Raw genomic sequence first — 57,671 nt, forward strand, 5'->3', positions numbered from 1 at the left:
GGATTTCCTTTGAACATCATATGCAACACTTGAGGACCGGCTTTTAATCCTGCAGCTTCCCGTTTTTTGTTAATGTAAATCCACGCATAAATTTCCTTCATTGTTTTCTTTATGTGGTTGAGTCCTACAAGGGAATCCATCTCACTTTCAATTTCATTTAAGATGGCATGTTGGCCGGGCAATGATTTGGAAACAGCATGACCATGTCCATCTTTATGTTTATCCCTTTTATGCATGTTGAGCATTATACTGATCTGGCCATTATTCTTCATCTTGATTGGTTCATCCACAGCCCATCACCTCGCATTCAGAAACAGTATACGCCCAATATGACATTTTGTTCCTCATATTGTTTGTATCCCATTATATTCGAAAAAAGCCAGCCTCATTACATAAGGAGGACGACTGGGCTATTAATAAAAAAACGCTGCTTCCTGCAGTTTGGGGTTCTTTTTCTTTACGCCCATAAACTACTAACAAGCTCGGTTTCAACACTAAACGGAACAATTTATTTTCAACTGCCGTTTTCCTGAAAGATAGTTCGTGCCTCTGCGCAGCAAGTTGACGGGCCAGGAACCAGCTATTTAAAGCTAATCCGCCTGCCACTCCAAGTAACAGGTGAGTACACATTCATTATATTAATGTTATGTTGAAAACATATTAGCATACCTTCTCGACTAACGAGTACCATACATTACATACATTTAGTAAAATGAACTTCCTCCCTTTTGGGAAATACTTTTAGAAAGCTAAATCTTCTGACACCTCTCCATCTATGCGTTTCAGTTTTTTACCCTTCATGAAAACGCTTCATTTTTTTCTAAAATAACACCTAGTGTTGCATTAATTAAATTCCACTTTTGAAAATACGCTAAATATTCAATTTTGTCATTTTTTGCATAGAAACCCATCCAAATCCACTAAAAAGGACACAAACTCATGGACAAAATTACACGAAAAACTTCATTTGGACAATGGTTTTCACCAATTAATTTTTCATTATTTGAAGAACAGGTGAAAACCATGAAATTAGATTTCTATACGAAAAAATTAACGACAGAGCCATTCCTAAAATTACTGCTTTTTGCGCAGCTACATGAAATAGAAAGTTTTCATACGCTAAGTGATTGTCTTTTCGACGATCATCTTCTAAAAAGAGATTGACCTTGATTCGATCAGTATTTCGCAGCTGTCACGCCGATTAAATGGCATGAATCCAGATCTATTTCAAGAGCTTCTCCTTGACTTAGTCTCACAAATGCATGCCATATACAAAACTTGTTATGCCGTTAAAAATCATAGATTCAAGCACATTGCCACTGAGTTTAACCAACCATAGGTGGGCAAAGTTCCGCAAGACAAAAGCCGGTGTGAAACTGCATCTACGCCTTGTATTTATGGAAAAAGGAACTTCCTATCCCGAAAAAGCCGTCCAAACAACGGCAAAAGAACACGACCGTGGTCAGCTTGAAATCATGGTGGATGACAAGGAGTGCATGTATGTGTTTGACCGTGGCTATCTGGACTACGAGCGCTTTGACCGCATGACTGATGACGGCTACTTTTTTCTATCTAGACTACGTAAAAACGCTGCCATGCGATAAATTTACAATTTTAAATTGCCCGAGGATACGACTGTTTTATCGGATCAAATGGTGCTGATTGGTACGACTCAAAACCGTGCTGAAAATTACTTTCGTTTTCTAAAAGTGATGGATTCAAAAGGGAATGTACTACATTTCATTACAAATCGGTTTGATTTGAGCGCCGACGAAAGATCAAGCAGCTGGAACAATATCCGGAACCCTTGGGCGATTACAGGAAGTGGCTAAAAGGAAAAAAGGATCGACACAGCGATCTCAATCCACGCACTCACATGGAGTGCGACTAAAAGTCTTTGTTTATCCTGAATTGGAATTTTATATTTCAATCCACGCACTCACATGGAGTGCGACAAAATGCGTTAGCTGTTGAGCCAGCAGACGCTATCATTTCAATCCACGCACTCACATGGAGTGCGACAATAGCAAGTGAGGATGAATGGGAAACGGTAGATATTTCAATCCACGCACTCACATGGAGTGCGACTCAAAGCACTTTGCGATTCGGTGACGATTCAGACATTTCAATCCACGCACTCACATGGAGTGCGACACTTTTGGCAAAGGTTTCATGTTACCTTGAGCATCATTTCAATCCACGCACTCACATGGAGTGCGACAACAATAAAATATCATCACAAGAGTGTTGGGAAAATTTCAATCCACGCACTCACATGGAGTGCGACGTTGTTCTTCTTGATTGTTGGAATATCAACAAATATTTCAATCCTCGCACTCACATGGAGTGCGACAGCCAAAAGGCTCGTAGGCGTCATGGTGCACCTCATTTCAATCCACGCACTCACATGGAGTGCGACCAATTAGAAAGCGAATACGCTAAAAAAATAGCAATTTCAATCCACGCACTCACATGGAGTGCGACCGAGCAAGTCTGCCCATAGAAGAATAGACAATTTAATTTCAATCCACGCACTCACATGGAGTGCGACGAAAATAAATGGCTTGATGGTGGATGGGACTCAATTTCAATCCACGCACTCACATGGAGTGCGACGGGACCGCCGAGTGAAAAACAGGTCAAGGCATTGATTTCAATCCACGCACTCACATGGAGTGCGACCGACTTGCTTTTGTGTGATTGCACCCTTTTTTGATTTCAATCCACGCACTCACATGGAGTGCGACTAGTTAGCTTTTTGGGTTATAAATAATAGCTATCGATTTCAATCCACGCACTCACATGGAGTGCGACGAGGGCTCAAGAAAGCAAATTTCCACATGCTTCGGATTTCAATCCACGCACTCACATGGAGTGCGACAAAATAAAGAAAAGGTAAAGGACGAAGAAGGTAAATTTCAATCCACGCACTCACATGGAGTGCGACAAAAATTGAGCGTCATGCATGCTAAGCGACATAGATTTCAATCCACGCACTCACATGGAGTGCGACTTAAATGGTAATACAAAGGGAATGACTGCTTTTTTAATTTCAATCCACGCACTCACATGGAGTGCGACATTTCCACCCTTGGATTCTCGCTATAAAACTTTATTTCAATCCACGCACTCACATGGAGTGCGACTGACATGTGGTACAATCTCATTATTAATAGGAGATTTCAATCCACGCACTCACATGGAGTGCGACAGCGAAAATTTCCTAATAAAAGGAAAATTGCTCCCAAAATCTAGTAGGATAACCTGTTTTTGGGAGGTGTTTTGCTATCTTCTTTTCAATTTTACCATATATTTTCGTATCATACTGTTTTTTTTTGGTGCGGGTCCCCTAGAGATTTTATGTTCGCTTGGGGTTCGCACCAAAGTTTACGTTATATTATACGAACGGATGCTGCTCTTTTTAATTAAAAAAATTTCCAATTCTTCCATTAGTCCCAGAATCAAAAATTCAATCCTTTTTTAATTCTGTTCACAATCCAGCTCTCATGTAAGTTGACCGGTGTTTCTCTACATTTCCCGCATTAACAATTTTAATCGTCGCATTCAGTTGAAGAAGAACGTTTTATTAAAGTTGTTTCACTTGTTTTATTGCAAAATAGTATGATCTGCTTATCATTCCAATCGACGATGAATTGTCCCCAGTCCACTTGCCGGCATGGTTTCAAACTACTCGGTTACTTTGCTTTGGAATAAACGAAAGAATGAAGAATTGTAGAAAGAGAGGTTCAAATTGATTCTGGATCGGTGCAATACGATTATTCATTAAGATGAAAATTAGTAGTCATGCAATAGATGAGCTGATATTGTTAAAGACATATCCACTTCCTACGCTGATAGATCAATGTGTTAGTGAGGTGCCGTTATTTCTGCTGTTTGTTATTCCTTCCATTCTTTAAGGAGAGTGAAAGTTACGACATCTTTTAAAGATTAAGGTAAGAACGCCATCCATTCATCTGAATGAATAGTAAAATGTTCCATTACTGTTTTAGTTGCTCGTTTCTTGAAAAAGGAGTTCCCCAATTCATTTGTGAGAATAGTGGCAATTAGGAGTTCAACTTTGGATCACATACCAGATCAAAGAGCACTTGCTCTTTTAGAGACGATACTGCCTAGCACTTCATAGAATGTTTCCTCATAATATGGGGATTGCCCAATAATGCTCTCGGCAATCCCCACTCGTTAAATTCTCACTTTATTCTTCTTCAAAATTAATTTGCACGTTGCGTTGGGGCGAAAAAGTTGAGATGGCATGTTTAAAGACAAGCTGCTGTTTGCCTTCAGTTTCAAATAGTACGGTAAAGTTATCAAAGCCTCTTACTTGCCCACGCAGTTGAAATCCGTTTAATAAGAACACTGTTACAGGGATTCCTTCTTTACGCAGTTGATTTAAAAATTGATCTTGAATGTTGATCGGTTGCTTCATCGGAAGACCTCCTCTTTTTCTCTATACTTATGTATTCGATTTTAATTGCAGCTTTCCTGCAATAAATTGAACAATCTCATTAATCGTATTCAAGTGTTCCCTTTCATTCGTCATATCAAACCATGTAACATCCATTTTATTACGAAACCAGGTGAGCTGGCGTTTCGCGTATCTCCTTGTGTTTTTTTTCAGCAGTCGAACTGCTTCCTCCAGAGACAGCTTCCCATCAAAGTACTCAAAAAGTTCTTTATAGCCGATGGCCTGAACAGACTGGACATTACGTAGGCCTTGATCATAAAAATATTTGGCTTCTTGAAGAAAGCCCATTTTCATCATGATGTCTACACGATTGTTAATGCGCTCATACAATTTGCTGCGATCCATTGTAAGTCCGATTAAAGCTGTGTCATAAAGCGGCTCAGCCAATGTTGCTTTCGGTTTTTCGCTCATTTTTGTTCCGGTTAAGCGGTAGATTTCCAAAGCGCGAATAACCCTTTTTACATTGTGAGGATGAATACTGCTCGCTGTTTCCGGATCCACCGCGGCCAACTCCTGATATAGTTCATCTGTTTTTCCTTCTGAAGCTCTTTTTTCCAAGGCTCTGCGGTATTCGGTGTCAGGCGCTTCATCGGTAAATTTGTAGTCGTATAAAACCGAAGCGATATAAAGCCCTGTCCCGCCGACAATAATGGGAACGGCGCCGCGGGCGGTAATATCATTGATTTTTTTTCTGACCACTGTTTGAAACTCGGCGACTGAAAACGGCTCATCCGGTTCCTTGATGTCCAATAAGTGATGTGGAATTCCCATCATTTCATCGGGTTGAATTTTGGCAGTACCAATATCCATCCCTTTATACACTTGCATGGAATCACCGCTAATAACTTCTCCGTTAAAACATTTTGCCACTGTAATGCTCGTATCTGTTTTTCCTACGGCTGTCGGACCGACAATGACGATGAGCTTTTTTTTCTCCTTCAATGGAATTCACTGCTTTCACTAATTGCTTATGTGTTATCTTACCAAAAAAAGTATTCAAAAGAAAATGTTTAAAGCTCGTCAAGGTTTAAAAGCCATGGCAGCCCGAACCGCCGTCTGCCAACCGGCATATAATCTGTCGGCCCGCTCTTCCGCCATTTCCGGATGGAATTTTTCATCTAAAGCCCATCTTTTACCAATTTCTTCTTGATCTTTCCAAAAGCCAACTGCAAGTCCCGCCAGATAAGCTGTTCCAAGTGCTGTCGTTTCATTGATCTTTGGCCTTTCAACAGCCACACGCAGCAGATCACTTTGAAATTGCATTAAGAAGTTGTTTCTCACTGCCCCTCCGTCTACTCGCAGCTTTTTAAGCGAAATACCCGAATCCGCTTCCATCGACAATAGAACATCCTTCGTTTGATAGGCGAGCGACTCCAGGGTCGCGCGGATAAAATGCTCTTTTGTCGTGCCTCTCGTCAAGCCAAACACCGCCCCCCTCACATCACTATCCCAATACGGTGTCCCCAAACCCACAAAAGCGGGAACAACATAGACACCATCGGTCGATTCGACTTTCGATGCGTAAGTTTCACTGGAAGGAGTGTCTTTGATGATCTGCAAACCGTCCCTTAACCATTGGATCGCAGACCCGGCTACGAATATGCTTCCTTCCAAAGCGTACTCCAGCTTCCCTCCCACCCTCCACGCGATGGTCGTAAGAAGTCCGTGCTTGGAAGTAACAGGTTTTTCACCTGTATTCATTAACATAAAGCATCCGGTTCCATATGTATTTTTAGCCATCCCTTTTTCAAAGCAAGCTTGGCCAAACAATGCGGCCTGCTGATCTCCAGCAGCACTAGCGATCGGTATTTCCTGATCAAAAAAATGTTCCGGAACCGTTTTTGCGTATACTTCCGAAGAGGGCCTCACTTCAGGCAACATGGATCGCGAAATGCCAAGAATATCCAACAACTCTTGGTCCCATTCAAGCGTATGGATATTATACATCAATGTGCGTGAAGCATTGGAAAAGTCTGTTACATGAACCGCTCCACCGGACAGCTTCCAAATAAGCCATGTATCGATTGTGCCGAATAAAAGCTTTCCGGCTTTTGCCTTTTCCCGCGCTCCTTCGACATTGTCAAGAATCCATTTCACCTTAGTCCCTGAAAAATAGGGGTCGATCAATAGCCCCGTTTTTTTTCGAAATGTTTCTTCCAAGTTCTGTTCCTTCAAGGCATTGCATATCCCTTCGGTTTGCCGGGATTGCCATACGATTGCGTGATAGATCGGCTGCCCTGTATCTTTATCCCATACAACGGCTGTTTCCCGCTGATTTGAAATGCCAATTCCGGCTACTTGAGACGGCTTTACACCAACTTCGGTCAAGCATGCGGCAATGACGGCCAATACAGAACCCCATATTTCAATTGCATCATGCTCCACCCATCCGGGGCTGGGAAAATATTGAGTGAATTCTCTTTGGGATATGTTAACTGTTTCTCCGTTATGGTTAAATAAGATCGCCCTGGTACTGGTCGTCCCCTGGTCGATCGCCAAAATATATTGTTCCATCAAACCCCTCCCATATTTCCAATATTGAATATATTATAACAATAGAAACGATAGAACAGTGAAAAAATAAACAAGCATCGTAAAGATGCTTGATTAGCCGTAGTAAGCTATACCGATGGATACAAATAGAACAACAAGACCTAAAACTATATATATCCACGTCAACCGCTTAATGTTTACTTTTAAAGACGTTTTTTCATAATCGAGAGAACGGGCAAGCTCGTCCTCAGGCGTATCTCCTTGTTCTTCATATTGCTTCATTTGCCGAGAAACATCCCTGCCGACGAGAAACGTCCCAACAAGCGCGGCAATGCTGACGATCACACCGGCAATGATCATATAAAGAGTCACTAAAATCACCTCGACAGATCCTATATACTCATTATAACGTTCATTCCTTAAAAAAGCATTATATTAAGTGAATGATTTGTTACATAATTCTTTTAAACATCTTTTCTAAATCTGTTACTGTAAAGTGAATAATGACCGGTCTGCCATGCGGGCAAGTAAACGGATCTTCCGCCCTTCGGAGCTCGTCTAGCAACGCTTGGATTTCATCATTTCGCAAATGCCTGTTCGCCTTAATGGCCGCCTTGCAGCTCATCATGATGGCTGCTTCTTCCCGCAGTTTTTTCACGTCTACTTTTTTCATCGTCAACAGCTGTTGGATCATCTCTTCCACGATCATTTTTTCCCGGCCTTTCGGAAACCATGCAGGGTGAGAGCGGATAATAAAGCTGTTCATGCCGAACTCCTCTAGGAGGACACCGACTTTCATTAACTCTTCCTTGTATTCTATTATTTTTATATACTCGTCTCCCGAAAATTCCATGGTGATCGGAACGAGAAGCTGCTGCCATTCATTTTCCACTTTGCCAAGCTTTTCGCGGAAGTATTCATATTTGATTCTTTCCTGGGCGGCATGTTGATCAATCAAATAAAGACCGTTTTCATTTTGGGCCAAAATATACGTTCCGTGCATTTGCCCGATCGGGTAAAGAGCCGGCATCCTGGCATGCTCCATACTATCTTCTTTTTCAAGTGACGGCGCCTCCAACAAGGTTTCGTCCTCGACACCTGGCTGCTCTGTTTCATGGGGGACCGAGAGTGGCTCCTCCTCAGGCTGTTCAATCGGTTCATACAGCTTTTTCATTTCTTCAGGAGGCAACAATGTTTCCCTAGTGAAAAATGTGTTTTTTCGGCTGCTCTGCGAATGGTACGTATTTGGTTCAGTTGATGGCTCCAACTTCAGAGTTGTTTGGACACTGCTTTGCTCTCTTGAGCGGGAAGGGGCGGTCCCGTGTGGAATGAGCTGTTCCTTTTTGAAAGCTTGCTTGACTGTTTCAGTAATCAGTTCATTCAGTTCCATTTCTTTACTGAGCCGAACCTCCAATTTTGCCGGGTGAACGTTCACATCAACGAGCAGCGGGTCCATCGTAATCGTAATAAGCGCAATGGGGAAACGTCCGATCGGAAGGAGTGTTTTGTAACCTTCCAGAATCGCTTTGACAAGAGAATAATTTTTGATGAATCTGCCATTGATGAGCGTAGAAATATAATTTCTGGAAGCGCGGGTCATTTCGGGTCTGGATATATACCCTTCAATGGAAAAATCAAGCGACCGGCCACTAATGGGCAGCATGTCTCTCGCGATATTTTTCCCGTAAATCGCCGCCAATACTTGTCTAATATCTCCGTTTCCGTTCGTCTGAAGGAGAATTCGGCCATTATGCTGGAGGCGGATGGATACATCCGGATGGGATAATGCCAACCGGTTTACGACATCGGTAATGTGTCCGATTTCGGTATGAAGGCTCTTTACGTATTTCAGGCGGGCCGGTGTATTATAAAATAAGTCTGACACGGTAATATCCGTACCCTTTCTCGATGGGGCTTTCTCATGCGCAATGATTTTTCCGCCGTCCAATACAACTTTTGAGCCATCTTCACCTTCCCTGGCCGTTATGATCTGCACCCGGGAAACCGAGGCGATACTTGGAAGCGCCTCGCCTCGGAAACCGAGTGTTCTAATGCGGAACAAATCATGCTCATCTTTTATCTTGCTTGTTGCATGTCTTTTAAACGCCGCGATGACATCCTCCTCACCGATTCCCTTTCCATTGTCAATGACCCGAATTTCACTGAGTCCCGCTTCTTTAATGGATATTTCAATGACCGTACTGCCCGCATCCAGGGAGTTTTCCACCAATTCTTTGACAACGGAAGAAGGTCTTTCCACCACTTCACCGGCTGCAATTTTGTTGGATAACGCTTCGTTTAATTCAATAATTTCACGCATCATGATAAACTCCCCTTTTTGTCATTTCTTTACTTTCTTTTGGAGTGAGAATAAAGTATTTAATGCTTGCAGGGGGTTCATCTCCAATAGATTAAGATTTTCAATTTCTTTTAAAATCTTTTTCTCACGGCTGTTCACGCCAGTTTCAGGTTTCTCAAACAAGGCCAGCTGTTCATTGAGTTGATTCGGGGCTTGATCACGAGGTTTAGCTTGTCCTATCTCCCCGCTTTCCAGTTCCGCCAAGATTTCTTGTGCCCTTTCAATCAAATCCTTGGGCAACTCAGCCAGTTCGGCAACATGAATACCGTAACTTTTGTCGGCAGGACCATCTTTCACTTTATGTAAAAAAACGAGCTTTCCTTCTTGCTCCGCCGCACTGACATGAATGTTTTTTAAATGAAGCAACTTTTCCTCCAAGGCCGTCAATTCATGATAGTGGGTAGAAAATAATGTTTTCGCGCCGATTTTTTCATGAATATACTCAATAATCGCTTGAGCAAGAGCCATGCCGTCATATGTGGATGTCCCCCGGCCGATTTCGTCAAACAAAATCAAACTGTTTTTGGTGGCGTTTGAAATGGCATTTTTCGCTTCCAGCATTTCCACCATGAAGGTACTCTGACCGGAAATCAAATCATCTGCCGCCCCAATCCTTGTAAATATTTGATCAAATATCGGTAATTCCGCCTGTTCTGCGGGAACAAAGCAACCGATTTGGGCCATGATGGCCGTTAATGCGATTTGCCGCATGTAGGTGCTTTTACCGGACATATTGGGCCCGGTGATTAAAAGCATCTCATACTGTTCATCCATTATACAGCCGTTTGGGACATATCCTTGGGAACCGATGACTTTTTCCACAACCGGATGTCTGCCATTTTCAATCATTAACTTGCGGGTTTCACTGATCTTTGGCCTTGTATAATGGCGGGTTTCGCTTACGGTGGCAAAGCTTTGATATACATCAATTTCACTAATTATTTTCGCTGATTGCTGGAGCCTTGGAATATACGTTTTGACAATCTGCCTGATCTCAAGAAAGATGTCATACTCCAGTTCGATGGACCTTTCATCTGCCTGAAGGATCAACGCTTCCTTTTCCTTCAATTCGGGGGTGATGAACCGTTCTGCATTTGTAAGCGTCTGTTTGCGTTCATAACGCCCTTCCTCGAGAAATTTTACATTGGCTCGCGTTACTTCGATGTAATACCCGAATACACGGTTATAGCCCACTTTCAATGATTTGATCCCCGTCTTTTCCCTTTCTTCCTTTTCCAAGGCGGCAATCCAATCTTTCCCATTCCGGCTGGCATCCCGAAGTTTGTCAAGTTCTTCATGGTAGCCATCTTTGATCATTCCGCCTTCTTTTACGGAAATGGGTGGATGATCAACAATCGACCTTTCCAGTAAGTCAGTCAACTCTTCACAAGGATCAAGACGTTCCGAAAGCCGTACGGTTTCCTTGTCCCCAATGCCGTTTAACAGTTCTCGAATTGCCGGAATTTGCATCAGCGATTTTTTAAGTTGTACCAAATCACGGGCGTTGGCGTTTCCAAAGGCGACCCTTCCGGCAAGTCGTTCCAGATCATAGACACTCTTTAACAGTTCATTCAGATCAAGCCGTTCAAAATAATGTTTCATGAATATATCGACGAGATGGAGCCGTTTTTCAATAGCTGTTCTTTGGATGAGCGGCCTGTCCAGCCATTGTCTTAACAGCCTCCCGCCCATCGCGGTCGCCGTTTCGTCCAACAGCCAAAGCAGAGTGCCTTTCACCCCTTTTCCCCTGATAGATTCGGTTAATTCCAAATTGCGTTTTGAATAATAATCTATCTTCAAAAATTGACTATTTTCATAGATTGAAAAAGGCTGCAAGTGATCTAAGCTGCGTTTTTGGGTTCTTTTTAAGTAATGCAGCAGCCGCAATGCGGGGGCATGCATCTTTTTATCCGTTATATGAACGAGAATGGGATGAAACTCTTCCTCAAAAGAGCATTGATGTTCGTATGATATGACGGCTTTGCTTCGTTCTTCGATTCTCTTCAAAAGCTGTTCGTCATCCTCTTGGCATGCCACAACCTCTTTGGCACCAATAGTGGACAACTCGTCCAACAACAACTCACAATCGCCTTCGAGCAAGCTCACTTTGCTCTCCCCGGTCGACAGATCGGTATAGGCAATACCATATGTATGTTCATCTATGCAACTAATGGCCGCTATAAAGTTATTTTCTTTGGCGGCCAATTTGCTGCCGTCCATTACCGTTCCAGGAGTAATGAGCTGGACGACTTCCCTTTTGACAACGCCTTTCGCATGTTTGGGGTCTTCAGTTTGTTCGCAAATGGCGACTTTATAACCCTTTTGTATCAGTTGTTCAATATAACCTGCGGCGGAATGATGCGGAACCCCGCACATGGGGATTCTTTCTTCTGATCCGCCGTCCCTGCTTGTTAACGTGATTTCCAGTTCTTGAGAAGCCTTGAGCGCATCTTCAAAAAACAACTCATAAAAATCTCCCAGACGAAAAAATAAAAAGGCATCCTTATATTCAGCCTTCACCCGTAAATATTGTTGTATCATCGGTGTATACTGACGCATTTATACCAGTTTCCTTTCTATTCCAAAAAGCTTATCCATGATTATATCATAACATCTGTACGTCTTTTTTTTCCAAAATAAACATAACAATATAGCATCCAGCAAATTTACCAAACTCAATTCTAACAGAGCCCTTTAAAGACGCCAAGAAAAAACCGGGAGCGGGTCCCGGATGTTTTAATCTTCTTCTTTCGCTAAGAGAAAATCAGTGTCTATCTCTTCAAAATCTTCATCATCCAATTCCTCAACCCAATCATCTTCTTCATCATCACATGCGCATTTATCCGGGTAGATTGCGACACACACTTTTGTTTCGCCAATTACTTCGACAAGCAATTCTCTCTCCGCATTGACCAATATTTTGTTTCCTTTCTTTGAAATCGTTGCTTCGACACAGTTAGGCTGTTGGAGTACTTTGACTGAAACGATTTTATCATCCAAACAATCTGGATCACGGTATTTCAGCTTGATTACGTCTTTATAATCAACTTTTTCCGTGACAACTGATGTTTTTGTATTGTCGTGATGGGAATACCAAATATTAAGATCAAAAGATCCGAAAATTTCTGCTTGATTTCCGACCTTTCGCGCTTCATATTTATGATTGATAGCCCAACAGCCCAGTATGCTCGAAGGATGGTACGGCGGTGAGATCGTATGGTTGGACTGTGTATATTTACGTCCTTTCGCTACGACCGCTTTCGTTATAATTTCTCTATGATCTGCCATTCGAGCGAAACCTCCTCATTCATGATCACTTCATCGTATGCATCGGCCTAGACTCATGTGCTTATTTTTGACCGTGCATCCCCGCCTAAAATAGGCAGGTTTCCTGGTGAATACATCATATGTCTTTGTTTACATATGGGTGTTGTTGGAGGCTCACTTTCTTGCAACAGCATATTTTATAAAATGTTTGATCCTTACTGCTTGCTAGTTGCCCTGACCTCGTGTGGGGAACTTACTAGCCCGGTGAATGCTAAATCAAGCCCGAATATGCGGCCATTCGAGACAAGAAGTTTTACTGTAAAAGAAAAACCGCCATCCGAAGAATGGCGGGTCGCTTATTGGCAACTGGAAGTGCTGTTTTTAATTTTTGATCCTGTTTCTCCCGTCAGCAGATCACCGCCGGTGGAGACCAGAATTTCGTCTGTTACCTTATTGGAGATGGCAGTTGCAACAAGCTGCAATAAATCATTGACATCTGTTTGCGACTGTTTAAATTCCTGAACGATGGGAATCTCATCCAGTTCTTTTTCCAAGTTCTCAATTTTTTCTTCTACAAGCTTCAATGCACGTTCTTTTCCGTAATGTTGGAAGTTCACTGCCTGTTTCTGTAAGCTTTTAATGCTGGCAATCATCTCTCTTACCTTTTGGTTTTCATTGATTTGTGCCTCTGCCCGCTTGAAAAAATCAACTTCCTCCGTATCGGCAATCATCTTTGCCAATTCATGAGCTTGATTTACGATATCGTCTTTTGTGTATTTAGCCATTACAATTCACCTCAACCGCTTCTCTTTCTTCAACCATCACTCCGTCAAGCGTCCATGTTTTTGCTTCGTTGATTTTTACATGGACCAGTTGGCCGATCGCTGATTTAGGACCTTTAAAGTTTACCAGTTTATTTTTTCTTGTATAACCCGATAATATATCGGGGTTTGTTTTGCTTTCTCCTTCTACAAGCACTTCGACAATCTGGCCTTCATACTTTTTCATCGCTTTGGCGGAAAACTCATTAACGAGCTGATTTAGGCGCTGGAGTCGTTCTTTTTTTACTTCCATCGAAACATTATCTTTCATCCGGGCAGCCGGCGTGCCTTCACGCGGCGAATAAATGAACGTATAAGCAGTCTCAAAGCCCACTTCCCGATACAGCGACAATGTTTCCTCGAACTGTTCATCTGTTTCATTGGGGAAGCCAACGATAATATCCGTGGATAACGCCACATCTGGTATAGCCGCTTTAATCTTTCTCACAAGCTCCAGGAATTGTTCACGTGTATAAACGCGGCCCATGATTTTTAAAATGTCACTGGAACCAGATTGCACAGGAAGATGAATATGTTCAACCAAGTTTCCTTTTTTGGCCAAGACCTCGATTAACCGATCATCAAAATCACGCGGATGACTTGTTGTAAAGCGAATTCTTGGAATATCTACTTTCCTGAGGTCATCCATTAAATCTCCAAGTCCATATTCCATATCATCGAAATCTTTGCCATACGCATTGACATTTTGTCCAAGCAACGTAATTTCTTTATATCCTTGGGCCGCCAACTGGCGGACTTCCTGAATAATATCTTCGGGGCGCCGGCTTCTTTCTTTTCCGCGAGTGTACGGAACGATGCAATACGTGCAAAATTTATCACAGCCATACATAATGTTAACCCAAGCTTTAATATTGCCCATGCGCACTTTAGGAAGGTTTTCGATGATGTCCCCTTCTTTGGACCAGACTTCAATAACCATTTCCTTAGACATATACGCTTCGTTTAAAATTTGTGGAAGCCGGTGAATATTATGAGTTCCAAAGATCATGTCCACAAAATGGTGTTTTTGCAGAATTCGGTTTACTACCGATTCCTCCTGGGACATACAGCCGCATACCCCGATGAGAAGATCCGGTTTTTCCAATTTCAACGGTTTTAAGTGACCCAGCTCACCAAACACTTTGTTTTCGGCATTTTCCCGAATAGCACAAGTGTTTAAAAGAATGACATCGGCATCTTCGATTGTTTCCGTATGGCGGTAGCCTAGCTCCATAAAGATACCAGCCATTACTTCCGTATCATGTTCGTTCATTTGGCATCCATACGTACGGATGTAAAACTTTCTCCCCTGTCCGATTTCGCGAAGCTCATCTGGAATTTCAAAGTCTTTATGGTACTCAATTTCTTCCCTGCCTCTTTTTCTCGCATCTTTCAGGGAAGGTGGCATATAGACAGTTTGGAAATATTGGCTGTAATCCTTCTCTTGTTTTTGGAAGGACGTTTGCTGCTTTGCTTGCTGGCTTTCCAAACGTTGTTTTTCGTTCATAAAAATCCCCTTTCTAATCACTAAAGACAAGGTGCCATGTGAATGGCATATTCTATATCAAAATGTATCAAGCACGAATGTAAGTGTTAACCCTTATTTATCCATACATTCTAATAGTATAATCTCTTTTGGGGATGAATACAACAGAAGGCTATGATTGTTGGCCATTTTTCGAAAAAACAAGGACGTTTAAAAACAATCGAGCGAAGCGGCTGCCAAGTTATCCGGATACAAGTTCACCACGCCGAATAAGCTTTTCTTATTTCCAACCCAATAAAAAAAGGCTCATAGAAGAGCCCTTATTTTGAATCTCTGTTCCCATTCTCCATTAAATTTTTGCCACCACTGTAAAGGCCGCTTGCGGAGAGTCCGAACATCAGGCCAATAATGATGCCTTCTTTTATATTATCTGCCAGAAGAAAAACACCGAATACGAGCCCTATAAGGATGGCTGCCAATGGTGAAAATTTTGCTGGAAGCCCATATATTTTTAACAACTGCACGATTCCGACGATTAATGGAACAATGGCAACATTATACAGTTCAAACATGTTACACACTTCCTTTTTGCCTTCTTGTTCCTTGTCATGGTTTGCGAAATACTTGTACTATATGTATACGTAAATGAAGCGGTTTTTGCACTGTACAAAAGATTATTTTCTTCCCAGGCATCTGCCCGAATTCCAATATTTAGTTATTTGGTCAATAAAAAAAGCTGCTCCCCTAAAAGTGAAGCCAGCTCAAATTGCCTTGTATGGGACGTTTTATTTATATTATCTCGGTTCCACAATCAACTTTATGGCCGTCCGTTCTTCCCCATCAATCAATATGTCTGTAAACGCTGGAATACAAATTAAATCTACTCCCGCCGGGGCGACAAATCCTCTTGCAATCGCAACTGCTTTTACTGCCTGATTTAATGCCCCCGCTCCAATTGCCTGAATCTCCGCGCCGCCTCTTTCGCGCAGAACGCCCGCTAATGCGCCCGCCACGGAATTTGGGTTGGATTTTGCTGAAACTTTTAAGATCTCCATCTACTGTTCCTCCTTGTCATTTCCCCATATCGATCGCATGAGTGAATGCAATCGCGGTAGACCTTTCCATTTTTACTATATTCGGTCGCAGGCGGAACTATTCCGGTTTGTCCGAAACATGTGGAAGCGTATTACTTGACTGTCAGCCAGCAAAAAAAGGCGTGTCGTCGTTGATTAATATTCTTTCAATGGAAGTCGCTTTACCAGAATTTTTATTGATTTGAATGATACAGGCACTCAACTGCTTTCGTCCGCTATTTGGCACTTCAAACCTGGCCGGCAACCCAGTAATAAAACGATAAATGACTGCATCTTTTTCCATACCCAGAATGCCATCGTAGGGACCCGTCATGCCTACATCCGACAAATAGGCCGTACCCCCTGGTAAAATCCGGTTATCGGCGGTCTGAACATGTGTATGTGTGCCAATTACAGCCGTCACCTTGCCATCAAGAAACCAACCCATTGCCTGTTTCTCGCTCGTTGCTTCCGCGTGGAAATCGACAAATATTATATCCGTGCGATTTTTTGCCTCAAACACTAACTCCTCGGCTTTTTGGAACGGGCATTCGAGAGGGGTCATAAATGTCCGGCCTTGCAAATTAATCACCGCTGCTTCTACATCATTTATTCTGACATAAGCGATTCCTGTTCCTGGGGCCTGAGGAAAATTAGCCGGTCTGACCATGTACTTGGCCCGATCAATAAATTCAAATATATTTTTATTATCCCATGCATGATTGCCGAGAGTAACGACATTGGCCCCCGCTTCAAGCAGCTGTTTATATATCTCTTCCGTAATTCCTCTTCCCCCGGCACTGTTTTCTCCATTCACGATCGTAAGATGAGGCCGGAAATGGCTTTTCAGTTTCGGCAAGTATTCCTTTACCATTTTTCTTCCTGGAGCACCAACTACATCTCCAACAAATAAAATATTCATGTAAACTCCTCTATCCTTTAAATTAAACGTTTTGCCCTGTCTATGTCCGCATCGGTTACATGTTTCCCGACTTAAGTTTTCCCGCGAACTTACGAGCCCATACTCTGGTGTGCTCTTTCCACAGAAAAAGCGGTGTGATGTCACACCGCTTTATTTTGCATATTCAACTGCTCTCGTTTCTCGAATAACAGTAACTTTTATGTGGCCCGGATAGTCAAGGTCTTCCTCAATTCTTTTCCGAATATCACGTGCAAGTCGATGGGCCTCCAAATCGTTGATCTGTTCCGGCTTGACAATGATTCGAACTTCTCTTCCAGCCTGAATGGCAAAAGATTTTTCTACACCATCATACGATTCCGAAATTTCTTCCAGCTTTTCAAGTCGTTTAATATAGCTTTCCAATGTCTCACTGCGGGCTCCCGGCCTTGCGGCAGATAACGCATCTGCAGCAGCAACCAATACAGATATGATGGATGTCGGCTCGGTGTCCCCATGGTGGGAGGCAATACTGTTAATAACAACAGGATGCTCCTTATATTTGGTACCCAGTTCAATTCCGATTTCTACGTGGCTGCCTTCCACTTCATGGTCGATGGCTTTCCCGATATCGTGCAACAGTCCGGCACGACGAGCCAGCGCTTCATCCTCACCAAGTTCTGCAGCGAGCAGCCCGGATAAATGAGCAACTTCCATTGAATGTTTCAGAACATTTTGTCCGTAGCTCGTCCGGTATTTTAAGCGACCGAGAATTTTGATCAAATCAGGATGCAGGCCATGAACTCCAACTTCAAAAGTGGTTTGTTCCCCGACTTCCCGAATATGTTCATCAACCTCGCGCCTTGCTTTTTCAACCATTTCTTCGATTCGGGCTGGGTGGATGCGTCCGTCTTGTACAAGCTTTTCGAGTGCGATTCTAGCAGTTTCCCGCCTGATTGGGTCAAAGCCTGACAGTATTACCGCTTCCGGTGTGTCATCGATAATCAGGTCTATGCCCGTCAATGTTTCAAGAGTTCGGATGTTCCTGCCTTCCCGGCCGATAATCCGCCCCTTCATTTCATCGTTTGGCAAGTTGACCACTGACACAGTCGTTTCGGCAACATGGTCGGCTGCACAACGCTGGATTGCAAGCGAAAGAATGTTTTTCGCCTTTTTGTCCGCTTCTTCCTTGGCTCGCGTTTCACTTTCTTTTATCATTAAAGCAGTGTCATGAGCCAACTCTTTGTTAAGACTTTCTAAAAGAAGTGACTTCGCTTCCTCGCGTGTTAGTCTCGAAATGCGTTCTAATTCCGCTTTTTGCTGGCGGATCATTTCATCCACTTTGCTTTCCATCTCTTCAATATGTTGTTGTCTTTCATTAAGAGAGTCCTCTTTCTTTTCAAGCTGGTCTTCACGCTTGGCAAGAGTATCATCTTTTCTGTCGAGGTTCTCCTCCTTTTGCAATAAGCGATTTTCCTGTTTTTGCAATTCAGCTCGTCTTTCACGAAGTTCTCGTTCAGTTTCAATACGAAGTTTGTGATTTTCATCCTTCGCTTCCAACAAGGCTTCCTTTTTCAAAGATTCTGCTTCACGCTTTGCATCTTCTAATATTTGTGTTGCAGAACCTTGGGCGCCTGTTATCTTTGCTTGAGCAAATGTTTTAAAGATGAAATAGGCAACAACTACACCGACGATAAGGGTAAGCAAAATGGAGATGATGAATATGGTTGAATCCATGATTTCACCCCCTCTTGCTATAAACTTGTATCATGCAATCTAACTGTCGGCTGGTACATTGTTACAAAGCTTTCAATATACAGAGCCAAGCTCAAATTTCACGTGAAAAAAATTTGTAAAATATACAAGTTAATTTTAAAGGTGTGGACAACTATTGTCAAGGGATGGCTCCTTGTTCACCAGTAAAAGATGAAACCGCCTTCTTTTTTACATTGAAAAACTTTCGCTTTTAACAAGAAGGGGGATGAACCCGGATAAAGATTGATGTAAAGATATATTACAGAATTTCAAACTTTCACCGTTGTTTTGTAATGTCCGCCAATCATTGTTGTGAGGGTTCGCCTTCCTTTTTGGAACCCTCATGCGCAGAGTTTCGTACCTCTCACTAACGAGTCGCTACAAGACAATGACAGTATACGTTCGTTTGATCAGCAGCCGTTACACGGTTTTTGACGTGAACAGGCTTTCTTTTATGCCAGCTCTGATTTTCCTTCCTCAAGTTCCCGGTCGATTTTTTCTCTGCTCGGTATGTGAACAGCCGAATGACGACAGTTCTGAGCGGTTTGCACCTGAGGGGCATAAGAACGCCTGCGGGCCGCTATGAGCATTGTGCAGATCAACGAGATCTCACCAGCTAAAAACGGGAGCCTTTCTTTTTAACAGCTCCCATTTGGATAAAGCTTGGATGGAGTCTCATCTTGCCGAACTCACCTTGCATCGTCCTTTCTAACCGATTGGTTCGAATGGAGTCGTCCCCAAATCGGGAGTTGGGTCCATGCAACATCTCGGCACACACTGTTAAGCTCTTTATCACTTTAACGTTCACATCTTCGAACTTGTATCCTCTATTCTGCAAGATCACTAGGCGAAAAACAAAAACAGCAAAGCCGGCGCTCTGCTGTTGAAAGGATCAATCTAACAGTGTTAATTCTTCCTGTTCTTCTTCATTATCTGCTTTTACTTCATCCAAGCCGTGATGGTTGCGGATTTTCACCATAATTTCATCCCGCAAATCTTCATTCTCGCGCAGAAACTGCTTGGCGTTTTCACGTCCTTGCCCAAGCCGCTCATCGTTATATGAATACCACGCCCCGCTTTTTTGAATAATATCCAGCTCGGATCCCATGTCGATAATTTCTCCTTCACGGGAAATGCCTTCTCCATACATAATATCTACTTCGGCTACACGGAAAGGAGGCGCCACTTTGTTTTTGACAATTTTAATCTTCGTCTTCGTTCCAACTACATCCTGTCCTTGCTTAAGTTGCTCGGCACGACGGACTTCAAGCCGGACCGAAGAATAAAACTTCAAAGCCCGTCCACCAGGTGTCGTTTCCGGATTACCGAACATGACGCCAACTTTCTCCCTAATTTGGTTAATAAATATGGCGATCGTCTTAGACTTATTGATTGCTCCGGAAAGCTTTCTGAGGGCCTGGGACATGAGCCGCGCCTGCAAACCAACGTGGGAATCCCCCATTTCTCCTTCAATTTCCGCTTTTGGCACGAGAGCGGCAACCGAGTCAATGACGATCATTTCAATGGCTCCGCTTCGTACAAGAGCTTCCGCTATCTCAAGCGCCTGCTCACCTGTATCCGGCTGGGATAAAAGTAGCTCATCTATGTTAACGCCCAGCTTTTGGGCATAAACCGGATCAAGCGCATGCTCGGCATCAATAAAAGCCGCCTGCCCCCCGCGAGCTTGGGCTTCCGCAATCGCGTGAAGCGCAACAGTCGTTTTACCCGAACTTTCAGGCCCGTAAATTTCAATGACCCTTCCTCTCGGGTATCCGCCAACACCGAGTGCAATATCTAAAGCCAACGAACCGCTGGGAATCGTCGAGATTTTACGATCAGTCTGCTCCCCCAGCTTCATGATAGAACCTTTTCCAAATTGCTTTTCTATTTGCTTTAAAGCCATATCAAGTGCAGCTTGTCTATCACTCACAAATTTTCCTCCTCGTATTTATCATGATCAATGGTGTGTTATATCAGTTCGAACTGATCTTATTATACCTTTTTTTCAAACCATTGCCAAGGAAAAAGCGAACATTCATTCTGGTATTTTTCTAGGCTGTTTTCTTGCAAAATTACAATTTGACGATACGAATATTGATTTTTAACGGAATGAAACAGTATAAATCTTAATTTTTGATGATATTAAAAAATGTTCCGCGGGCTTTAAAATGAAAGAGGGAGCATCCAAAGGGATGAAAGTTCTATATATGAGACAGCACTGCTTCGAGTACGATTCATCTGGTCTCGCGACGAGTTTTCCTTTATCTTTAATAGCACCACCGGCACGATAGGCTGATGATCGGATTCACGAGCATAGCCACTATTGCTCCAAAACAGCCAAAAGGGGGCGAGGGTGTTTTTGGGACACAATCAAGGCAAAGCGGCCACGCGAACTCGAAAAGGCACACGTTGAATTCTGGGGCTTGTACAATGGCGATAACTTCTTGAAATCCATCTCCACCAGCTACTTCAGAGGAATCCTGCAAAATCAACTCAGGTTTTGAAGTAGTGTATATGGCAACTTACATGCGGGATAAAGTGAAACTTCATTCAGTAGGGCTCCTACTGAATGTTAGTTGAACCAATCGGGCATTTAGGTGCCGTTTTCTTTGTATTCACCCAAGATTTTGAAGTGGGAGTCTTACGGCACCTTACATGCGGGATAAATGGCCCAGTGTATCATACGCAAGCTTTTAGCGTCGTCAAAATATATAGACTCCTGCGGGAATAGCTCGAGCTGAAGATCCCGCAGGAAAGCGATCTTTGCTTTCCGAGGAAGCTGAAGAGACCTGCGGAAAGCGAAATATGTTGACGTAGCGATGATAGGGATTTTTTCAACACAAATAAACCGAACAATCATAAATGAATTGTTCGGTTATTTCGTATTTGCTTATGTCCCAGCCCCAACGCTCTCACTATTAACTATTGTTGCCTGTTACTCGCTCTTACTAGTCAATTCTACGACTTTTTTGTAATTCTTTTAATAAGTGATAGCAACCCATTTTTACTGAACGTTTGCGATTTCCGTTGCGGGTTCCGGCCATTTTGGCAAGCAATGCCTTCGCTGGCTGGTCTTTAAAAGCAATGCCGATCCAGACTGTTCCCGCCGGATGGCCTTCAAGTGAATCAGGGCCTGCAACTCCGGTAAAACTGATTCCGATATCCGCACCAAGAGCTTCGCGGACGTTTGAAGCAAGCTCTGCCGCACATTGTTCGCTGACGGCGCCATGCTTTTCAATTGTTTCCGGCTTAACATTGCAAAGCTTGATTTTTGCTTTATTGGAATAACAGACAATCCCGCCAAGCAGCATGGTGCTTACACCAACAACTGATGTCATTTCCGACTGGAACAAGCCGCCGGTCAAACTTTCTGCTGCGGCAATGGTCAACTGGCGCTCTTCAAGCAATTTCAGCAATTCAGCCATGAGGGAAGTATCATCATATCCGTAAAAATATTCCCCCACTCTCTCTAATATTCGTTTTTCAATATCATCCAGCATCGAAACCGCCATGACTTCTTGTTCATGCCTGGCCGTAATTCTAATCGTCACTTCACCATCACCGGCAAGCGGGGCCACGGTCGGATTGGATTGCGATTCTATGAGATCCGAAAGCTCATGGGCTATTTGTGATTCACCAATATTAAAAAAACGAAGAACCCGCGATTCAATGCGCTCCTGTTGTTCAAGCTGGTCCAAGATGGCTTCTCGACCGTAAATCCTGAACATCGGTTTCATTTCATGCGGAGGACCCGGCAACAACATGTAGTACTTCGAGTCATTTTGCAGGAATATCCCGGGGGCCATTCCGTGTTCATTCGGAAGAACTTTTCCCCTCTCAATAACATCTGCTTGTTTTTTATTATTCGGAGTCATCTTTCTTCCAGTCCGCTTAAAGTATTCCTGGATCTTTTTCCAAGCGTATTCATCGGTTGTCAGTTGTTTGCCAAGGTGCTTGGCGACAATTTCTTTCGTCAAATCGTCTTGAGTCGGACCTAGCCCACCCGTAAAAATCAGAAGATCGGCTCTTGTTTCGGCCTGTCTGATTGCCTGAACAAGCCGGTCGGGGTTATCGCCAACGACTGTATGAAAATATACATTCACACCAATTTCCGCCAATTGTTGCGACAAATATTGGGCGTTTGTATTGGCAATTTGTCCAAGTAATAGCTCCGTTCCAACGGCAATGATTTCCGCTTTCATTCATTGATCACTTCCTGTCATTTCGAATGTTTAAAGATGCTCCGATTTATATGAAAGTACTCATAACCTGACCAAACAGTAAAGATAAGGGAAATGTAAAGCATAATATCCGCAAACGGGAAGTTGATTGCCGAAAATGGTATGTTATGAAGAAGCAAGGCACTGATGGCAACAATTTGCGTCCATGTTTTAATTTTCCCAAGCATGTTGGCCGCGACCACTTCCCCAGATCCCGCCAGAATCAATCGCAGCCCCGTAACGGCAAACTCGCGGCTTATAATCGTTATTACGACCCAGGATGGAGCCAGGTGCATTTCAACGAGTACAATTAACGCGGCGGAAACGAGCAGTTTGTCGGCAAGGGGATCGAGAAATTTTCCCAAGTTCGTAACGAGTTTTAACTTTCGTGCAAAATATCCGTCAATCCAATCCGTAATGGAAGCGATAATAAATACAACAGCACCGACAATATGAGCCGCTTTTATTTCGGTCCCAAATATATGCCAGCTTCCCCATTCAAACGGTACAAGCATTAATATAAGGAAGACGGGGATTAATAAAATTCTTGCTACGGTTATTTTGTTAGGTAAATTCACTATAATGTCCTCCCATCAAGAAAAGCTTCAGGCGCCTGAATCTAACCAGGCGATTTGTGTCCATTTATTTATACGATCCAGTCTGACAAAAAATAGCCGCTTTTAAGCGGCTGCTTCGCTACAAGATCACTCTCCCTTTTCAAATTGGATTTGAATATCTTGTTTTACATGTTGCTCTGGTGAATTCTCATACTCCAGCTTCTCCCCATTTACATAAATTTCCGTATCCAACGCTCGTCCAGCGACGATATATGCTTGAGTTTGTTCTGTCAAATCGAAGCTTTGGCTTTCTCCGTTTTTTAGCATTCCTTGAAACAGGGTTTGGTTGCTGCCATCTCTGATACTTACCCATGTCTCGCCGGTTGTAGTCGCACTGACCTTCAATTCGAATTTTTCGGCTTTGGACAGCTTATATGTTGTTACGCTGCCAGATACACCTTCGGCAGTTATACTTTGGGTTTCGGAGCTGTTAGTATCTTTGTCCTTTTTGTCTTTTTTATCTTTTTTATCTTCTTTGTCTTCTTTGTTTTGACCGTCCTCTTTGTTGTCTTTGCCTGAACCTTTTTCCTTGTCTTCCTTGTTAGCAGGCTGTTCGGGAGGAGTGATATCATCAGATTCTTCTATATCAACTGCTTGATCTTCTTTATTTCCTTCTGGCTGGTCAGCTGTATTAATGGACTTTGTAAAGAAATTCCAGATCAAGAAAAGTGTAGCGACCACAACAACTGTTGCTATGATCTTAGGCAAATACTTTAATAATTTGTTTGCACTTGCCGGCATGGAACTCCGGGACTGCACCCGGGAAAGCTGCTCTGTTAAATCTTCTTCATATGCAGCGGGTATTTCGGAACGATATTCTTCAAACAGTTCTTCAGGAGATAAACCAACTGCTTCAGCGTATTGCTTAATAAATGCCCGGGCATAAAATTTTCCCGGCATTATATCATAATTACCTTCTTCAATCCCAATCAAATACTTTTTTTGGATTTTTGTCATTGATTGAAGTTGTTCCAAACTGATTCCCTTTTCTTCACGAGCCATTCTCAGACGGCTCCCTAATTCAGTCAAAGCAAACACCACCAATCCTAAAAATCAAATCCGCCGAAACCGCCCATTCCTTGATTAGGAAAAAAGTTGTGCTTATTAACGGTTTCATATGTAATCTCTTCTTCCGGGTTGTTGCGCAGTTCAATAATGTAGTCAAAATCTTCAATGGAATACTCGGAATGTTCAACAAAAATATCCGGGTGCTCGATTACTTTGACTGCAGGCAGGCTCATAATTTCCCTGACTAGCTGCAAATGCCGCTCGTCCGCCCTTCTTCTGGAAACGATCCCGTCTATAATGAAAATGTTATTTTCATTATATTCATCTTTGATTAACTCTTTGCGGATCGTCTGCTTTAACAAGGTGGATGAAACAAACAGCCACTTTTTATTTGCACAGACACTTGCTGCAACAACCGATTCTGTTTTGCCGACTCGCGGCATTCCCCGGATCCCAATAAGTTTATGGCCTTTCTCTTTAAACAATTCGGCCATAAAATCGACAAGAATTCCAAGCTCATCTCTAACAAAGCGGAATGTTTTCTTATCATCGTGATCCCTTTGTATATAACGTCCATGACGGACTGCCAGCTTATCTCTTAATTTAGGTTCCCTCATTTTTCTTACTTTAATCGTTTCTACGGTTTCCAATATAGATTGAAGGCGGATAATTTGATCTTCGTTTTGCGCCCGAATCAGCAATCCACGCCGCCCGCTGTCTATCCCGTTAATACTGACAATATTAATGGAGAGCATGCCTAAAAGGGATGAAATATCCCCTAACAAACCAGGCCGGTCAATTTTGATCTCATATTCTAAATACCATTCTTTTCGGTCCATCTTTTTACAGCTCCTCAAAACGAAAAATGCCCCAACCATTCATTTCTAGCTTATATCATATCTGATTTTTATTAAAGTTAAAAGAAAAAAATGACGAAAAAAAAAGAGAGGAGTACGTCCTCTCTATGCTTCATCAGTGAGTGCTGTTATTTTCAACCAGCTTAACCATTACACGCGCGATGGCTTGTTGCTCCTCTTCAGACGCAACTGACCACAAATCTGATAACACTCTTTCCTGTTCATTTTTAGGATCAACTTGCTTTGCTAAATAGTCCCCAACCTGATGCGCCATTTGGTTAATAATCTCATCTGACATTCCTTGCCGTTGTGCTTGGTCTAGGCGGTCTCCGAGAAAGTTTTTCCATTGTTCCCAGTTTTCAAGTACTGACATGATCAAATGCCTCCTTCACTAAATTCGTACAATGTTATTATTTGTCACTTTACATGAATTATTCATGAATTTGGCATCGGCCGCAAAATGTCAAGTATACCAGCCGCCGTTCACAGCAATGACTTGTCCGGTTATGTAGGATGCCCTGCTTGATAATAAAAATGCTGCCGCTTCGGCGACTTCTTCCGGCCTTCCAAGCCTTCTCATCGGAATCTCTTCTTTCAGCTGTTCGAGTTCATCACTTGTAAAATGCTTTAACATATCGGTTCTGACGGCCCCGGGAGCAATACAATTTACGTTTAAACCATTGCTGGCCACTTCCTTGCTCAAAGCCTTTACGAAAGAAATCTGCGCCCCTTTGACAGTTGAATACAACACCTCACAAGCGGCGCCTGTCTGGCCCCAAATAGAACTGATTAATACAATTTGTGAAGCGTTGTTTCGCATCAGCTTTGGCAGCAAATGTCTGATTAGTGCAATTGGACTTTTTACGTGAAGTTGAATGGTTTGTTCCACCGTTTCATCATCAAGTTCTGTAAAAAGCCCAAAGGGAGCGTTTCCACTCGAATAAACAATAGCTTGAATATCGAAAATATTGTCAATCAGCTTTTGACAACCTCCGGCCTTTTCTAAATTTGCTTGAACAGGTATCATTTCAACTTCATGATATTCAGCAATTTCTTTCATAAGGGCTTTGATTTTTTCTTCATTCCTATGATAATGTAAATACAGATTCCAACCTTCTTTCGCCAATATTTTTGCGGTAGATGCTCCAATGCCTCCGCTTGCCCCCGTAATTAAAGCAAATTTTTTCATTAACATCTTTCCTTTCCGCTTAGGCGCTAATTCAGATGATTTTCCTCAAAAAATATACCTCTCCTTTCCAACAAAAGAGCCTGGCGCTAGCCAGGCCTTAACTGCCTTTTGGTATTACTTGGCAAACCGATATGCGGTCTTCGGAAAAAAATTGTTGCGCTGCGGTCACAGCATCGTTATGTGTAATGTTTTCTATAACAGGAAGCACTTCAAATAAATTGGAGTTGTTAAATGCATATCGGGTAAACTGGTTGGCGATAAATTCCGGTGAGTTCAAAGATCTTAAAAAGCCGCCAATCCGCTTCTTTTTGGCTCTTTCAAGCATCTCCTCCGTCAAGTAGGCCGATACATCCCCAAGCAAGATTTCATTAAGCCGCTTCGTCAAACGATCGGGGTCCCTTGTATCCCCCCCTATAATCGCAAACCCGAAGCTGTCTTCCTGTGTAAAATCATATTGAAACGTTTCGTCAATGAGCCCTTCATTATAAAGTGACTCGTAATGGCTTGAACTTTTGCTGAACAATGTATCAAGCAGCAAATTCATCACCACTTCTGTTTTAAGCAATTGTTTCCCCTCTGTCTCGGGTTGCATGGCTTTTACGCCTACTAAGCATTTGGCTGTCTGAACATCCATTTGCAAAACTTGTTTCTTTTTGGCGACAGTGGGTGGTTCATCCTCAAAGTGGCGTACAATATCAGCCGCTTTTTCAAATTGCTTTTTGCTTTGATCCGCGCGAATAAATTCCATCATTTCCTGTGGATCAACCGGACCGGTAATAAATAGCAGCATGTTGCTTGGGTGATAAAAAGTCTTATAGCATAGATATAAAAGATCGGCTGTAATCTCGGAAATGGATTCGATCGTACCGGCAATATCGATTTTTACAGGGTGGTTGTGGTACATGTTTTCAATGACCCCAAAATAAACCCTCCAATCGGGATTGTCATCGTACATCGTTATTTCCTGGCCGATGATGCCTTTTTCTTTTTCAACTGTTTTTTCGGTAAAGTAAGGCTCCTGGACCATATGAATAAGTGTTTCCAGGTTTTGCTTCACATTTGAGGTGCTGGAAAATAAATAGGCTGTCCGTGTAAATGACGTAAATGCATTGGCAGAAGCTCCCTGCTTACTAAACAATTGGAATACATCGCCATCTTCTTTCTCAAACATCTTATGTTCCAAAAAGTGGGCGATTCCATCGGGTACGGTTTGCAGTTGTTGACCGTTGAGCGGAATAAAGGTGTTGTCGATTGATCCGTACTTTGTCGTAAATGTGGCAAATGTTTTATTGAAACCTGGCTTTGGCAAAATATACACATCCAAGCCGTTTTCCAACGTTTCGTAATAAATGGTTTCCTTTAACTGCTCGAAAACAAGTGTCTTCATCATTTCTCCCCCTTTCCGCCTGTCAAAAAGTATATCGTATCCAATTGTACTTTTTTAGCGACGGCAACGACATCATCTTTCGTCGTGTTGGCCACTTCATGAATCCAGTCTTCCGGTTTAATGTTTGCCCGGGCAATGACGTTATGGTAAAGGACTTCAACCAGTCCTCTAGATGTATCGATCGCTTCAAGGAATTGGTTTTTGATCACTGCCTTTGTCTGTTCCATTTCTTGTTCTGTAAAATTTCCGGATTTCATGGAAGTCATTTGTTCGTGGATGATCGTTGTTGCCTGTTCGTAATTTTTATCATCAATTCCGGCCATCACCATGAGCAGCCCTTTATGACTTTCAATCCGGCTGGCCGCATAATAGGCCAAGTGTGCTTTTTCACGTACATTGATGAATAATTTTGAGTGGGGGAATCCTCCGAAAATGCCGTTAAACATTTGCAAATGGAAATAGTCCCTATGACCGTAGCGGATATTTGTACGATACCCGATATTTAATTTCCCCTGCTTTACATCCAGTCTTTCCACAATCGTTTTCAAATCCCTGTCCGGTTGCCCGCCTTCCGCATCAATGGTCTTTGGCGCGCGGTCTGTAAAGCTTATCTGTTCACAATATGTTTCAGCTTCCTCGCGGTCAATATCCCCGATAATATAAAGATCCAGCTCATCTTCCGCCAGGGCTTTTTCATAGTATTGATATAGAGATTCAGGTGTTATCTCATCTATCCGTTCCGCTTCTCCATGAACAAAAAGCGCGTATCGCTCTCCCTTGCACATTTCTTCGGTCAAACGGACGCTGGCATAACGCATTTTATCATCGTAAACAGATGTGATCCGCTGTTTTAAATTCCGCTTTTCTTTCTCGACTGTTTCCGAATCAAAAGCATTGTTAGTAGCATTTGGATGTAATAAGACTTCTTTGAGCAAAACCACGGCTTTTTGCAGCAGCGGCTCACTTCCTTGTAAATAAGCCTCATTCGCAATTTCAATGGTAAAAGTGATAATATGATATTCCCCTTTTTTGGCTAAATCCACTTGAAGCGTTGCTCCGTATAAATCATCCAAATAGGAGCGCAAGCTTGCCGTCGTTGGATGGTTTTTCGTCCCGCTTTGCAATACTTGCGGCAACAGCGCCCGCAAAGTGACTGTGTCCTGCTCTAAAGGAGCCTTCATTTTCCAGATAAACGTATTCGTTTTAAATTTATCTGTTTTTATCAAATGTAAAGTATATCCATTTATTTTTACTGTTTCTTCCTGGAGCAGCGCCATTCGCCACGCCTCCTTTTTACAATGAAAATAGGGCTTAAAATTGAAAAAACTTCCTCATGCATATCGTATGCCTTATTCCTTGGGGATATACAGCCTTGAACGTTTATGATGTCTGTTCCTCTGTCTGTTTCGGTATTAGTACTGCTCGAGGTTTACTCCCCTCATATGGACCTACTATTCCCCGAGCCTCCATTTCATCAATCAGTCTGGCAGCCCTCGTATAACCGATTCTGAATCGGCGTTGGAGCATGGAAACAGAGGCTGTCTGCATCTCCGCAATCAGTTGAACGGCATCTTCATAAAGCTCGTCCTCCACTTCAGCAGCTGTTTCCGGAATATCTTCCGGGATCATCTCTTCCTGATACTGTGCTTTTTGCTGGGATATCACAAATTCGACGACATTTTCAACCTCTTTGTCAGATAAAAATGCTCCCTGCACACGAACAGGCTTGGATGCGCCGACCGGCAGAAATAACATATCCCCCCTGCCAAGCAATTTTTCCGCCCCACCTGTATCAAGAATTGTTCTCGAATCGGTTTGCGAGGATACGGCAAACGCAATACGCGAAGGGATATTTGCCTTGATGACGCCGGTAATAACGTCCACAGATGGTCGTTGTGTGGCGATAATCAAATGAATTCCTGCGGCCCGGGCCATTTGGGCGAGCCGAGTGATCGAATCCTCCACATCATTAGAAGCCACCATCATTAAATCGGCGAGTTCGTCGACGATGACGACAATGTAAGGTAAAAGCGGCTGTTTGTCCTCCATTTTCACATTCATACGGTTGACGAACTCATTATAGCCTTCAATATTTCTAGTCCCGGTATGGGAAAACAGTTCATAACGTCTTTCCATTTCGCTGACTACTTTTTTCAGCGCCTGTGATGCTTTGCGGGCATCCGTAACAACAGGGGCAAGCAAATGGGGAATACCATTATAAACATTTAATTCCACCATCTTGGGGTCAATCATCATCATTTTCACTTCATGCGGCTTTGCCCTCATTAAAATGCTTGTAATGATCCCGTTAATACATACGCTTTTCCCGCTTCCCGTTGCCCCGGCTACGAGAAGATGCGGCATTTTATTCAGCTCTGCTACCACCGCCTCGCCCGTTATGTCCCTGCCTAAGCCAATTTGCAGCTTCGCTTCGGGCTTTTGGTGTTGTTTCGACTCCAGTACTTCCCTTAGCGATACGACGGCAACTTCCGAATTCGGCACTTCTATGCCAATTGCCGACTTTCCCGGAATGGGGGCTTCAATTCTTATATCTTTTGCCGCCAACGCCAGGGCTAAGTCGTCACTGAGGCTTACAATCCGGCTTACCTTTACACCTGCGTCCGGATGAACCTCATATTTTGTTACCGCCGGCCCCAAATGAACTTGCGTGACACGTGCTTTTACACCGAAGCTCTGAAATGTTTTTTCAAGTTTTGCCGCATTTGAATGGATTAATTTGTACTCGCTTCTTTGGTCGGCTGCTTTCGGCCTTACAAGCAAAGAGTTGGGGGGAAGCTTATAATCTTTATTTTCCACTTCTGTAAAAGTAAGAGGTTGTGATATGTCTTCGTCCGCCGTGTTTTCCTGTTTTGGCTTCACCGGCTTTTCGCTCTCCGTCACCATTGGCTGATCATGCGCAGCCGGATCTCGTTCCGTAAAACTCGATATAATGGGTTCCACTTCTTCCTCGACAACTTTTTTCACAATATCCTCGTTTTGTACCACTGTTTCATTTGCTTTTTCATCTTCTTTTCTCGCTCTTTTTTCTGCCTTTTCCGCCCTCCACTCTTTCAGGTCGTTTTTAAATGCCGCCCATTGTTTCTTAAAGAATGCCAGGCCCTTGAGACCTGCCGCTTCAATAAATCCTCCAATCGATTTGCCTGTCAAGAGTAATACGCCTGTAAAGATGAGAAAAAAGCTGATGATTTTCGTTCCGGTTGTGTCAAATAGTAAATGAGACCCCGAAAACAAAACGGCGCCGATCATCCCGCCGCCAAGGTCATTTGTCGATGTTTCATTTTGGATGATTTGCATGAAAAGGGAATATGTATTTTTAATCACACTGGCGTTGTCCAGCAGCCCTTTTTCCGACATAAATCCGAATAGCCTGATATGAGAAAACAAAAGTACGCTCGACAATATGAAATAGATGCCAATGAGCCTTCCCTTAAAAAAGGGCGGCCATTCCCTTTTAACAACAAAAAAAGCGGCCATATACAGTACCCAAAGCATCCCGGCCATATACCATTCGCCAAGGAAAAAGTAAAAGAAGTTGTGTATTCCTCGCCCGACCGCTCCCAATTTCACGATGGAAATTAAGCATAACGCGAATAACGCGATACCTGCGAGTTCAAATTGTAAGATCCTTTTCAATTTATTCGCTTTTCGACTTCTTTTTTTTCGTTTTGCCATCTTATTCACCTTGCGATCATTAAAAAATAAAGTGAAACTTCATTTCTTGGATGCCTTTCCCAAGAAATGTTAGTTGAACCAATCGGGCATTTAGGTGCCGTTTTCTCACACTTAGACTTTTTGTATTCACTCAAGATTTTGAAGTGGGAGTCTTACGGCACCTTACATGCGGGGTAAAGAGAAACTTCATTTCTTGGATGCCTTTCCCAAGAAATGTTAGTTGAACCAATCGGGCATTTAGGTGCCGTTTTCTCACACTTGGACCTTTTGTATTCACTCAAGATTTTGAAGTGGAAGTCTTATGGCACCTTACATGCGGGATAAAGTGAAACTTCATTTCTTGGTGTGCCTTTCCCAAGAAATGTTAGTTGAACCAATCGGGCATTTAGGTGCCGTTTTCTCACACTTAGACCTTTTGTATTCACTCAAGATTTTGAAGTGGGAGTCTTACGGCACCTTACATGCGGGATAAAGTGAAACTTCATTTCTTGGATGCCTTTCCCAAGAAATGTTAGTTGAACCAATCGGGCATTTAGGTGCCGTTTTCTCACACTTGGACCTTTTGTATTCACTCAAGATTTTGAAGTGGGAGCCTTACGGCACCTTACATGCGGGGTAAAGAGAAAGCAGCCTGAAAACCGGGGCTGCATTTTCTTTCCATTATATCATAGATTTGGCTGGCTGAAGTAATGATACATGAAAGCGGGAACAGCGGTCAAAGCCTATAACAGCTTTGTTTCGTTGATCGTTAAGTAAGAACCGGGCTGTATTTCCGGACGCAAAAAGTCTTCCAAGTTACTGCTCATGACCCGAACCACTTTACATTGCTCCCCTTCCGGCTGCACGATGAGCGGGATGCCGTTCCACTGACACTGTCTTTGGTTCGAGAAATCTTCATCATGGGCAGGGAAAATGAGTTCATGCGGAACGATTGAATGGATGATCATTGGATGATGCCTCCTTCTTCTTCATTTTTGCCGGGATCATTTAGTTCAATGAGTTCATTCAACTTTTTCATCGCCTTTCCTATGCCGCCCACTTCATCTATTAACCCATATTTCACAGCTTCTTTTCCGATAATATTGGTTCCAATATCTCTCGTTAAATTTCCTTTCGCAAACATGAGGTCTTTAAATTTTTCCTCGGAAATATTGGAATGGCTAGTGACAAATTTTACAACCCGCTCTTGCATTTTATCCATGTACTCAAAGGATTGGGGAACACCGATGACAAGCCCGGTCAACCTGATGGGGTGGATGGTCATTGTGGCAGTCTCTGCGATAAAGGAATAAGAGCAGGAAACGGCTATGGGCACGCCAATGGAGTGGCCTCCTCCTAGGACAATCGAAACAGATGGCTTCGTCAAGGTAGACAACATTTCCGATATGGCCAAGCCCGCTTCCACATCACCGCCAACGGTATTTAATACGACGAGTAGTCCTTTAATATTGGGGTTTTGTTCAATCGCCGCCAATTGCGGGATAATATGTTCATATTTTGTTGTTTTATTTTGAGGAGGCAGTTGCATATGCCCCTCAATTTGGCCGATGATCGTCAAGCAATGTATGTTCGTATCCTGAGGCATTTGCGGAACATTCGTTTGCCCTAACTGTTGTATTTTCTCTATGATGCCGGAAGGCTTGTTTTCAGGTGTTTCATTCGGCGTTTCATTTGGTGTTTCAAAACGATATTCTGGATGATTGTCATTATTCATGGAGTCCTCCTGAGGTAAAGAATTCCACGTTATTATTTGCCTGTTTCCACTTTTCCATTCAAAGATAAAGCGTTCAAGAAAAACAAATTCTTGAACGCTTTTATCGCAACTGATTTATATTTCCATGATGATCGGCAAAATCATCGGCCTTCTTTTTGTGCGATCAAATAAATATTGATTGAGTTTGTCCCGGATATCTTGCTTGATTCCCGCCCAATCAAAAGAACCTTCCGCTACCGCTTGTTCCACGATTTTTCGTACGATTTTTGTGGATTCTTCGATTAATTTTTCCGATTCTCTGACATAAACAAACCCGCGTGATATAATTTCCGGTCCTGACGCGATGCGTTTATGCTTCTTGTCCAATGTGACAACAACCGTAAAAATGCCGTCCTGGGATAGTAATTTCCGGTCGCGAAGTACGATGTTTCCAACATCACCTACTCCTATGCCGTCAATTAACACATTCCCGGCAGGAACTCTGCCGCCTTGCCTCATTTTTCCGTCTTTGTATTCAATGACTTCCCCGTTTGCCGGTATAAATATGTGGTCTCTGGCCAGCCCTGTTTCTTCCGCCAGTTTCGCGTGAGAAAACAGCATGCGGTATTCTCCTTGGATCGGAATAAAATATTTGGGCTTCATTAAGTTAAGCATCAATTTTAAATCTTCCTGGCTGCCGTGGCCCGATACGTGTATTTTACGGTATGGTGTATTGACAACCGCGCCCGCCCGGTACAGAAGGTCGATCGTCTTGAACATAAATGTTTCCAACCCAACCGATGGAGTTGCTGTAATCAATACCGTATCACCTTTTTTAATATTTACCTGTCTATGGTTTTGTCTTGCCATTTTTTGTAGTGCTTCCAGCGGCTCGCCCATTGTTCCAGTGGATATAATGACAATTTCACTGTCATCATATTTGCCAATATCGGTGATTGGAATAATTAAATCCGTACCGGCAAGAGATAAATAGTTTAATTTGAGCGCTATTTCAAAGCTGCGTTCAATGCTCTTTCCTACAATAGCCACTTTCCGTCCATTTTCAAAAGCGGCATCAAGCGCTTGCTGGATTCGGATAAAATTCGACGCGAAACAAGCCACAATAATTCTTCCTGTTGCCGAATGAAAAATGGAGGACAGTTCCCTTTCCGTCACTGCCTCTGACGTAGTATAACCTGGGTGTTCCGCTTCCGTGCTGTCTGATAAAAGACACAATACCCCGGACTCGCCAATACTGGCCATTTTTCCGATTTCCGCCCTGTACAACCCGGTAGCTGCCTGGTCGAATTTAAAGTCGCCCGTATGGACAATTTTTCCTTCCGATGTTTGAATACAAATGCCTACAGAATCCGGAATGCTGTGTGTAGTATGGAAAAACGTAACTACTGCCCGGTCAAATTTCAGCCTGGAACCGGACTTGATCGTCTGGAAACGGACTGGTTTGACGCTATTTTCCTTCAGTTTTTCCTTTGCAAGGGCAATCGTTAATTTCGTTCCATATACAGGGGCATTTATTTTTTGCAGTACGTAGGGAAGCGCCCCGATGGCGTCTTCATGGCCGTGCGTTAAAAATATTCCTTTGATCCGTTCCCTTTGTTCTTCAAGCCATGTCGTATCTGGAATGACGATATCAATGCCAAGCATTTCGTTTTCTGGAAACTTGAGGCCGGCATCGATCACGAAGATCTCCTCATCCACCTCAACGACATACATATTTTTCCCAATCTCGCCCACCCCCCCAAGCGGGACAATTTTAATACTTTCGTTTTTTATTTTAGTCAAAATATTTTTCCTCCCATGGTGTTTTATTCCCGATCAAATGAAATCAGTTATGTTTTATTATACTTGATTGTTATTTCCATCTTCAACCCAACTGTCACCCAAAAAAAATAGCTACATGTTGCCAGCGCCGTCCAACAAGCAAATATGAGCTGTCTATGATACAATCCAATTAACCAACCTATGAAAAATATTAAAGGGGCAGCAATATGTATAAGGACTCTCTTTTTCACGAACTGGAAATGTACCGTTCTTTTATCCAATTTTCGGACATCCTTTTTTCCCGCCATGCTTTGGACGGCTCTTTTACATACGTATCACCAACTTCCGTTTCTTTGCTTGGGTACGAACAGGACGAATTGTTTAATACTCCTCTTTTCGAACTCATACACCCTGCGGATAAACATCAAGTTGAAGACTCCTTTTCAAGCAATATACACCAAAAAATATATTATCGTTTTCGCAAGAAGGAAGGGGATTATATATGGCTGGAAACGGCGATCATTCCCTTTCTTGATGGTGAAAAACCAAAGCAAATCTCTTGTATTTCAAGGGATGTCACATTTCAAATTGCCACTAAGGAACAATTGGAGGAGAATAAAGAAATTTATCGCCTTCTCGTGGAAAATTTTCAAGATACGGTCGGCATTATTACGAAACGCGGACATTTTATTTATATTAATGAAGCGGGGAAAAAATTGTTTGGCGTAACCGGAAAAGAAGAGCTGATCGGAAAATCCGTTTTCGACTTTCTCCCTATGGAGTCACATGCTGTTTTTCAAAAACAATTGCTGAAAACGGGTTTGAACGAGACGTTTGAGATGAAAATATCCCGCCACGATGAACAACTAAAGCATGTCCAAGTGAAATTGATCCCTACAAAATATAAGGAACGTAGTACATATCAAATTTTAATACGCGATATGACGGAACAAAAAAAGGCCGAAGAATTGATGCACCGGACTGAAAAGTTATCGGTTGTCGGCCAGCTTGCGGCCGGAATAGCTCATGAAATTAGAAATCCACTTACCGTCATTAAAGGATTTACACAGTTATTAAGCCAGGAAGAGGATAATGATTACCTGAATGTGGTTTTGGATGAACTGGAAAGAATTGAAGATATTGTGAGCGATTTGCTCATATTGGCCAAACCGCAGCCCTCCCGCTTGGAAAACCTTGATATTAGCCAACTACTTTCCAGCACCATCGACTTGTTTAAATCGGAAGCCATTTTGCATAATGTGGAAATCATACCGAATTTTGAGCTTTCAAATCCGTGGATTAAGGGTGAACCGAATAAACTGAAACAAGTATATATTAATATTATTAAAAACGCGATAGAGGCGATGCCAAAGGCTGGAGGAAAAATTTATATTACGGCGCAAAATTTAAGTTACCGCAAAATATTAACAAGGGTGCAAGATACAGGAGTAGGCATTCCGAAGGAAAGAATCCCCAATCTGGGAGAACCTTTTTACAGTACAAAGGAAAAAGGAACGGGCCTTGGATTGATGATTTGTAATCGCATCATTAAAAATCATGGCGGAACAATCAAAATTGACAGTGAACTAAACAAAGGAACTACAATCAGCATCATCATGCCTGCAGCAGACATCACCGAAAATGACGAGCTTGGCCAAGGGCCCCCTCTCCCAAAACCGGATACGGATAATGACCATAAGTGAAAATGAGGCTGGGACACAACAAAATCAGCTGAGAAAAACGAACAATACAGTGAAACTTCATTCAGTAGGCGTTTTCTTCCATCTCCTACTGATTGTTAGTTGAACCAATCGGGCATGTAGGTGCCGTTTCTCCCACTTGGACCTTTTGTATTCACGCAAGATTTTGAAGTGGGAGTCTTACGGCACCTTACATGCGGGATCAATTGTCCCAGTGTATCATACGCAAGCTTTTTGCGTAGTCAAAATATGTAGAGGAATAGCTCGAGCTGAAGATCCACAGGAAAGCGATCTTTGCTTTCCGAGGAAGCTGAAGAGACCTGCGGAAAGCGAAATATGTTGACGTAGCGATGATAGGAATTTTTTTAACACAAATAAACCGAACAATTATAAATGAATTGTTCGGTTTTTGCTATTTCGTATTTGCTTATGCCCCAGCTTAACAATTGGTTACTTTTACAGTTTTCAACAGTGCCTGCAAATTCAACCTTTCATCCTCCGTTAGAGGAACCAACGGAAGACGGACAGACCCCACATCAAATCCGGTTAACTGTAAAGCAGTCTTAACCGGTGTTGGACTGGGAGCATGGAACAGGCCCCGCATTAGTGGTAGTAATCGCTGATGAAGAAGTGCGGCATTTGCATGGTCTCCATTTAAAAAATAGCGTACCATTTCTTGTAATTCATTCCCAATGATATGGCTTGCCACCGATACGACTCCAGCACCGCCAATGGATAATACAGGCAGCGTAAAGGCGTCGTCCCCACTATACAATACGAAGTTGTCATCTGTTTCGGCAATTATTTTTGCCATCGCATCCAAATCTCCGCTTGCTTCTTTCACAGCCACAATGTTGTCTATCTTCGACAACTCAATGATTGTTTCTGGATGGATATTGACAGCTGATCTGCCCGGAATATTATATAGCATGACAGGCAGAGAAGTAGCCTCGGCAATTGAGGCAAAATGCTGATATAATCCAGTTTGGTTCGGTTTATTATAATAAGGGGCTACCAGCATAATTGCATCTACGCCTAATTGTTCTGCACGCTTCGTTAGTTCAATTGACTGATACGTATTATTACCGCCCGTACCCGCAATGACAGGTATACGGCCATCGGCCGCACGGACAGTATGATCAAAAAGGGCGAGTTTTTCTTCCGTTGTCAGTGTGGGGGATTCCCCTGTTGTTCCTGATACAACCAAAGAATCGGTCCCGTTGTTGATCAGATGGTTGACAAGTTTCATTGTTTTTTTGAAATCTATATTGCCTTTGTTATCGAATGGTGTTACCATCGCCGTTGAAACTCTGCCAAATTGAGCCATTGTATTTACACCTCAACCTTACACATATTCTATTTTTTCTTTTTGCAATTCAAACACATCATGTAAAGCATTCACGGCATCCGCTAAATCTTTTCCTTCGACAAGGACCCAAATTGTCGTATGGCTGTCTGCAGTTTGCAGAATACGGATTTCCTTTTCAGCCAGCGCAGTAACAATTTTTGCCGTAACTCCCGGAACACCGGTGATTCCCGCTCCTACAACAGAAACTTTGGCACAATGACGTTCAACTTCAGGTTCGTATCCATGTTGTTTCAAGACCTCAACGGCACGGTCAATCGTATTTTCCGGTACGGTGTAGACAACATCGTTCGGTGAAATATTAATAAAATCAACACTGATATGTTTATTGGCCATTGCTTTAAATACTTCGGATTGAAAATAATATTGCCCCTCTTTGGCCGTTACTTTAATCTGGGAAACATTTTCCACATGGGCAATACCTGTTACGAGCTGTTCGCGGACATCAGGCATGTTGTTTTTCCGGTCTAACGTTGTAACAAGTGTGCCTGGGGACTCCGAATAAGTCGAACGGATTCGCAAAGGTATTTTAGCCTGCATGGCAATTTCAACAGCCCGGGGGTGAATGACTTTCGCCCCTTGATAAGCCATGTTGCATACTTCGTTGTAAGTAACCACTGTAAGCGGACGGGCTTTTTTGACAATCCGCGGATCCGCCGTCATCATTCCCTCTACATCTGTAAAGATATCAATGTATTCGGCATTAAGCGCCGCCCCAAGAGCTGCTGCAGATGTGTCGCTCCCTCCGCGGCCAATCGTGGTGATATCTCCGTTTTCAGCCGCGCCCTGGAAGCCGGCAACGACGACCACATCATTGGTCTTTAATGCTTCGATCAGGCGCTCGCACTTCATTTTTAATATTTTTGCGTTTGTATAGTCGCGGTTTGTCACAAATCCCGCCTGCGCTCCGGAAAAAGCGGAAGCTTGAATACCTTTTTGCTTCAAAGCATGTGTAAAAACGACACTGGAAATCGTTTCTCCACATGCCAAAAGCATATCTTGCTCTCTGTTTGACAGCGTTGTTTGATTACCGCCAATCAGGCCAAGCAATGTATCCGTCGCATATGGGTCTCCCTTACGACCCATTGCGGATACAACAACGACTACTTTATACCCGTTATGAATCGCATTTATAATGTGATTTTTTGCATGTTCACGTGTTTCGCTGTTTTTGACAGATGTGCCGCCAAATTTTTGAACAATTACTTTCATGATAACACCCCGATTACGAACTATGCTGTGGAGCGTTGACTAAACCCAATTTAACCAGGCTTTCTGCGATCTGAACCGTGTTTAGTGCAGCTCCTTTAAGTAGATTATCAGAAACGATCCACATATGGAACCCATTTTTTTCATCCAAATCTTGACGGATTCTCCCAACAAAGACATCTTCTTTGCCCGCGGCCATTGCCGGCATTGGGTATAGTTGTTCTTTCGGTTCATCCTGCAATGTTACACCGGGTGCACCATTCAGGACTTCCTTCATATTTTCAACTGTTACGTCATTTTGTCCAATTTCAATATAAACCGACTCGGAATGGCCAGTTTCAACAGGAAGACGGACACATGTAGCCGCTACTTTCAAATCAGGCATGCCCATAATTTTTTTCGTCTCATTGATCATTTTCATTTCTTCAAACGTATAGCCGTTGTCTGTGAATTTGTCAATTTGCGGAATCGCGTTAAAAGCGATTTGATAATGTTTTTTATCGCCGCCAACCGGTAAGATTTGCGGCTCGTAATGTTCTTCATCCAGAATCGCTTTCGATTGATCATTCAACTCTTCGATCGCGGCTGCTCCTGCCCCGGATACCGCCTGATAAGTGGAGACAACCACTTTATTTAAGCCGAAGGCTTTTCTGATCGGCTCAAGGGCAACAACCATTTGAATAGTGGAACAATTTGGGTTTGCGATAATTCCCCGGTGGTTTTTCAATGCTTCTGCGTTTACTTCGGGAACAACGAGCGGCACCTCCGGATCCATACGGAATGCACTTGTATTATCGATCACGATTGCTCCTCGTTTAACGGCTTCTTTTGCGAACTTTTGTGAAACGCTGCCACCTGCGCTAAACAAAGCTATGTCTACCCCTTCAAATGATTCAGGAACCGCTTCTGCCACAGTGATTGTTTCTCCGTTAAATGAAACTTGCTTGCCTGCAGAACGTGCTGACGAAAGCAATGTTAATTTACGAATAGGAAAGTTCCTCTTTTCAAGTGTTTGAATAATTTGCTGGCCAACCGCACCTGTCGCTCCCATAACAGCAACATGATAGCCTGTAGAATTTGACATATAAAACTCTCCTCCCAATCCCGACAACTTTTCTTAAAAACTAGGTATTACAGGATTTATTCAATAATAATCATTCTACCACATTTTTAAAAGCTTTTAATACTGTTTTGTGGAAAAGTTGCAACAGGGCAAGAACGAGCAGGGAAAAGAGAGTTGGCGATTTCTCCTTTTCCCTTTACATTTAATCGCCATCCCGAAATCGCTCTATAATGACCGGCTGGATTTGATAGCCTTCAATGGCTGCTTCAACCGTTTCAGGGAGCATATCCATGCGTGCCACCATGGATGTCGGCTTTTTTTCCGGATTATCTTGCCCATACGGAATAAAATATATATGTTTGGCGGCCATCAACCTCATTAAGTTGACGCCATTTAACCCTAAAGCATCATTGGTTGAAATTCCCAATACAACGGGTCTCCGGTTTCGCAGTGTAGCTTTCGCGGCCATGAGGACGGGGGAATCGGTTAAAGCATTGGCGAATTTGCTCATTGAATTCCCAGTCATTGGAGCAATAACCATACAATCAAGAGGCGTTTGGGGTCCCAGCGGTTCCGCCTCTACGATAGAGCCGATTATCTTTCGGCCCGCCAGACTTTCAATTTTGGCGACCCAGTCTTCGCCTTCCCCAAATTTCGTATCGGTGTTTTTAACCGTGTATGTTACAACCGGAATAACTTCCGCCCCCAATTGAACGAGCTTTTCAATTTGCGGCAATACGGCATCATACGTGCAATGAGATCCGGTCAATCCAAAACCAATGCGTTTTCCCTTCAAACTCATGGTTACGTCCCCTTTCGTTCTTGTAAATCATCCGCAAGCAATTTTGATAGAACATTTGCCAAAATATTGCCGGCCGTTTTTGGCGCAACAATTCCAGGAAGACTAGGAGCGAGTAACGCTTTAATTCCCCGTTTTTCCGCATACCTAAAGTCTGTCCCTCCAGGCTTTGAAGCCAAATCAATAATAAGCGTATGTGAAGGCATTTGCGCAATCACAGCGGCATTGATGACAAGATGGGGGATTGTATTGATACAAATATCAATATCATTCACTTCATTTCTTAATTGACTTAAATGAAATGAATCAAGCCCCATTTCTGTCGCCCTTGCAAGATCGGCTGTTTTCCTGGATCCTACCTTGACCTTTGCTCCGAGTAAAGAAAAAGCTCTGGCAACACTCATCCCGACCCTTCCCAGCCCCAATACCGCAACCGAAGAGCCATGGATGGTAATCTCGGTGTTTTGTATCGCCATCAAAATCGTTCCTTCCACGGTAGGAATCGAGTTATATATGGCCACATCATCTCGTTCAAATAAATTGACCAGTCTTCTGTCGGCATTTTTTGTAATCTTGTTTAAATAACGATTGCTGATTCCTGAATAAACGGTACAGTGGGAAGGAGTATGGCGTAAAACTTGCTCAGTGAGGACAACTTTTTCGTTTGAAAAGATCGTTTCGATCTCCCCCTCCGGGTTTGTTCCCGGGACGGGCAATACGATGGCGTCCATTTCCGCAAAATGAATGTCATGAAGCTTCTCTTTTACTGCGCCGGTAAAAGGCTGATCCAAATGTTCAAATCCTACCAGATACACTTTGGCGTCCAGTTCGGTAAGCTTTTTGATAATTTCCAGTTGCCTCGCATCTCCCCCTATGATGACAATTTGCATATCAGTCAACATTAAGTTTCCATCATCTTCTCTATCCATGGTAAATCCCTCCGCTTCCATATTGTATGTTTAACCAGGGGATGAGTGCCTGGCATTCTATGGACGTTTATATCAATTTGTACACTGCTTCTTTAAAATGAAAGAATGCCGGTAACCTCTTTCCGATAAGAAAGAGATCCGGCATTTTGACATCTGCTTTACGATTCCTGGACTTCTAAAATAATCATATCTGACCCAATTGTTCGAATATTCCTCCAAGGAACTCTGATTTCGCCCCCAGATTTTCTCATCCATTTTCCCGTTGGAATGATTAAACTGTTTATTTCACCGGTGCCGCTGTTGATTTCCAGATCAGCCTGGCCCAGTATCCCTAATCGTTCCGCTTTTTTAAAGTCCACAATTTCTTTTCCACCCAGTTCGCTTAACCGCACCTTCCCACCTCCATATTGCTCTTTCTTTAATACAATATATAGCCCGTTCAACTGATTTAGAATGACAAAAGCACCTTAGTGAATTTCACATTGAAAGAACGAAAAATGGAAAAAGCTGGGATACAACTAAATCAGTTTGATGAAAAAACGCACAAACTTCATTCAGTAGGGCTCCTACTGAATGTTAGTTGAACCAATCGGGCATTTAGGTGCCGTTTTCTCCCACTTAGGCCTTTTGTATTCACTCAAGATTTTGAAGAGGTGTATATGGGCACCTTACATGCCGGATAAATTGTCCCAGTGTACCTTTTAGCGTAGTCAACATATGTAGACTCCTGCGGGAATAGCTCGAGCTGAAGATCTCGCAGGAAAGCGAGCTTTGCTTTTACGAGGAAGCTGAAGAGACCTGCGGAAAGCAAAATATGTTGACGTAGCGATGATAGGGATTTTTTTACAAAAATAAACCGAACAATTATAAATGAATTGTCCGGTTTTTGCTATTTCGTATTTTTATGTCCTAGTCTCAGTTAGCTGCAAGTGTCAGCTGTTTTTTGGGACTGATCAATGCCAAGGTGTATTCATCTGAAAATATCTTTTCAGCCATTTCGTTTACACAGCCTACTGTTACTTTATCAATTTCAACAATAATTTCATCTAGTGTACGGTGCTTTCTCAACAATAATTCATTTTTGCCATTTCGGCTCATTCTGCTGTTCGTGCTTTCCAATCCCAGCATTAAATTCCCTTTTAGTTGTTCTTTACTGTTGGTCAGTTCTTTATCGGTTACTCCTGCTGATTTTAAGACACTGAGTGTTTTTCGAATCGTTTCAAACAACTCATCCGCCTGATTTGATCCTGTCCCACCATAGATAGTCACCAGTCCGCTGTCCTTAAATGAAGAATGGTAAGAAAATACCGAATAGGCCAGTCCTTTTTCCTCCCGCACTTCTTGGAACAGCCGAGAAGACATGCTTCCTCCGAAAATATTGTTCATGACGATCAACTTGTATATATCTGGATGTCCGATGGGTAAACCTTCAAATCCGACACACAGATGGGCCTGCTCCGTTTCTTTTTGTCTGACCGCTCTGTTCGTTTGAAAAACAGGCTTCGTTTCGGGGGATGGCCTCCCCTTTCTTTCGAAGTTTCCAAATAAGCGCTCAATCTCATAAATAAACTGCTCGTCAATATTTCCCGCAACAGATATGACGATATTTTCGGGAATATATTTGTCTTCAACGTAAGCATTGAGCAAATCACTTGTAAAAGTAGAGAGCGATTGTTCTGTTCCCAATATGGGAAAACCAAGCGGATGTGTATCATATGCCGCTTTGCTTAATAAGTCATGAACGATATCGTCAGGTGTATCTTCATACATTTTAATTTCTTCCCGGACGACGTTTTTCTCTTTATTGAGTTCATCTTCTGCAAAGGTTGAATTGAAAAACATGTCCGCCAATGTTTCCAAAGCAAATTTTGCGTGGTTGTCCAGCACCTTGGCGTAATAGCAAGTATATTCTTTTGAAGTAAAGGCATTTACATGGCCACCGATGGAATCAAATGCTTCAGCCAATTCTTTTGCGTTTCGGGTAGTTGTCCCTTTGAAAAACATATGTTCCAAGAAATGGGAAATTCCGTTATTCTCTGTCAGTTCATCACGGGAGCCGATTCCCACCCAAATACCGATAGCTACAGAGCGAACAGTGGACATTTTTTCTAGTACGACCCTTACTCCGTTTTGGCATGTATATTTCTTTATCACTATGCTTCCTCCTGTTCGTGGTGCAAAAATCTATTGAGCAGTTTGTATTTTGATTATATATTCTTCATCCATTAATTTACTTACTGTACCGATCCTTAAATGTTTGCTTTTTATTTGAATGATTAACTGTTCCAGAGCTTGAGCGGTTGGATCGGTCGGGTGCATGAGGATCATCGCACCAGGATGGACCCTCGACATGACACGCTTCAAAATTGTACCTGGCGACGGCTTCTGCCAATCAATGGTATCCACCGTCCAAAGTACGGTTTTCATGTTCAGGTCGTGGGCGATTTCAATTGTCTCTTCCCGAAATCCCCCGCTAGGCGGGCCGAACCAGACAGGCTTTTTTCCTGTCGTGGCTTCAATCACTTCATTGGCCTTTACAATTTCTTCTCGCGCTTGGGCAGTTCCAAGCGACTCCATTTTAGGATGGCTGTAGGAGTGGTTGCCAATTTCATGGCCTCCGGCAGCAATCATTTTCGCCAAATCCGGATTTTCTTTTACCCAACGCCCTTCTAAAAAGAATGTTCCTTGTACATTGTGTTTCTTCAATGTTTGCAGAATAGACGGTAAATATTCATTTCCCCAAGCTACATTAATTAAAAGTGCGACCATTGGTTTGTCGGGATGTCCCCGGTAAATTGGCGCAGGGGGCAAGTCGTCCAAGTGTACTTTGGGCGGAATTTGTTTAAATACAAGTTTGCGCTCATCGAAAGAACGCCCTTTCATCTTTTTATAGGACGCTTCAATATCAACTTGTATTCCGTTATACCCCGGCATCGCCTTCCATACTCTGTCGATTTGCGCATCTTGCGGCGGTATGTCATATTTTTTTGCGGCAGCTTCAATTGATTTTAACAGCTTATTTTCGCTGGATGATGTTTGAACCGCTTCATTTTTTAACTGATGTACATAGGTGCTCGTAAAAGGATTAGACACGGTCAATATTGCTAGAATAGCAACTAGTCCGAAACCAAGCAAGTTTTTTGTATTCATCTCGACATTTGGCCTCCTTCAACATTACTTTATGAAGGAGGAAGACAAGGTAGACCAATTGTAGCAATATGTAAAAAGCCAGGCACAGTACCTGGCATGTAACACGTTATTCTTTTGACTGCTTTTCTTTTTGCTCTTTTAAAATGGCTTTGCGTGACAAGTTAACGCGGCCTTGCTGATCGATTTCAATCACTTTTACAAGCAGTTCGTCACCGAGCGATACAACATCCTCGACTTTGTTCACTCTTTCTTCTGCCAATTGGGAAATATGGACAAGTCCATCTTTTCCTGGGAACAATTCGAGAAACGCGCCAAATTTTTCGATCCGCTTTACTTTTCCTAAATACACTTGCCCCACGGATACTTCGCGAACGAGATCTTCGATAATCTTTTTCGCTTTCTGGTTCATTGTATCGTCAGCTGATGCAATAAACACGGTTCCGTCTTGCTCTATATCAATTTTAACTCCGGTTTCCTCGATGATTTTGTTAATTTGTTTTCCGCTTGGTCCAATTACATCCCGGATTTTATCTGGATTAATATGAAGTGTGACGATTTTCGGCGCATATGGCGATAATTCTTTGCGCGGCTCGGAGATCGCTGCCATCATCGATTTAAGAATGACCATGCGCCCTTCTTTCGCCTGTAGCAAGGCTTCTTCAAGAATTTCCTTGGAGAGCCCTTCTATTTTAATATCCATCTGCAACGCCGTTATACCGTTTTTCGTTCCAGCCACTTTAAAGTCCATATCACCCAGGTGATCTTCCATTCCTTGAATGTCGGTAAGGATTGTGTAATGATCTCCGGATTTCACAAGTCCCATGGCAATACCGGCAACAGGCGCCTTGATGGGAACACCTGCATCCATCATCGCAAGCGTGCTCGCGCAAATACTTGCTTGCGAGGTAGATCCGTTGGATTCCAATACTTCCGACACAAGACGTATCGTATAAGGAAATTCAACCTCATTTGGTATGATTGGTTCTAAAGCACGTTCGCCGAGTGCCCCGTGGCCAATTTCCCTTCTGCCGGGACCGCGAATGGGTCCAGTTTCACCGACACTGAAGTGAGGGAAATTGTAGTGATGCATAAATCGCTTCGATTCTTCGATTCCTAGTCCATCCAATATTTGGACATCCCCCAGCGCTCCAAGGGTACATATGCTTAGGGCCTGTGTTTGACCTCTTGTAAACAGACCAGAACCGTGGGTTCTTGCCAACAGGCGAACCTCAGATTGAAGCGGCCTGATTTCATCCGGTTTTCTTCCGTCGGGACGAACTTTTTCAACTGTAATCAAGCGGCGTACTTCTTCTTTTACGAGATGGTCCAAAATATAGCTTACTTGCTTTAACGTATCTTCATCGGTCGTTTCCCGTCCGGTAAAGTCAGCAATCACCTCGTCCTTTACGGATTGAATGGCTTCTTCGCGGGCGTGTTTTTCTTCAACCTGTATCGCCGCAACCAACGATTGCTCGCACATGGAACGAACTTCTGTATCTAATTCCTGATCAACTTCAAAAAGTTCAACTTCCCTTTTTTCTTTACCAACTTGTTGAACAATTTCCTCCTGAAAAGCAATTAAGCGTTTAATTTCTTCATGCCCAAACATGATCGCTTCCAGCATCGTTTCTTCAGGAACCTCATCCGCACCGGCTTCCACCATATTAATGGCATCTTTCGTTCCGGCAACAGTCAGGTCAATATCACTTTTCTCCATTTGTTCCACTGTCGGATTAATGACAAAATGGCCATCCACTCTTCCGACAACGACTCCCGCAATTGGTCCTTCAAACGGAATATCAGATATGGAAAGCGCCAGGGATGATCCAAACATGGCCGCCATTTCGGATGAGCAGTTTTGGTCGACACTCATGACAATACTGACGACTTGGACTTCATTCCGGAAGCCGTCCGGAAAAAGCGGCCTGATTGGCCGATCGATCAAGCGGCTCGCCAAAATCGCTTTTTCACTCGGGCGTCCTTCTCTTTTAATGAATCCTCCCGGGATTTTTCCAACAGCATATAAACGTTCTTCATAATTGACTGTCAAAGGAAAAAAGTCAACTGATTTTGCTTCTTTTGAAGCTGTAGCGGTGCTTAAAACTGCCGTGTCCCCATATCGGACAAAAACAGCACCGTTTGCTTGTTTGGCCAATTGGCCGACTTCAACGGTCAGTTTCCGACCGGCCCATTCTATGGCAAAAACTTTCTTTTCATGGCTCATAGTGAGTAACGCCTCTCTTTCATATACGAATAAATTTTATTAAAGAGGATAGATGAACGCACCTGCCCGCATGTAACTGAACATTCGACAAGAATATGATCCCTGTCATATCCATGTCCAATGTTCAGTCTATATATGCCGGAGTTTTGTATATTTTCTCACGGCACATTTGTCATTTGCTGGGTTCAGGATTTGTCATCTTCTCTTTTTTATCCTAACAAAAAAGCGGGAGATGATCCCGCTTTTTTAAGCTGACTCCCCACGATTTTATCGACGCAGGCCAAGTCTGTCGATTAATTCACGATAACGCTGCACATCTTTGTTGCGCAGGTATGTCAATAAATTCCGGCGCCGTCCAACCATTTTCATTAATCCCCGTCTTGAATGATGATCTTTTTTGTGGGTTCGAAGATGTTGGTTCAAATTATTGATCTCTTCGGTCAAAACCGCAATTTGTACTTCCGGAGAACCGGTATCTGTTTCATGAATTCGATATTGGCTGATAATATCATTTTTTCGTTCTTGAGAAATGGACAACTGCCTTCACCTCCTGTTTTTCATCCCCTGTTACCGAGCAAGCGTCGGTGAGTCGCATTGCCAAGCAACGGTTCTAAGATACTGTTTTAGGATACATCTTTCTTTTGGAAAAATCAAGTTTAAAAATAGGTCAAGCTTGCAAAAAGTCGGATGCTCTTACAATGTCATATGCAATTTGAGCTTTCAAATCCTCTAAACTATGAAACTTTTTTTCATCCCTTATTCTGTGCCGCCACTCGATTGTGACTTCCTCGCCATAGATTGAACGCTTGAAATGGAGAAGATGTACCTCAATAGATAAATGGGATTGACCCGGATCATGAAAAGTCGGTTTATAACCAATATTACACACACCTTTTTCCCAACGCCCATTAACGAAGAGCCGCACTGCGTAAACGCCGGGTTTGGGGATAATATAATCCTCATTTAATTGGATATTTGCCGTTGGAAAGCTGAGCTGTCTACCGCGTTTCTCTCCGTGGATGACAGTGCCTTTCGTTTCATAATAGCGCCCCAGAAACGTTATAACTGATTCGGTGTCCCCTTCCCGAAGCTTTTCTCGAATGGCGGTGGAGCTTATTTTTTCATTGCCTTCTTCCATTTTGGTTACAGTCGTTACTTGCAATATCCCCATCCCATGGTGCGGAAGCGTATCCATCGTGCCCTTTCCGTATTTGCCATATGTAAAATCAAACCCGGCAACGACATGCCGAACATTCAAATCGATTACATACTGCTGTACAAATTGCGCCGGGTCAAGATTAGCGAAAGAGGACGTGAATCGGACGATAAACAAATAGTCTATTCCCAGCTTGGATATCAAGTCAGCTTTTTCTTTTAAAGGTGTGATATATTCCACCGGACGATTTTCCTGCGAAAGGACAACCGACGGGTGGGGATCAAACGTCATAACAGCACTTTTCCAGCCGCTATTCACTGCCGCGGCTTTAGCCGTTTCGATGACTTTCCTATGGCCAAGATGAACTCCGTCAAAAAATCCAAGAGCCATGACAAGCGGCGGGAAATCGTGCTGCTGAAAGGTATGAGGATGCTGGACCATTAACACTTTCACTCTATGTTCACCTAATTTCATTTGTTTCTAGAACTTTGACTGGTTTAATTTGTCCGGGTTTTTCGGGATGATTTTTATAGATGGCGATTGCTTTAGATTTATGCGCCAAAACAGTTTCGTCGCCTGGCCAATGCTCCGGTTCAGGCAGAACCGCACCATTTCGTACTTTTATCGCTAATTTATCACTAATTGCAAGATGCGGCAAATGAGAAATCCCTTTTTCCAGCGGAAAAATCGCTTCCGCCGCCTTCCCTGCTTGGACCAGTTTTTCAAGCTCTTCAAACGTCACACAGTCATCTTCCCGAAACGAAGCGGATGCTGTTCTGACGAGGTCCGACATATGTGCTGGATAGCCAAGCTTCTCCCCAATCATAACGGCAAGTGTTCGGATGTAGGTTCCCTTGCTGCATTGAACAGAGAAACGAAAAGACAGCAAGCCGTCTTGCAGCTCAACAGCGTTTTCCAATAATTGGATATGATAGATATAAACAGTTCTTTCCGGCCGCTCAACAGTGATGCCTGCACGGGCATATTCATATAAACGCTTCCCTTTTACTTTTACAGCTGAATACATCGGAGGAATCTGCTTTAATTCTCCTTTGAACGACTGCAGGACTTCTTCGATTCTCTCCAGGGGAAAAATCTCTTGTACCAATCTCTTTTCGACAATATCACCGGATGAGTCCTCTGTTGTTGTAGAGGTTCCAAGTGTCACTTCGCCTTCATACTCTTTTCCTGCATTCGTTATATATTCGGCAATTTTCGTCGCCCTGCCAAGACAAATGGGTAAAACCCCCGTAACATCCGGGTCGAGAGTGCCGGTATGGCCAACTTTTTTGATCCCGAGCCTTTTTCGAACTTTGTAAACACAATCATGGGATGTCATCCCTTTGGGCTTCCAGATTGGTAAAATCCCTTCCAACCGCACTTAACCTCCTCGCTTATGAATGACGCCCGCACCTTCCTGCTCTCAATATGAATAACCAGCCCCGAAACGCCAAGTAGGCGCACGGGCCCGATCGACAAGCTGATCCTTTTATGAAAGAAATCTCTTTAGAATAGCAAGCTCCTTGCCAAACTAAGACACGATACACTTGTGATCTAGGGCAAAAGCGGATATTGCCATCCTTATGGCCTTATGCCGAGCTTATACATCCAACCGCCTTGTGGACAAAGCGGATATTGCCATCCTTGGCCGGCTGCTGGCTCAAAGCGGCGCATCCGTGTCACTTCGCCATGCACTTGGACGCCCTGTCCAGCGACTCGCTCAAGCCTTGCAAAAGCAGCAGTCGCTCTTCGTACGATGATATCGCTGCCGGAGACTTCTTTTGGCCTATTACTTCCCATGCACTAAGACGTCCTGTCCGGCGAGAATTGGAGCGGGCATATCATTTCTTTCCTTTCAATTCCACTTTTTTGATCTGATGAAGAACACATCGTTTAGCACCAAGCCTGAAGACGCAGATGATTGTCTGGCTGCTTTTATCATGTCTCTGTTATCTTTCCTAACGAGGAAAAAAGGATAGACCGGGCGTCTATCCTATTCTCCATTCAATTCTTTCAACAGCTTTTCAATTTTATCTCCATATTGAATGGATTCATCAAATTCAAAGCTTATTTCCGGGGTTTTACGGAGCCGTATTCTTTGCCCGATTTCGGATCTGATAAAACCAGTGGCTTTTGCCAATCCCTTTAAAGTGTTCTCCTTTTCCTCCTCGTTTCCAAGGACGGATATAAACACTTTTGCTTGCTGAAGATCACCGGTCACCTGTACATCGGTGACTGTTACAAACCCTACCCGCGGATCTTTAATCTTGCGAGAAATAATTTCTCCCAGTTCTTTTTTCATTTGTTCTGCCACACGATGGGCTCGCAGACTCATTTTCGACACCTCACATTACAGCCATTCATACGTAGTTCCGATTCTCTCCCACTCTGGAAAAGAGTCGAGGAATTCAATGGCATGTTCCAATTCATGTTCAGCCCTTTTCCTGGTGGAAGCAACAGCGGCAATCGCAATTTCAGTACGCTGCCATAAGTCCTGATGCTTCACCTCGGCAATCGAAATATTAAACTTTTGTTTGGCCCTTGTCAGTATACGCTTGACGATTGATCGTTTATCCTTGAGCGAATGGGTATTGTATATACGAAATTCTATCAATGCAAAGCCGATCAAGCACGTTCAACTTCTTCCATTAGGAAAGCCTCGATGACATCTCCTTCTTTTACGTCATTGAAGTTTTTAATCGTAATCCCGCACTCGTATCCTTGGGCGACTTCTTTAACGTTGTCTTTAAAACGTTTTAAATCGTCAATTTCGCCTTCAAAAATAACAATGCCATCACGAATCAGGCGGACTCCGCTGTCGCGGGTGATTTTTCCATCTGTTACGTAGGAACCAGCAATTGTACCGATTTTGGAAACTTTGAATGTTTGTCTTACTTCCGCCTGGCCAATTACTTTTTCCTCATATTCAGGATCAAGCATCCCTTTCATGGCTGCTTCAATTTCTTCAATAGCCTTGTAGATAATCCGGTGCAGACGTATGTCCACATTCTCGGATTCAGCCGCCCGCTTAGCATTGACATCCGGACGGACATTAAAGCCAATGACGATGGCATTGGAAGCCGCGGCCAAGGTAATGTCAGATTCATTGATGGCCCCGACACCGGAATGAATGATTTTGATATTGACGCCATCCACTTCGATTTTCTGTAAAGAAGCCGCCAATGCTTCAGCAGAGCCTTGTACGTCGGCCTTGATGATGACATGGAGGTCTTTCATTTCTCCTTGCTTCATGTGCTCAAACAGCGTATCAAGGCTTACACGGGATCTTTCATTTCTTAATGCTTGCAATGCCTGTTGAGAACGAGCCTCCCCGACTTGGCGGGCTGTTTTTTCATCCTCGAACACGACAAACCGATCACCTGCTTGCGGTACATCATTCAATCCGGTAATTTCAACAGGGGTAGAAGGTCCAGCTTTTTTTACTCTTCGCCCCATATCATTCACCATGGCCCGTACACGTCCATGCGTATTACCGGCAACGATTGGGTCTCCCACTTTTAATGTACCATTTTGAACGAGTAGTGTGGCAACCGGGCCGCGTCCTTTATCAAGCTGGGCTTCGATCACGGTGCCAAGGGCAAGCCTTGCTGGGTTTGCTTTTAATTCTTCTACTTCGCTCACAAGGAGAACCATCTCAAGTAACGAATCGATTCCTTCTCCTTTTAAAGCAGAAATGGGAACAAAAATGGTATCTCCGCCCCAATCTTCCGGAACAAGCCCATGTTCAGTCAATTCCTGCATCACACGATCCGGATTGGCGGTTGGTTTATCAATTTTATTGACGGCTACAATAATGGGAACTTCTGCCGCTTTCGCGTGATTAATCGCTTCAACAGTTTGCGGCATGACACCGTCATCTGCGGCAACGACCAAAATGGTAATGTCGGTTACTTTCGCTCCTCTTGCACGCATTGTTGTAAACGCGGCATGTCCCGGCGTATCTAAAAATGTGATTTTTTTGCCGTTTGAATCAATTTGGTAGGCACCGATATGCTGGGTAATGCCGCCAGCTTCTCCGGCAGTCACCTTAGTATTCCGTAAAGAATCAAGCAACGTCGTTTTTCCATGGTCAACGTGTCCCATAATGGTAACGACTGCTGGTCTTTCCACCATTTCTTTTTCTTGATCTTCGGTAAAATACACTTCAAGGTCCGTTTTATCAATTTGAATCTCTTCTTCTACTTCCACACCATATTCGGCGCAAACTAATTCGATCGCATCTTTGTCAAGCTCCTGATTAATCGTTGCGATCACACCGAGCATAAAGAGCTTTTTGATAATCTCGGACGGTTCTCTATGAAGCTTTTTAGCAAGTTCAGCCACTGAGAGAGATTCCGTAAAAGTGATTTTTTCCGGAAGTTCTTTTTGTTTCGGCGGAGCAGGCTGATGTTGGTGTTGCTTTTGGCGCTGGCGTTGTTGATTTTGCTTCCTGTTGCGATTCGGTCCTTTGTTTCCGCCTTTGAATTGGCTTTTTCCGTGCTGTCTTTGCCCGCTTTCGCTCTTTTGATTGTTCGGTTTATGATTCCGTCCGTTCTTGGCATTTTGCTGGCTTCCTTGGGCATTTTGCTGGCTTCCTTGAGCATTTTGTCCCTGCTGCTGGGGTTTGTAATTTTTCTGTCTCCCCTGCTGGCCGGTTGCTCCGCTTTTGCGGTTATCTTTTCCTTGCGTCTTTATGTTCTCCGTACTTCTCTGCCGCCCATGATTTGGTTTTTCTTTCCGTTTCGCATCTTGCGGCCGGGATTCTTTCTTTTTAAAAATGGCGTCAAGCTTCGTAACCGTTCCTCCCTCAATTGTTGACATATGGTTGGCTACTTCTATATTCATGCCTTTCAGCTTATCAATAACATCCTTGCTGGTAATACCTTGTTTTTTTGCATATTCATATACACGCATTTTACTCATATGTTCACCCCCGTTTATTCATAAAGCAAAGCAGCAATTTTTTCAGCAAAACCCGCTTCCAATATCGCTGCCACAACCCTCGCATCCTTGCCAATGGCATGGCCGAGTGTTTTTCTAGTGTCTACATGCCGTAAAGGCACATGGTAATATTGGCATTTATCCTTGATTTTCTTTGCCGTATTATGGGAGGCGTCTTTCGCCAAAATGACCAGTTTGGCACGTCCACTCTGGATTTCCTTGACTACCAGTTCTTCCCCTGAAACAACTTTCCTGGCCCGATGTGCCAGACCAAGTAACGACATCCCTTTAGCTTGTTTCACTTGTTTTCCTCTTCAACAAGAGAAAGAAGTTCTTCGTATACATCGTCTGTGACATCTGCCTGTAAATGATTCGCCAGAATATTTTTTCTTCGTGCATTCATGATGACTTCCCTGTCTTTTGACAGGTAAGCCCCTCTCCCGGACTTTTTCCCCGTTACATCAACAGATATCTCACCTTCTTTGGAACGGACAATCCGAATCATTTCTTTCTTTGGCTTCATCTCTCCCGTTGCTACACATTTGCGGAGTGGTATCTTTCTCTTTTTTACCATCTTGCTTCACCTCTATTCGATTTCTTCGTTTATAAAATCGAATGATTCGTCTGACTCTTCTTCCTCCAGATCCCTTGGATAAATGCCAGCTTCTCTTGCATCTGTCTCACTTTTAATATCGATTTTCCAACCGGTCAATTTTGCTGCGAGTCGCGCGTTTTGCCCTCTCTTGCCGATAGCCAGCGATAGTTGATAATCCGGAACGACAACTGTCGTGGCTTTTTCTTCCTCATTCACGATTACATCGAGAACTTTGGATGGACTTAAAGCATTGGCGACGAAGACAACCGGATCTTGTGACCATTCAACAATATCTATTTTTTCACCCTTTAATTCGTCCACGATTGCCTGAACTCTTGAACCTTTCGGTCCGACACATGAACCAACCGGATCGACATCTTCTTGGTCTGTCGCTACAGAAATTTTGGAGCGGTCGCCCGCTTCTCTCGCAACCGATTTAATTTCAACGGTTCCATCATATATTTCAGGGACTTCGATTTCAAATAATCGCTTTAACAATCCCGGATGTGTCCTTGATACAAATATTTGCGGACCTTTCGTCGTTTTTTCGACTTTCGTAATGTACACTTTAATTCGGTCATGCGGTTTGTATGTTTCGTTGGGCATTTGCTCGCTTTGCGGAAGCAATGCTTCAATTTTCCCAAGACTGACATATATAAAACGCGGGTCCTGCCTTTGCACGATTCCGGTCATAATGTCATCTTCCCGGTCCACAAACTCGGAATAGATGATCCCTCTTTCTGCTTCTCTTACCCGTTGGGTGACGACTTGTTTTGCTGTTTGTGCCGCAATTCTGCCAAACTCCTTCGGGGTCACTTCGAGTTCTACAATATCCCCTGTGTCATAGACCGGGTTAATGGTATGGGCTTCTTCCAATGAAATTTCAAGCCTGGAATCAAAAACTTCATCCACTACCTCTTTTCTGGCAAAAACCCTCATCGTTCCTGTTTCCAAGTTCATGTCTACACGAACGTTTTGTGCTTGGTTAAAGTTCCTTTTGTACGCAGATACTAAAGCGGCTTCGATCGCCTCGATCAAGACATCCCGGGAAATTCCCTTTTCCTTTTCCAATATGACTAGAGCATCCATTAATTCTGAGCTCATGACCATGTCCTCCCCTTTATTATTCTTCGCTTTACCTGTTAAAAGACGACTGCCAAGCGGGCTTTTGCCACTTTATTGATTGGAATTTCAAACGTCTTTGTCCGGGTTTTTATTTTCACTTCAACTAGCAGGTTTTCTCCGTTAAACTCCGTTAACCGTCCCTCAAACACTTTTTCCCCATCGATCGGTTCATATGTTTTAACATGAACTTGCTTTCCAACCGCATTGGCAAAGTCGGCTTCTTTCTTTAAAGGACGCTCCGCTCCGGGCGAGGAGACTTCCAGAAAGTAATTATGGGGAATCGGGTCTACTTCATCAAGCTTCTCGCCAAGACGCTCACTGACTATGCCGCACTCTTCAATATCAACACCATCCGGTTTGTCAATGAAGAGGCGGAGAAACCAGTTTTTTCCTTCTTTTACATATTCAATATCGACCAGTTCAAGTTTCATTTCGTCCAAAATAGGAGCCGCAAGATTCTCTACTGTGTCTGTTACTTTACTCATACAAACCTCCTATGTTCAGGTATCCATGTATATCAAAGTTTTCCGTAACAATACGAAAGAGTGGGGGGCGCCCACTCTTTTGCAACGAGAGTATTCATAGTATTTCCAATAAAAATATACCATAACCGATTTTCAATTGCAAACAAGGCAAACTACCGCCAAGTATGCAAAGAAAAGCGGTTCCTACTTTTCTTCTAGAAAAGGGATAATTGATTCTGTTCGGGAAGTGATTCCAAACAGCCATGGTTGTCCAAATACTCCATAATTGTTTTGGATACTTTTCCACGGATTTGCAAGTCCTCTTTGGAAAGAAATTCTCCGTCTTCTCTGGCTTTTACAATATTCAACGCCGCGTTCGTACCCAGCCCCGGAATAGAGTTAAAAGGCGGGATAAGAGAATCTCCGTCTATGATAAACTCGGTGGCGCTCGATTTGTACAAATCTACGCGCTTGAACTTAAATTTGCGTTCGCACATTTCCAACGCAATTTCCAAAACGGTAAGAAGACTTTTCTCTTTGGCCGTCGCATCCAGGCCTTTGGCATTGATTTCTTCGATTTTGGAGCGAATCGCCTGAGAACCCCTGACCATTACTTCCAAATCAAAATCTTCTGCCCGCACCGTAAAGTAGGCGGCATAGTAAAGGAGCGGATGGTGCACTTTAAAATAGGCAATCCTGACAGCCATCAAAACATATGCCGTGGCATGCGCCTTGGGAAACATGTATTTTATTTTTTTACATGAATCAATATACCATTCCGGCACATTATTTTTTCTCATCTCTTCTTCCCATTCCGGAGTAAGACCTTTTCCTTTTCGTACAAACTCCATAATTTTAAAAGCAAGAGACGGTTCCAAACCTTGATAAATGAGGTATACCATGATATCGTCCCGGCAGCCGATCACTTCCGACAGCGTACAAGTTCCTGAACGAATCAGCTCTTGTGCATTGCCAAGCCATACATCTGTACCATGTGAAAGGCCGGATATTTGAACGAGCTCGGAAAACGTTGTCGGCTTTGTATCTTCAAGCATTTGCCTGACAAATCTTGTTCCAAATTCGGGAATTCCAAGCGTTCCTGTTTTACACATAATCTGTTCCTCTGTTACGCCGAGAGATTCGGTACCACTGAATATTTTCATCACTTCCGGGTCATCGATCGGAATCGTTTTTGGATCAATTCCGCTTAATTCCTGAAGCATCCGGATAACGGTCGGATCATCGTGGCCAAGAATGTCCAGTTTGAGTAAGTTGCTGTCGATGGAGTGGAAATCATAATGCGTCGTTCTCCAATCAGACCCAACCGCGTCAGCCGGATATTGAATCGGTGAGAAATCGAAAATTTCCATATTGTCCGGCACAACAATAATCCCTCCGGGGTGCTGGCCGGTTGTTCTTTTTACGCCTGTACACCCTTGGACGAGCCTTTCCACTTCCGCATTTCTCAACATAAGATTATGGTCTTGCTCATAAGCTTTGACATACCCGTAAGCCGTTTTCTCTGCTACTGTTCCGATCGTGCCAGCACGATATACGTAGTCTTCCCCAAACAAAATCTTCGTGTAATGGTGGGCTTTCGGCTGATAGTCCCCTGAAAAGTTCAAATCAATATCTGGCACTTTATCTCCCTTGAAGCCCAAAAACGTTTCAAACGGAATATCATGTCCGTCTTTTTTATATATTGTCCCACACTTCACACAGTCTTTGTCGGGCAAGTCAAATCCGGACCCCACCGAACCGTCATCAAAAAACTCTGCATGCTTGCAATTGGGGCAGACATAATGCGGGGGAAGGGGGTTTACTTCCGTAATTTCCGTCATGGTGGCCACGAAGGAAGACCCGACAGAG

General features: G+C 43.2%; 49 protein-coding genes, 1 pseudogene and 1 CRISPR repeat array (2 of these 51 running past the window's edge). Of the genes and pseudogenes, 2 read left to right on the forward strand and 48 right to left on the reverse strand.

Annotated features, from left to right (window positions below; all coding sequences use genetic code 11):
• Positions 1–290, reverse strand: partial view of a stage V sporulation protein K gene (spoVK, locus tag MHB50_RS09610; protein WP_077110299.1) — the 5' portion only. The gene continues 661 nt to the left of window position 1, outside the view; only the first 290 of its 951 coding nucleotides appear in the window; the start codon lies at positions 288–290; its stop codon lies off the left edge, out of view.
• Positions 291–939: 649 nt separating this feature from the next.
• Between spoVK and MHB50_RS09615 the strand changes: the two are divergent.
• A pseudogene (locus MHB50_RS09615) lies at positions 940–1,817 on the forward strand (IS4 family transposase); the annotation flags it as partial.
• 39 nt (positions 1,818–1,856) lie between these two features.
• A CRISPR array of direct repeats spans positions 1,857–3,211; the repeat unit is 32 nt; unit sequence ATTTCAATCCACGCACTCACATGGAGTGCGAC.
• A gap of 1,002 nt (positions 3,212–4,213) precedes the next feature.
• Here the strand turns inward: MHB50_RS09615 and hfq are convergent.
• From hfq to MHB50_RS09745, 26 genes are all read right to left on the reverse strand, one after another.
• On the reverse strand, positions 4,214–4,444 hold the full coding sequence (hfq, locus tag MHB50_RS09620; protein WP_077111656.1) for an RNA chaperone Hfq: 231 nt from the start codon (positions 4,442–4,444) through the stop codon (positions 4,214–4,216).
• Between the two features lie 27 nt (positions 4,445–4,471).
• Positions 4,472–5,425, reverse strand: a complete 954-nt coding sequence (gene miaA, locus MHB50_RS09625; protein WP_077111657.1) for a tRNA (adenosine(37)-N6)-dimethylallyltransferase MiaA — start codon at positions 5,423–5,425, stop codon at positions 4,472–4,474.
• 78 nt (positions 5,426–5,503) lie between these two features.
• The gene (glpK, locus tag MHB50_RS09630) at positions 5,504–6,997 is read right to left on the reverse strand and encodes a glycerol kinase GlpK (RefSeq protein ID WP_340085202.1); all 1,494 of its coding nucleotides are present in this window, start codon (positions 6,995–6,997) and stop codon (positions 5,504–5,506) included.
• Positions 6,998–7,090: 93 nt separating this feature from the next.
• Positions 7,091–7,357 (reverse strand): hypothetical protein, encoded by a 267-nt coding sequence (locus MHB50_RS09635; RefSeq protein ID WP_253191885.1) that lies wholly within the window; start codon positions 7,355–7,357, stop codon positions 7,091–7,093.
• Positions 7,358–7,427: 70 nt separating this feature from the next.
• Complete coding sequence (gene mutL / locus MHB50_RS09640; protein WP_077111830.1) at positions 7,428–9,296, reverse strand: DNA mismatch repair endonuclease MutL; 1,869 nt, start codon at positions 9,294–9,296, stop codon at positions 7,428–7,430.
• 21 nt (positions 9,297–9,317) lie between these two features.
• Entirely contained in the window at positions 9,318–11,894 is a 2,577-nt protein-coding gene (gene mutS / locus MHB50_RS09645) for a DNA mismatch repair protein MutS (RefSeq protein ID WP_077111660.1), read from the reverse strand.
• Positions 11,895–12,071: 177 nt separating this feature from the next.
• Complete coding sequence (gene cotE, locus MHB50_RS09650) at positions 12,072–12,623, reverse strand: outer spore coat protein CotE (protein ID WP_077111661.1); 552 nt, start codon at positions 12,621–12,623, stop codon at positions 12,072–12,074.
• Positions 12,624–12,958: 335 nt separating this feature from the next.
• Positions 12,959–13,387 carry a RicAFT regulatory complex protein RicA family protein gene (locus MHB50_RS09655; protein ID WP_077111662.1) on the reverse strand — a complete coding sequence of 143 codons (429 nt, stop codon included), beginning with the start codon at positions 13,385–13,387 and terminating at the stop codon, positions 12,959–12,961.
• The gene (gene miaB, locus MHB50_RS09660; protein ID WP_077111663.1) at positions 13,380–14,930 is read right to left on the reverse strand and encodes a tRNA (N6-isopentenyl adenosine(37)-C2)-methylthiotransferase MiaB; all 1,551 of its coding nucleotides are present in this window, start codon (positions 14,928–14,930) and stop codon (positions 13,380–13,382) included. The genes MHB50_RS09655 and miaB overlap by 8 nt, the downstream gene beginning before the upstream one ends.
• Before the next feature lie 299 nt (positions 14,931–15,229).
• Positions 15,230–15,481 carry a hypothetical protein gene (locus tag MHB50_RS09665; protein ID WP_340085203.1) on the reverse strand — a complete coding sequence of 84 codons (252 nt, stop codon included), beginning with the start codon at positions 15,479–15,481 and terminating at the stop codon, positions 15,230–15,232.
• 222 nt (positions 15,482–15,703) lie between these two features.
• Complete coding sequence (spoVS, locus tag MHB50_RS09670) at positions 15,704–15,964, reverse strand: stage V sporulation protein SpoVS (protein WP_077111665.1); 261 nt, start codon at positions 15,962–15,964, stop codon at positions 15,704–15,706.
• Positions 15,965–16,106: 142 nt separating this feature from the next.
• On the reverse strand, positions 16,107–16,904 hold the full coding sequence (locus tag MHB50_RS09675; RefSeq protein WP_077111666.1) for a TIGR00282 family metallophosphoesterase: 798 nt from the start codon (positions 16,902–16,904) through the stop codon (positions 16,107–16,109).
• A 150-nt stretch (positions 16,905–17,054) separates the two neighbouring features.
• The gene (gene rny / locus MHB50_RS09680) at positions 17,055–18,617 is read right to left on the reverse strand and encodes a ribonuclease Y (protein WP_077111667.1); all 1,563 of its coding nucleotides are present in this window, start codon (positions 18,615–18,617) and stop codon (positions 17,055–17,057) included.
• 910 nt (positions 18,618–19,527) lie between these two features.
• The gene (recA, locus tag MHB50_RS09685; RefSeq protein ID WP_077111668.1) at positions 19,528–20,565 is read right to left on the reverse strand and encodes a recombinase RecA; all 1,038 of its coding nucleotides are present in this window, start codon (positions 20,563–20,565) and stop codon (positions 19,528–19,530) included.
• A gap of 1,018 nt (positions 20,566–21,583) precedes the next feature.
• Positions 21,584–22,837, reverse strand: a complete 1,254-nt coding sequence (locus MHB50_RS09690; RefSeq protein WP_339163442.1) for a competence/damage-inducible protein A — start codon at positions 22,835–22,837, stop codon at positions 21,584–21,586.
• Between the two features lie 17 nt (positions 22,838–22,854).
• A complete protein-coding gene (gene pgsA / locus MHB50_RS09695; protein WP_077111670.1) occupies positions 22,855–23,433 on the reverse strand; it encodes a CDP-diacylglycerol--glycerol-3-phosphate 3-phosphatidyltransferase in 579 nt (192 codons plus the stop codon).
• A gap of 126 nt (positions 23,434–23,559) precedes the next feature.
• Positions 23,560–24,474 (reverse strand): RodZ domain-containing protein, encoded by a 915-nt coding sequence (locus MHB50_RS09700; RefSeq protein ID WP_340085204.1) that lies wholly within the window; start codon positions 24,472–24,474, stop codon positions 23,560–23,562.
• A 44-nt stretch (positions 24,475–24,518) separates the two neighbouring features.
• The gene (locus MHB50_RS09705; protein WP_077111672.1) at positions 24,519–25,319 is read right to left on the reverse strand and encodes a DUF3388 domain-containing protein; all 801 of its coding nucleotides are present in this window, start codon (positions 25,317–25,319) and stop codon (positions 24,519–24,521) included.
• A gap of 133 nt (positions 25,320–25,452) precedes the next feature.
• On the reverse strand, positions 25,453–25,710 hold the full coding sequence (locus MHB50_RS09710; protein WP_077111673.1) for a DUF3243 domain-containing protein: 258 nt from the start codon (positions 25,708–25,710) through the stop codon (positions 25,453–25,455).
• A 90-nt stretch (positions 25,711–25,800) separates the two neighbouring features.
• Positions 25,801–26,526 (reverse strand): SDR family oxidoreductase, encoded by a 726-nt coding sequence (locus tag MHB50_RS09715; protein ID WP_205179991.1) that lies wholly within the window; start codon positions 26,524–26,526, stop codon positions 25,801–25,803.
• Positions 26,527–26,623: 97 nt separating this feature from the next.
• Positions 26,624–27,913, reverse strand: a complete 1,290-nt coding sequence (locus MHB50_RS09720) for a pitrilysin family protein (protein ID WP_205179997.1) — start codon at positions 27,911–27,913, stop codon at positions 26,624–26,626.
• Entirely contained in the window at positions 27,913–29,190 is a 1,278-nt protein-coding gene (locus MHB50_RS09725; RefSeq protein ID WP_205179993.1) for a pitrilysin family protein, read from the reverse strand. Before MHB50_RS09725 ends, MHB50_RS09720 begins: the two co-directional genes overlap by 1 nt.
• A 103-nt stretch (positions 29,191–29,293) precedes the next feature.
• Positions 29,294–31,606, reverse strand: a complete 2,313-nt coding sequence (locus MHB50_RS09730; protein ID WP_339163446.1) for a DNA translocase FtsK — start codon at positions 31,604–31,606, stop codon at positions 29,294–29,296.
• A 722-nt stretch (positions 31,607–32,328) separates the two neighbouring features.
• Positions 32,329–32,553 (reverse strand): YlzJ-like family protein, encoded by a 225-nt coding sequence (locus MHB50_RS09735; protein ID WP_205179881.1) that lies wholly within the window; start codon positions 32,551–32,553, stop codon positions 32,329–32,331.
• A complete protein-coding gene (locus MHB50_RS09740; RefSeq protein WP_077111679.1) occupies positions 32,550–33,320 on the reverse strand; it encodes a ClpP family protease in 771 nt (256 codons plus the stop codon). Before MHB50_RS09740 ends, MHB50_RS09735 begins: the two co-directional genes overlap by 4 nt.
• A gap of 114 nt (positions 33,321–33,434) precedes the next feature.
• Positions 33,435–35,102 carry a ribonuclease J gene (locus MHB50_RS09745; protein WP_339163450.1) on the reverse strand — a complete coding sequence of 556 codons (1,668 nt, stop codon included), beginning with the start codon at positions 35,100–35,102 and terminating at the stop codon, positions 33,435–33,437.
• Between the two features lie 206 nt (positions 35,103–35,308).
• Here MHB50_RS09745 and MHB50_RS09750 point away from each other — a divergent pair, with 206 nt between their 5' ends.
• The gene (locus tag MHB50_RS09750) at positions 35,309–36,784 is read left to right on the forward strand and encodes a PAS domain S-box protein (RefSeq protein WP_340085205.1); all 1,476 of its coding nucleotides are present in this window, start codon (positions 35,309–35,311) and stop codon (positions 36,782–36,784) included.
• Between the two features lie 436 nt (positions 36,785–37,220).
• Here the strand turns inward: MHB50_RS09750 and dapA are convergent, their stop codons facing one another.
• The 21 genes from dapA to MHB50_RS09855 all read right to left on the reverse strand — a co-directional run.
• Positions 37,221–38,108: a 4-hydroxy-tetrahydrodipicolinate synthase gene (dapA, locus tag MHB50_RS09755; RefSeq protein WP_205179883.1), complete on the reverse strand. Its 888-nt coding sequence runs from the start codon at positions 38,106–38,108 to the stop codon at positions 37,221–37,223.
• A gap of 18 nt (positions 38,109–38,126) precedes the next feature.
• On the reverse strand, positions 38,127–39,359 hold the full coding sequence (gene dapG / locus MHB50_RS09760) for an aspartate kinase (protein WP_205179884.1): 1,233 nt from the start codon (positions 39,357–39,359) through the stop codon (positions 38,127–38,129).
• Positions 39,360–39,372: 13 nt separating this feature from the next.
• Entirely contained in the window at positions 39,373–40,440 is a 1,068-nt protein-coding gene (asd, locus tag MHB50_RS09765; RefSeq protein ID WP_205179885.1) for an aspartate-semialdehyde dehydrogenase, read from the reverse strand.
• Between the two features lie 181 nt (positions 40,441–40,621).
• A complete protein-coding gene (dpaB, locus tag MHB50_RS09770) occupies positions 40,622–41,221 on the reverse strand; it encodes a dipicolinate synthase subunit B (protein WP_077111685.1) in 600 nt (199 codons plus the stop codon).
• 2 nt (positions 41,222–41,223) lie between these two features.
• Positions 41,224–42,120: a dipicolinic acid synthetase subunit A gene (gene dpaA, locus MHB50_RS09775; RefSeq protein ID WP_205179928.1), complete on the reverse strand. Its 897-nt coding sequence runs from the start codon at positions 42,118–42,120 to the stop codon at positions 41,224–41,226.
• Positions 42,121–42,305: 185 nt separating this feature from the next.
• Complete coding sequence (locus MHB50_RS09780; protein WP_340085206.1) at positions 42,306–42,539, reverse strand: YlmC/YmxH family sporulation protein; 234 nt, start codon at positions 42,537–42,539, stop codon at positions 42,306–42,308.
• Between the two features lie 523 nt (positions 42,540–43,062).
• Positions 43,063–44,301, reverse strand: a complete 1,239-nt coding sequence (locus MHB50_RS09785; RefSeq protein ID WP_205179887.1) for a pitrilysin family protein — start codon at positions 44,299–44,301, stop codon at positions 43,063–43,065.
• A gap of 30 nt (positions 44,302–44,331) precedes the next feature.
• Entirely contained in the window at positions 44,332–45,297 is a 966-nt protein-coding gene (locus MHB50_RS09790) for a polysaccharide deacetylase family protein (protein ID WP_205179898.1), read from the reverse strand.
• A gap of 106 nt (positions 45,298–45,403) precedes the next feature.
• On the reverse strand, positions 45,404–47,521 hold the full coding sequence (gene pnp, locus MHB50_RS09795) for a polyribonucleotide nucleotidyltransferase (RefSeq protein ID WP_077111689.1): 2,118 nt from the start codon (positions 47,519–47,521) through the stop codon (positions 45,404–45,406).
• A 267-nt stretch (positions 47,522–47,788) separates the two neighbouring features.
• On the reverse strand, positions 47,789–48,058 hold the full coding sequence (gene rpsO, locus MHB50_RS09800; RefSeq protein ID WP_077111690.1) for a 30S ribosomal protein S15: 270 nt from the start codon (positions 48,056–48,058) through the stop codon (positions 47,789–47,791).
• A 130-nt stretch (positions 48,059–48,188) separates the two neighbouring features.
• Entirely contained in the window at positions 48,189–49,130 is a 942-nt protein-coding gene (gene ribF / locus MHB50_RS09805) for a bifunctional riboflavin kinase/FAD synthetase (protein ID WP_205179900.1), read from the reverse strand.
• 7 nt (positions 49,131–49,137) lie between these two features.
• Positions 49,138–50,052: a tRNA pseudouridine(55) synthase TruB gene (gene truB / locus MHB50_RS09810; protein WP_205179902.1), complete on the reverse strand. Its 915-nt coding sequence runs from the start codon at positions 50,050–50,052 to the stop codon at positions 49,138–49,140.
• A gap of 206 nt (positions 50,053–50,258) precedes the next feature.
• The gene (locus MHB50_RS09815; RefSeq protein WP_205179905.1) at positions 50,259–50,477 is read right to left on the reverse strand and encodes a hypothetical protein; all 219 of its coding nucleotides are present in this window, start codon (positions 50,475–50,477) and stop codon (positions 50,259–50,261) included.
• A gap of 193 nt (positions 50,478–50,670) precedes the next feature.
• Positions 50,671–51,012 carry a 30S ribosome-binding factor RbfA gene (rbfA, locus tag MHB50_RS09820; protein ID WP_077111693.1) on the reverse strand — a complete coding sequence of 114 codons (342 nt, stop codon included), beginning with the start codon at positions 51,010–51,012 and terminating at the stop codon, positions 50,671–50,673.
• A gap of 15 nt (positions 51,013–51,027) precedes the next feature.
• A complete protein-coding gene (locus tag MHB50_RS09825) occupies positions 51,028–51,306 on the reverse strand; it encodes a DUF503 domain-containing protein (RefSeq protein WP_077111694.1) in 279 nt (92 codons plus the stop codon).
• Positions 51,303–53,600, reverse strand: coding sequence for a translation initiation factor IF-2 (gene infB / locus MHB50_RS09830; protein WP_339163463.1), 2,298 nt, complete (start codon positions 53,598–53,600; stop codon positions 51,303–51,305). Before infB ends, MHB50_RS09825 begins: the two co-directional genes overlap by 4 nt.
• 14 nt (positions 53,601–53,614) lie before the next feature.
• Complete coding sequence (locus MHB50_RS09835) at positions 53,615–53,902, reverse strand: YlxQ family RNA-binding protein (RefSeq protein WP_077111832.1); 288 nt, start codon at positions 53,900–53,902, stop codon at positions 53,615–53,617.
• Between the two features lie 14 nt (positions 53,903–53,916).
• Positions 53,917–54,192, reverse strand: a complete 276-nt coding sequence (locus MHB50_RS09840; RefSeq protein ID WP_077111696.1) for a YlxR family protein — start codon at positions 54,190–54,192, stop codon at positions 53,917–53,919.
• A gap of 12 nt (positions 54,193–54,204) precedes the next feature.
• Positions 54,205–55,317 carry a transcription termination factor NusA gene (gene nusA, locus MHB50_RS09845; RefSeq protein WP_077111697.1) on the reverse strand — a complete coding sequence of 371 codons (1,113 nt, stop codon included), beginning with the start codon at positions 55,315–55,317 and terminating at the stop codon, positions 54,205–54,207.
• 38 nt (positions 55,318–55,355) lie between these two features.
• The gene (rimP, locus tag MHB50_RS09850; RefSeq protein ID WP_077111698.1) at positions 55,356–55,823 is read right to left on the reverse strand and encodes a ribosome maturation factor RimP; all 468 of its coding nucleotides are present in this window, start codon (positions 55,821–55,823) and stop codon (positions 55,356–55,358) included.
• A gap of 194 nt (positions 55,824–56,017) precedes the next feature.
• Positions 56,018–57,671, reverse strand: the 3' portion of a protein-coding gene (locus tag MHB50_RS09855) for a PolC-type DNA polymerase III (RefSeq protein WP_340085207.1). The gene runs 2,678 nt beyond the window's last position; 1,654 of the gene's 4,332 nt are visible here — the last part of the coding sequence; its start codon lies beyond the right edge, outside the window — the gene reads right to left on this strand; its stop codon occupies positions 56,018–56,020.

This window comes from Siminovitchia sp. FSL H7-0308 (assembly GCF_037980985.1).
Classification (GTDB): Bacteria; Bacillota; Bacilli; order Bacillales; family Bacillaceae_C; genus Siminovitchia; species Siminovitchia thermophila.

Bases quoted from the DNA above. Each gene is read 5' to 3' on its own strand.
- MHB50_RS09750 (WP_340085205.1), top strand. From the start codon at position 35,309: ATGTATAAGGACTCTCTTTTTCACGAACTGGAAATGTACCGTTCTTTT.
- MHB50_RS09720 (WP_205179997.1), bottom strand. From the start codon at position 27,913: ATGAAGACACTTGTTTTCGAGCAGTTAAAGGAAACCATTTATTACGAA.
- MHB50_RS09815 (WP_205179905.1), bottom strand. From the start codon at position 50,477: ATGGGAAGTAATAGGCCAAAAGAAGTCTCCGGCAGCGATATCATCGTA.
- rimP (WP_077111698.1), bottom strand. From the start codon at position 55,823: ATGAGTAAAGTAACAGACACAGTAGAGAATCTTGCGGCTCCTATTTTG.
- cotE (WP_077111661.1), bottom strand. From the start codon at position 12,623: ATGGCAGATCATAGAGAAATTATAACGAAAGCGGTCGTAGCGAAAGGA.
- MHB50_RS09700 (WP_340085204.1), bottom strand. From the start codon at position 24,474: ATGGCTCGTGAAGAAAAGGGAATCAGTTTGGAACAACTTCAATCAATG.
- miaB (WP_077111663.1), bottom strand. From the start codon at position 14,930: ATGAACGAAAAACAACGTTTGGAAAGCCAGCAAGCAAAGCAGCAAACG.
- dapA (WP_205179883.1), bottom strand. From the start codon at position 38,108: ATGGCTCAATTTGGCAGAGTTTCAACGGCGATGGTAACACCATTCGAT.
- pnp (WP_077111689.1), bottom strand. From the start codon at position 47,521: ATGAGCCATGAAAAGAAAGTTTTTGCCATAGAATGGGCCGGTCGGAAA.
- MHB50_RS09675 (WP_077111666.1), bottom strand. From the start codon at position 16,904: ATGAATATTTTATTTGTTGGAGATGTAGTTGGTGCTCCAGGAAGAAAA.
- MHB50_RS09740 (WP_077111679.1), bottom strand. From the start codon at position 33,320: ATGAATAATGACAATCATCCAGAATATCGTTTTGAAACACCAAATGAA.
- MHB50_RS09730 (WP_339163446.1), bottom strand. From the start codon at position 31,606: ATGGCAAAACGAAAAAAAAGAAGTCGAAAAGCGAATAAATTGAAAAGG.
- asd (WP_205179885.1), bottom strand. From the start codon at position 40,440: ATGTCAAATTCTACAGGCTATCATGTTGCTGTTATGGGAGCGACAGGT.
- hfq (WP_077111656.1), bottom strand. From the start codon at position 4,444: ATGAAGCAACCGATCAACATTCAAGATCAATTTTTAAATCAACTGCGT.
- MHB50_RS09705 (WP_077111672.1), bottom strand. From the start codon at position 25,319: ATGGACCGAAAAGAATGGTATTTAGAATATGAGATCAAAATTGACCGG.
- MHB50_RS09835 (WP_077111832.1), bottom strand. From the start codon at position 53,902: ATGTCGTTACTTGGTCTGGCACATCGGGCCAGGAAAGTTGTTTCAGGG.
- MHB50_RS09655 (WP_077111662.1), bottom strand. From the start codon at position 13,387: ATGGCTAAATACACAAAAGACGATATCGTAAATCAAGCTCATGAATTG.
- mutS (WP_077111660.1), bottom strand. From the start codon at position 11,894: ATGCGTCAGTATACACCGATGATACAACAATATTTACGGGTGAAGGCT.
- mutL (WP_077111830.1), bottom strand. From the start codon at position 9,296: ATGCGTGAAATTATTGAATTAAACGAAGCGTTATCCAACAAAATTGCA.
- nusA (WP_077111697.1), bottom strand. From the start codon at position 55,317: ATGAGCTCAGAATTAATGGATGCTCTAGTCATATTGGAAAAGGAAAAG.
- glpK (WP_340085202.1), bottom strand. From the start codon at position 6,997: ATGGAACAATATATTTTGGCGATCGACCAGGGGACGACCAGTACCAGG.
- infB (WP_339163463.1), bottom strand. From the start codon at position 53,600: ATGAGTAAAATGCGTGTATATGAATATGCAAAAAAACAAGGTATTACC.
- MHB50_RS09790 (WP_205179898.1), bottom strand. From the start codon at position 45,297: ATGAATACAAAAAACTTGCTTGGTTTCGGACTAGTTGCTATTCTAGCA.
- dapG (WP_205179884.1), bottom strand. From the start codon at position 39,359: ATGAAAGTAATTGTTCAAAAATTTGGCGGCACATCTGTCAAAAACAGC.
- MHB50_RS09665 (WP_340085203.1), bottom strand. From the start codon at position 15,481: ATGTTTGAACTGTATAATGTTGCCATTGTTCCATTAATCGTCGGAATC.
- rny (WP_077111667.1), bottom strand. From the start codon at position 18,617: ATGGATTCAACCATATTCATCATCTCCATTTTGCTTACCCTTATCGTC.
- spoVS (WP_077111665.1), bottom strand. From the start codon at position 15,964: ATGGAGATCTTAAAAGTTTCAGCAAAATCCAACCCAAATTCCGTGGCG.
- dpaB (WP_077111685.1), bottom strand. From the start codon at position 41,221: ATGAGTTTGAAGGGAAAACGCATTGGTTTTGGATTGACCGGATCTCAT.
- MHB50_RS09725 (WP_205179993.1), bottom strand. From the start codon at position 29,190: ATGGCGCTGCTCCAGGAAGAAACAGTAAAAATAAATGGATATACTTTA.
- MHB50_RS09715 (WP_205179991.1), bottom strand. From the start codon at position 26,526: ATGAAAAAATTTGCTTTAATTACGGGGGCAAGCGGAGGCATTGGAGCA.
- dpaA (WP_205179928.1), bottom strand. From the start codon at position 42,120: ATGTTGACTGATATGCAAATTGTCATCATAGGGGGAGATGCGAGGCAA.
- MHB50_RS09735 (WP_205179881.1), bottom strand. From the start codon at position 32,553: ATGATCATCCATTCAATCGTTCCGCATGAACTCATTTTCCCTGCCCAT.
- MHB50_RS09690 (WP_339163442.1), bottom strand. From the start codon at position 22,837: ATGAAAGCGGAAATCATTGCCGTTGGAACGGAGCTATTACTTGGACAA.
- MHB50_RS09710 (WP_077111673.1), bottom strand. From the start codon at position 25,710: ATGTCAGTACTTGAAAACTGGGAACAATGGAAAAACTTTCTCGGAGAC.
- rbfA (WP_077111693.1), bottom strand. From the start codon at position 51,012: ATGAGTCTGCGAGCCCATCGTGTGGCAGAACAAATGAAAAAAGAACTG.
- MHB50_RS09840 (WP_077111696.1), bottom strand. From the start codon at position 54,192: ATGGTAAAAAAGAGAAAGATACCACTCCGCAAATGTGTAGCAACGGGA.